This window comes from Rhizorhabdus phycosphaerae (assembly GCF_011044255.1).
GTDB classification, from domain to species: Bacteria; Pseudomonadota; Alphaproteobacteria; order Sphingomonadales; family Sphingomonadaceae; genus Rhizorhabdus; species Rhizorhabdus phycosphaerae.
This window is the reverse complement of sequence record NZ_CP049107.1, coordinates 2,564,740-2,619,360: the sequence shown is the minus strand read 5'-3', so window position 1 is coordinate 2,619,360 and position 54,621 is coordinate 2,564,740. Positions and strand designations below refer to the sequence as shown.

General features: G+C 67.2%; 54 protein-coding genes and 1 riboswitch (2 of these 55 cut by a window edge). Of the genes, 29 read left to right on the top strand and 25 right to left on the bottom strand.

All coding sequences use genetic code 11. The features are described 5' to 3' along the window. On the bottom strand, positions 1–424 hold the 5' portion of the coding sequence (locus tag G6P88_RS12115; protein ID WP_165325152.1) for a sigma-70 family RNA polymerase sigma factor. 83 nt of this gene lie to the left of the window's left edge; the window shows 424 of its 507 coding nt (coding positions 1–424); its start codon is at positions 422–424; the stop codon falls past the left edge of the window. A 241-nt stretch (positions 425–665) separates the two neighbouring features. On the opposite strand from G6P88_RS12115, the gene G6P88_RS12110 reads away from it, so the two are divergent. Both G6P88_RS12110 and G6P88_RS12105 read left to right on the top strand, forming a co-directional pair. Beyond that, positions 666–944 (top strand): BufA1 family periplasmic bufferin-type metallophore, encoded by a 279-nt coding sequence (locus tag G6P88_RS12110; protein ID WP_165323393.1) that lies wholly within the window; start codon positions 666–668, stop codon positions 942–944. Positions 945–1,006: 62 nt separating this feature from the next. After that, positions 1,007–1,471: a DoxX family protein gene (locus tag G6P88_RS12105; protein WP_165323392.1), complete on the top strand. Its 465-nt coding sequence runs from the start codon at positions 1,007–1,009 to the stop codon at positions 1,469–1,471. Positions 1,472–1,479: 8 nt separating this feature from the next. Here the strand turns inward: G6P88_RS12105 and gyrB are convergent, their stop codons facing one another. From gyrB to recF, 3 genes are all read right to left on the bottom strand, one after another. Beyond that, on the bottom strand, positions 1,480–3,963 hold the full coding sequence (gyrB, locus tag G6P88_RS12100; protein WP_165323391.1) for a DNA topoisomerase (ATP-hydrolyzing) subunit B: 2,484 nt from the start codon (positions 3,961–3,963) through the stop codon (positions 1,480–1,482). Positions 3,964–4,082: 119 nt separating this feature from the next. Next, positions 4,083–4,907, bottom strand: a complete 825-nt coding sequence (locus G6P88_RS12095; protein WP_165323390.1) for a glycosyltransferase family 25 protein — start codon at positions 4,905–4,907, stop codon at positions 4,083–4,085. 77 nt (positions 4,908–4,984) lie between these two features. Beyond that, on the bottom strand, positions 4,985–6,055 hold the full coding sequence (gene recF / locus G6P88_RS12090; protein ID WP_165323389.1) for a DNA replication/repair protein RecF: 1,071 nt from the start codon (positions 6,053–6,055) through the stop codon (positions 4,985–4,987). 114 nt (positions 6,056–6,169) lie between these two features. Between recF and G6P88_RS12085 the strand changes: the two genes are divergently transcribed. After that, complete coding sequence (locus tag G6P88_RS12085; protein ID WP_226946538.1) at positions 6,170–6,919, top strand: hypothetical protein; 750 nt, start codon at positions 6,170–6,172, stop codon at positions 6,917–6,919. Positions 6,920–6,959: 40 nt separating this feature from the next. Here the strand turns inward: G6P88_RS12085 and G6P88_RS12080 are convergent, their stop codons facing one another. Next, positions 6,960–9,221, bottom strand: coding sequence for an NADP-dependent malic enzyme (locus tag G6P88_RS12080; RefSeq protein WP_165323388.1), 2,262 nt, complete (start codon positions 9,219–9,221; stop codon positions 6,960–6,962). A gap of 138 nt (positions 9,222–9,359) precedes the next feature. On the opposite strand from G6P88_RS12080, the gene mutS reads away from it, so the two are divergent. After that, positions 9,360–11,954, top strand: coding sequence for a DNA mismatch repair protein MutS (mutS, locus tag G6P88_RS12075; RefSeq protein ID WP_165325150.1), 2,595 nt, complete (start codon positions 9,360–9,362; stop codon positions 11,952–11,954). Between the two features lie 24 nt (positions 11,955–11,978). Here the strand turns inward: mutS and G6P88_RS12070 are convergent, their stop codons facing one another. Both G6P88_RS12070 and G6P88_RS12065 read right to left on the bottom strand, forming a co-directional pair. Then, the gene (locus G6P88_RS12070; protein WP_165323387.1) at positions 11,979–12,548 is read right to left on the bottom strand and encodes an outer membrane protein; all 570 of its coding nucleotides are present in this window, start codon (positions 12,546–12,548) and stop codon (positions 11,979–11,981) included. Positions 12,549–12,662: 114 nt separating this feature from the next. Beyond that, positions 12,663–14,012: an aminotransferase-like domain-containing protein gene (locus tag G6P88_RS12065; RefSeq protein ID WP_165323386.1), complete on the bottom strand. Its 1,350-nt coding sequence runs from the start codon at positions 14,010–14,012 to the stop codon at positions 12,663–12,665. 78 nt (positions 14,013–14,090) lie between these two features. On the opposite strand from G6P88_RS12065, the gene G6P88_RS12060 reads away from it, so the two are divergent. The 3 genes from G6P88_RS12060 to G6P88_RS12050 all read left to right on the top strand — a co-directional run bounded on the left by G6P88_RS12060 (position 14,091) and on the right by G6P88_RS12050 (position 17,600). After that, on the top strand, positions 14,091–14,540 hold the full coding sequence (locus G6P88_RS12060) for a DUF983 domain-containing protein (RefSeq protein ID WP_165323385.1): 450 nt from the start codon (positions 14,091–14,093) through the stop codon (positions 14,538–14,540). Beyond that, positions 14,537–14,776, top strand: coding sequence for a hypothetical protein (locus tag G6P88_RS12055; RefSeq protein ID WP_165323384.1), 240 nt, complete (start codon positions 14,537–14,539; stop codon positions 14,774–14,776). Before G6P88_RS12060 ends, G6P88_RS12055 begins: the two co-directional genes overlap by 4 nt. A 61-nt stretch (positions 14,777–14,837) precedes the next feature. Then, a complete protein-coding gene (locus tag G6P88_RS12050; protein WP_165323383.1) occupies positions 14,838–17,600 on the top strand; it encodes a [protein-PII] uridylyltransferase in 2,763 nt (920 codons plus the stop codon). A 15-nt stretch (positions 17,601–17,615) separates the two neighbouring features. Here G6P88_RS12050 and G6P88_RS12045 read toward each other — a convergent pair whose 3' ends face one another. The 4 genes from G6P88_RS12045 to thrS all read right to left on the bottom strand — a co-directional run bounded on the left by G6P88_RS12045 (position 17,616) and on the right by thrS (position 21,295). Beyond that, positions 17,616–18,107, bottom strand: coding sequence for a GNAT family N-acetyltransferase (locus G6P88_RS12045; protein ID WP_165323382.1), 492 nt, complete (start codon positions 18,105–18,107; stop codon positions 17,616–17,618). A 101-nt stretch (positions 18,108–18,208) separates the two neighbouring features. Next, complete coding sequence (infC, locus tag G6P88_RS12040; protein WP_165323381.1) at positions 18,209–18,748, bottom strand: translation initiation factor IF-3; 540 nt, start codon at positions 18,746–18,748, stop codon at positions 18,209–18,211. A gap of 124 nt (positions 18,749–18,872) precedes the next feature. Next, positions 18,873–19,268: a putative quinol monooxygenase gene (locus G6P88_RS12035; protein WP_165323380.1), complete on the bottom strand. Its 396-nt coding sequence runs from the start codon at positions 19,266–19,268 to the stop codon at positions 18,873–18,875. 23 nt (positions 19,269–19,291) lie between these two features. Next, a complete protein-coding gene (gene thrS, locus G6P88_RS12030) occupies positions 19,292–21,295 on the bottom strand; it encodes a threonine--tRNA ligase (protein WP_165323379.1) in 2,004 nt (667 codons plus the stop codon). Between the two features lie 180 nt (positions 21,296–21,475). Between thrS and G6P88_RS12025 the strand changes: the two genes are divergently transcribed. From G6P88_RS12025 to G6P88_RS11995, 7 genes are all read left to right on the top strand, one after another. Continuing rightward, complete coding sequence (locus tag G6P88_RS12025) at positions 21,476–22,537, top strand: YjgN family protein (protein WP_165323378.1); 1,062 nt, start codon at positions 21,476–21,478, stop codon at positions 22,535–22,537. 77 nt (positions 22,538–22,614) lie between these two features. Further along, on the top strand, positions 22,615–23,577 hold the full coding sequence (locus G6P88_RS12020; protein WP_165323377.1) for a M48 family metallopeptidase: 963 nt from the start codon (positions 22,615–22,617) through the stop codon (positions 23,575–23,577). Positions 23,578–23,602: 25 nt separating this feature from the next. Beyond that, entirely contained in the window at positions 23,603–24,337 is a 735-nt protein-coding gene (locus G6P88_RS12015; protein ID WP_165323376.1) for an alpha/beta hydrolase, read from the top strand. Next, positions 24,337–25,128 carry a tetratricopeptide repeat protein gene (locus G6P88_RS12010; protein ID WP_165323375.1) on the top strand — a complete coding sequence of 264 codons (792 nt, stop codon included), beginning with the start codon at positions 24,337–24,339 and terminating at the stop codon, positions 25,126–25,128. Before G6P88_RS12015 ends, G6P88_RS12010 begins: the two co-directional genes overlap by 1 nt. 57 nt (positions 25,129–25,185) lie before the next feature. Next, entirely contained in the window at positions 25,186–25,599 is a 414-nt protein-coding gene (locus G6P88_RS12005; RefSeq protein WP_165323374.1) for a VOC family protein, read from the top strand. Beyond that, a complete protein-coding gene (gloB, locus tag G6P88_RS12000) occupies positions 25,599–26,330 on the top strand; it encodes a hydroxyacylglutathione hydrolase (protein WP_165323373.1) in 732 nt (243 codons plus the stop codon). The genes G6P88_RS12005 and gloB overlap by 1 nt, the downstream gene beginning before the upstream one ends. Before the next feature lie 31 nt (positions 26,331–26,361). Beyond that, complete coding sequence (locus G6P88_RS11995; RefSeq protein WP_165323372.1) at positions 26,362–26,751, top strand: hypothetical protein; 390 nt, start codon at positions 26,362–26,364, stop codon at positions 26,749–26,751. Between the two features lie 20 nt (positions 26,752–26,771). On the opposite strand, the gene G6P88_RS11990 is transcribed toward G6P88_RS11995, so the two are convergent. The 3 genes from G6P88_RS11990 to G6P88_RS11980 all read right to left on the bottom strand — a co-directional run bounded on the left by G6P88_RS11990 (position 26,772) and on the right by G6P88_RS11980 (position 29,686). Continuing rightward, the gene (locus G6P88_RS11990) at positions 26,772–27,728 is read right to left on the bottom strand and encodes a glutaminase (RefSeq protein ID WP_165323371.1); all 957 of its coding nucleotides are present in this window, start codon (positions 27,726–27,728) and stop codon (positions 26,772–26,774) included. Positions 27,729–27,766: 38 nt separating this feature from the next. Beyond that, positions 27,767–28,870: a DNA polymerase III subunit beta gene (gene dnaN, locus G6P88_RS11985; protein ID WP_165323370.1), complete on the bottom strand. Its 1,104-nt coding sequence runs from the start codon at positions 28,868–28,870 to the stop codon at positions 27,767–27,769. Between the two features lie 246 nt (positions 28,871–29,116). Beyond that, positions 29,117–29,686 carry an outer membrane protein gene (locus G6P88_RS11980; protein WP_165323369.1) on the bottom strand — a complete coding sequence of 190 codons (570 nt, stop codon included), beginning with the start codon at positions 29,684–29,686 and terminating at the stop codon, positions 29,117–29,119. Positions 29,687–29,836: 150 nt separating this feature from the next. Here G6P88_RS11980 and G6P88_RS11975 point away from each other — a divergent pair, with 150 nt between their 5' ends. Further along, entirely contained in the window at positions 29,837–30,322 is a 486-nt protein-coding gene (locus tag G6P88_RS11975) for a hypothetical protein (protein ID WP_165323368.1), read from the top strand. 15 nt (positions 30,323–30,337) lie between these two features. Here the strand turns inward: G6P88_RS11975 and G6P88_RS11970 are convergent, their stop codons facing one another. The 4 genes from G6P88_RS11970 to G6P88_RS11955 all read right to left on the bottom strand — a co-directional run bounded on the left by G6P88_RS11970 (position 30,338) and on the right by G6P88_RS11955 (position 35,502). Beyond that, entirely contained in the window at positions 30,338–32,767 is a 2,430-nt protein-coding gene (locus G6P88_RS11970) for a ligase-associated DNA damage response DEXH box helicase (protein ID WP_425594450.1), read from the bottom strand. A 109-nt stretch (positions 32,768–32,876) separates the two neighbouring features. Beyond that, positions 32,877–34,259 (bottom strand): phosphoglucomutase/phosphomannomutase PgmG, encoded by a 1,383-nt coding sequence (pgmG, locus tag G6P88_RS11965; protein ID WP_165323366.1) that lies wholly within the window; start codon positions 34,257–34,259, stop codon positions 32,877–32,879. 56 nt (positions 34,260–34,315) lie between these two features. Then, positions 34,316–34,741, bottom strand: coding sequence for a J domain-containing protein (locus G6P88_RS11960; protein ID WP_226946536.1), 426 nt, complete (start codon positions 34,739–34,741; stop codon positions 34,316–34,318). Then, entirely contained in the window at positions 34,711–35,502 is a 792-nt protein-coding gene (locus G6P88_RS11955; protein ID WP_165323365.1) for a division plane positioning ATPase MipZ, read from the bottom strand. Before G6P88_RS11955 ends, G6P88_RS11960 begins: the two co-directional genes overlap by 31 nt. Positions 35,503–35,699: 197 nt before the next feature. On the opposite strand from G6P88_RS11955, the gene panC reads away from it, so the two are divergent. Together panC and G6P88_RS11945 are read left to right on the top strand one after the other, a co-directional pair. Continuing rightward, positions 35,700–36,542 (top strand): pantoate--beta-alanine ligase, encoded by an 843-nt coding sequence (panC, locus tag G6P88_RS11950; RefSeq protein WP_165323364.1) that lies wholly within the window; start codon positions 35,700–35,702, stop codon positions 36,540–36,542. A gap of 112 nt (positions 36,543–36,654) precedes the next feature. Next, positions 36,655–36,951 (top strand): sel1 repeat family protein, encoded by a 297-nt coding sequence (locus G6P88_RS11945; protein ID WP_165323363.1) that lies wholly within the window; start codon positions 36,655–36,657, stop codon positions 36,949–36,951. Between the two features lie 24 nt (positions 36,952–36,975). Here G6P88_RS11945 and G6P88_RS11940 read toward each other — a convergent pair whose 3' ends face one another. The 5 genes from G6P88_RS11940 to G6P88_RS11920 are packed head-to-tail and all read right to left on the bottom strand — an operon-like array spanning position 36,976 to position 40,317. Next, positions 36,976–38,115 (bottom strand): GNAT family N-acetyltransferase, encoded by a 1,140-nt coding sequence (locus tag G6P88_RS11940; protein ID WP_165323362.1) that lies wholly within the window; start codon positions 38,113–38,115, stop codon positions 36,976–36,978. Next, positions 38,109–38,876 (bottom strand): glycerophosphodiester phosphodiesterase family protein, encoded by a 768-nt coding sequence (locus G6P88_RS11935; protein WP_226946535.1) that lies wholly within the window; start codon positions 38,874–38,876, stop codon positions 38,109–38,111. Before G6P88_RS11935 ends, G6P88_RS11940 begins: the two co-directional genes overlap by 7 nt. Then, positions 38,848–39,315, bottom strand: a complete 468-nt coding sequence (locus G6P88_RS11930) for a RidA family protein (protein ID WP_165323361.1) — start codon at positions 39,313–39,315, stop codon at positions 38,848–38,850. Before G6P88_RS11930 ends, G6P88_RS11935 begins: the two co-directional genes overlap by 29 nt. Positions 39,316–39,370: 55 nt before the next feature. Then, on the bottom strand, positions 39,371–40,033 hold the full coding sequence (locus tag G6P88_RS11925) for an HAD family hydrolase (RefSeq protein ID WP_165323360.1): 663 nt from the start codon (positions 40,031–40,033) through the stop codon (positions 39,371–39,373). Next, positions 40,030–40,317 carry a DUF3572 family protein gene (locus tag G6P88_RS11920; RefSeq protein WP_226946534.1) on the bottom strand — a complete coding sequence of 96 codons (288 nt, stop codon included), beginning with the start codon at positions 40,315–40,317 and terminating at the stop codon, positions 40,030–40,032. Before G6P88_RS11920 ends, G6P88_RS11925 begins: the two co-directional genes overlap by 4 nt. 43 nt (positions 40,318–40,360) lie before the next feature. Here G6P88_RS11920 and G6P88_RS11915 point away from each other — a divergent pair, with 43 nt between their 5' ends. Continuing rightward, positions 40,361–40,756, top strand: a complete 396-nt coding sequence (locus G6P88_RS11915) for a response regulator (RefSeq protein ID WP_165323358.1) — start codon at positions 40,361–40,363, stop codon at positions 40,754–40,756. 108 nt (positions 40,757–40,864) lie between these two features. On the opposite strand, the gene rpmG is transcribed toward G6P88_RS11915, so the two are convergent. After that, positions 40,865–41,032 (bottom strand): 50S ribosomal protein L33, encoded by a 168-nt coding sequence (gene rpmG / locus G6P88_RS11910; protein ID WP_165323357.1) that lies wholly within the window; start codon positions 41,030–41,032, stop codon positions 40,865–40,867. A 227-nt stretch (positions 41,033–41,259) separates the two neighbouring features. Between rpmG and G6P88_RS11905 the strand changes: the two genes are divergently transcribed. The 8 genes from G6P88_RS11905 to G6P88_RS11870 all read left to right on the top strand — a co-directional run bounded on the left by G6P88_RS11905 (position 41,260) and on the right by G6P88_RS11870 (position 49,122). Next, positions 41,260–41,760, top strand: a complete 501-nt coding sequence (locus G6P88_RS11905) for a Dps family protein (protein ID WP_165323356.1) — start codon at positions 41,260–41,262, stop codon at positions 41,758–41,760. 59 nt (positions 41,761–41,819) lie between these two features. Beyond that, positions 41,820–42,008: riboswitch (yybP-ykoY riboswitch) on the top strand. A gap of 3 nt (positions 42,009–42,011) precedes the next feature. Beyond that, entirely contained in the window at positions 42,012–42,578 is a 567-nt protein-coding gene (locus G6P88_RS11900; RefSeq protein WP_165323355.1) for a TMEM165/GDT1 family protein, read from the top strand. A 79-nt stretch (positions 42,579–42,657) separates the two neighbouring features. Continuing rightward, positions 42,658–43,323, top strand: coding sequence for an ATP phosphoribosyltransferase (hisG, locus tag G6P88_RS11895; protein ID WP_165323354.1), 666 nt, complete (start codon positions 42,658–42,660; stop codon positions 43,321–43,323). Continuing rightward, positions 43,313–44,608, top strand: coding sequence for a histidinol dehydrogenase (gene hisD, locus G6P88_RS11890; RefSeq protein WP_165323353.1), 1,296 nt, complete (start codon positions 43,313–43,315; stop codon positions 44,606–44,608). The genes hisG and hisD overlap by 11 nt, the downstream gene beginning before the upstream one ends. Continuing rightward, positions 44,605–45,063 (top strand): transcription antitermination factor NusB, encoded by a 459-nt coding sequence (gene nusB, locus G6P88_RS11885; protein WP_165323352.1) that lies wholly within the window; start codon positions 44,605–44,607, stop codon positions 45,061–45,063. The genes hisD and nusB overlap by 4 nt, the downstream gene beginning before the upstream one ends. Continuing rightward, the gene (locus tag G6P88_RS11880) at positions 45,060–45,842 is read left to right on the top strand and encodes a sulfite exporter TauE/SafE family protein (RefSeq protein ID WP_226946533.1); all 783 of its coding nucleotides are present in this window, start codon (positions 45,060–45,062) and stop codon (positions 45,840–45,842) included. Before nusB ends, G6P88_RS11880 begins: the two co-directional genes overlap by 4 nt. 33 nt (positions 45,843–45,875) lie before the next feature. Next, positions 45,876–46,811 (top strand): thiamine-phosphate kinase, encoded by a 936-nt coding sequence (gene thiL / locus G6P88_RS11875; RefSeq protein WP_165323351.1) that lies wholly within the window; start codon positions 45,876–45,878, stop codon positions 46,809–46,811. Between the two features lie 211 nt (positions 46,812–47,022). Continuing rightward, entirely contained in the window at positions 47,023–49,122 is a 2,100-nt protein-coding gene (locus G6P88_RS11870; RefSeq protein WP_165323350.1) for a sodium-translocating pyrophosphatase, read from the top strand. 69 nt (positions 49,123–49,191) lie between these two features. Here the strand turns inward: G6P88_RS11870 and G6P88_RS11865 are convergent, their stop codons facing one another. Next, a complete protein-coding gene (locus G6P88_RS11865) occupies positions 49,192–49,446 on the bottom strand; it encodes a hypothetical protein (RefSeq protein WP_165323349.1) in 255 nt (84 codons plus the stop codon). Between the two features lie 95 nt (positions 49,447–49,541). Between G6P88_RS11865 and G6P88_RS11860 the strand changes: the two genes are divergently transcribed. The 3 genes from G6P88_RS11860 to G6P88_RS11850 form a co-directional block, all read left to right on the top strand. Next, positions 49,542–52,880, top strand: coding sequence for a glycosyltransferase (locus G6P88_RS11860; protein WP_165323348.1), 3,339 nt, complete (start codon positions 49,542–49,544; stop codon positions 52,878–52,880). Positions 52,881–52,978: 98 nt separating this feature from the next. Next, complete coding sequence (locus G6P88_RS11855) at positions 52,979–53,281, top strand: hypothetical protein (RefSeq protein ID WP_165323347.1); 303 nt, start codon at positions 52,979–52,981, stop codon at positions 53,279–53,281. Further along, a protein-coding gene (locus G6P88_RS11850) for a hypothetical protein (RefSeq protein WP_226946532.1) crosses the window boundary here: on the top strand, positions 53,278–54,621 show its 5' portion. Its footprint extends 84 nt past the window's final position; the window shows 1,344 of its 1,428 coding nt (coding positions 1–1,344); the start codon lies at positions 53,278–53,280; the stop codon falls past the right edge of the window. Before G6P88_RS11855 ends, G6P88_RS11850 begins: the two co-directional genes overlap by 4 nt.

Below are 54,621 nucleotides of genomic sequence, written 5' to 3'. Positions count from 1 at the left end.
CCGCACCTGCGGCCGCTTCGGCCACGCTGCTGCCCTCGATCCGCGTGGACCGGATCGCAGCCGCCTGCTTGCCGGGCAACAGACCGAGCAGCTGTTCGACATCCATCCGCGCATCGGCGGCGTCCGCGAAGCTCTCCTCGCTCGGCCACTCGGCGAGGTCGTCGAGCGGAACGAGGCGGCGCGTCCGGCGGAAATGGTCGACCATTTTGTACCGCGCTATGGCGAACAGCCAGGCGGTGAACGGTCGCTCGCGGTCATAGGTACCGCGGCGCGTGTGAACGGCGATGATCGTCTCCTGTACCAGATCTTCAATGTCATCCTCGCTGCCGCGAGTCCGGCGCCGATAGTAGCCACGGAGCAGCGGAGCGAGCGAGCGGAGCAGCGCACTATGGTCCGCCGCGCTGCCCTCCAGGCCGCCGATCATCCAGCTCTTCAACTGATCTTCGCTCGTCACCGGATGGCAGGCCCCCCAGGACACCGTTCGCGATACGCCGCTCAAAGGTTACAGCCGCAGCTGCAGCGATCGCAAAAATATTTCGCCCGGCCGGCCTGTAACCACCAGCATGGCAGCACCGAAATCCTGTCATGATCCGGCTCTCCGCCTCGTCCGGATCAACGCGGACCGCCATGCCGGCCGTGCGAGGGGGGCGATGCAAGGATCCACCATGTCGACAAACAGCACGAAGCTCGCCGCCGGTGTCGCGGCCATGATCGCCGGAGCGCTCGTCTCCACCGCCGCATCGGCGCAGGACAAGCCGGCGATGGAGAAATGCTATGGCGTTTCGCTGGCGGGCAAGAACGACTGCAAGGCGGGCGCGGGTACCAGCTGCGCGGGCACCTCGAAGACCGACTATCAGGGCAACGCCTGGAAGCTGGTCAAGGCCGGCACCTGCACCAAGATCAAGACCCCCAAGGGCCCCGGCTCGCTGACCCCCAAGGCGTGACGCCGAGCGGCGGCGGCCAGCACCCCCGGCCGCCGCCGAAACCCTCCAGCGGGACAATCGCAATGATCCGGATCGAAGCCCTTGAGTCGTCAGTCGAGCGCCTGTCGCGCGCCATTCCCGATGCCCTTATCCTGCTGGTCGCCCGGCTGGGCATCGCCGGCATCTTTTTCCTGTCCGGCCGATCGAAAGTCGAGGGCTGGCTGACCATCACCGACGGGACTTACGAGCTGTTCCGCACCGAGTATCGGCTGCCGCTGGTACCGCCGGACATCGCGGCGGTCGCGGCAACGCTGGCCGAGCACGGATTTTCGATCCTGCTCGTTCTGGGGCTGCTCACCCGCCTCTCCGCAGCGGCATTGCTCGGGATGACGCTGGTGATCCAGCTGTTCGTCTATCCCGACGCCTGGCCGACCCATCTCAGCTGGATCGCCATCCTGCTGCTGCTCGTCGCGCGTGGGGGCGGGGCCTGGTCGATCGACGGACTTGTGGCCGGAGCCGCAAAGTCCGCCGGACCTGCCGCCCGGTAGCAGGAGCGTCAGACGTCGAGATTGGCGACGCTCAGCGCATTTTCCTGGATGAACTCGCGGCGGGGTTCGACGACGTCGCCCATCAGACGGGTGAAGATCTCGTCGGCGACGTCGGCCTGCGTGACCTCGACCTTGAGCATTGCGCGATTGGACGGGTCGAGCGTCGTTTCCCACAGCTGTTCGGCATTCATTTCGCCGAGACCCTTGTAGCGCTGCACCGACATGCCCTTGCGTCCGGCGGCAAGGATGCCGTCCAGCAGATTGGAAGGCTGGAACACCGCCGTGCCGCGGGTATCGGGCAGCTCCTCCTCATCGGCGTCAGCCGCGGCCTGTGCCGCAGCACTCTTGACCGACACGAGCCGTGCCGTCTGCGCATAGCTGTCGGCCTGCTCAGAAGCGAGGGCATGGAGCTTGCGCGCTTCGGCCGAGCGGACGAAAGCCGGATCGATCAGGTGGACGTCGGTCACCCCGCGCCACAGGCGACGAAGATCATAGCCGCCATCTTCCGAAAGATCGCCGGTCCACTTAGCCTCGGGGTCCATCCGCCCCATCCACGCCGCCATCCGGGCTGCGGCGGCGCGGTGCGCCGTTCCATCCGCCTCGGGATCGAGCGCGCCGGTCAGCGCCAGAGCCTCGATGATCACCGGATCGTAGCGCTTCGGGACGAAGCGCATCAGCGACTTCATCCGGCGGGCATGTTCGACCAGCTGACGCAGGTCGTCGCCCGAACGCGCGCCGAGCGGGGATTCGAGCATCATCGCAGCGAGGCCGGCGGTCACCAGATATTCGTCGAGCGCGGCGTCGTCCTTCAGATAGACTTCCGAGCGGCCCCGGCTGACCTTGTAGAGCGGCGGCTGGGCTATGTAGAGATGCCCCGCCTCGATGATCGGCCGCATATGGCGGTAGAAGAAGGTGAGCAGCAGGGTGCGGATGTGCGCACCGTCCACGTCTGCGTCGGTCATGATGACGATCTTGTGGTAGCGCAGCTTCTCCAGATTGAAGTCGTCGCGGCCGATGCCGGTGCCCATCGCCTGGATCAGCGTGCCGACCTCCTTCGACGACAGCATCCGGTCGAAGCGGGCCCGCTCGACATTCAGGATCTTGCCCTTGAGCGGCAGGATCGCCTGATAGACGCGGTCGCGGCCCTGCTTGGCCGAGCCGCCGGCCGAGTCACCCTCCACCAGGAACAGCTCGCACTTGCTGGGATCGCGCTCCTGGCAATCGGCGAGCTTGCCGGGCAGCGAGGCGATGTCCATGACGCCCTTGCGCCGGGTCAGCTCGCGCGCCTTGCGGGCGGCTTCGCGGGCGGCGGCGGCGTCGATCACCTTCTGGATGATCGAGCGGGCATGGGCGGGATTTTCCTCAAGCCATTCGGCCAGCTTGTCCGCCATCAGGCTTTCGAGCGGCTGGCGTACCTCGGACGAGACGAGCTTGTCCTTGGTCTGCGAGGAGAATTTCGGATCGGGCAGCTTGACCGACACGATCGCAGTCAGGCCTTCGCGCATGTCGTCGCCGGTGAGGCTGACCTTCTCCTTCTTCAGCGCCCCCGACTTCTCCGCATAATTGTTGAGCGTGCGCGTCAGCGCGGCGCGGAAGGCGGCAAGATGGGTGCCGCCGTCGCGCTGCGGGATGTTGTTGGTGAAGCAGAGGACCTGCTCATAATAGCTGTCGTTCCACTCGAGTGCGACGTCGATGCCGACATCGTCGCGCTGGCCCGTGATCGCCACAGGCTCGGGCATCAGCGGGACTTTGGTACGGTCCAGATATTTGACGAAGGCGGCGATACCGCCTTCATAATAGAGTTCGACCTCGCGACGCTCGGCATGGCGTTCGTCGACGAGGAACAGACGCACCCCCGAATTGAGGAAGGCCAGCTCGCGATAGCGATGCTCGAGCTTGTCGAAGTCGAACTCGGTGATCTTGAACGTGTCGGCCGAAGGCAGGAAGGTGACCTTGGTGCCCTTCTTGCCATTGGCTGGCCCGACCACCTTCAGCGGCGCGACCGCGTCGCCGCGGCGGAACTGCATGTAATGCTCTTCGCCGTCGCGCCAGATCGTCAGGTCGAGAATGTCGGACAGCGCGTTGACCACCGAGACGCCGACGCCGTGGAGACCGCCGGACACCTTGTAGGCATTGGCGTCGTTGGTGTTGTCGAACTTACCGCCGGCGTGGAGCTGGGTCATGATGACCTCGGCCGCCGAGACGCCCTCCTCGGCATGGATGCCGGTCGGAATGCCGCGCCCATTGTCCTCGACCGACACCGATCCGTCGGGATTCAGCGTGATGATGATCCGGTCGCAATGGCCGGCCAGCGCTTCGTCGATGGCGTTATCGGACACCTCGAACACCATGTGGTGGAGGCCCGATCCGTCGTCGGTGTCGCCGATATACATGCCCGGCCGCTTTCGCACCGCATCGAGGCCCTTCAGGACCTTGATCGAATCGGCGCCATAGCTGTTCGTGTTCGGGGAATTCTCGGTTTCGTTCGTCATGACGAGCCTATAGCGGCGGCCGTCACAAAAGCCAAAAGAAAGAGGGCGAATGGCGATTCGCCGACGGGTTCCGGACGGTGTGCGGAGATGTCGTCTGGCGCGACATTGGACCGCCGAAACTAACGCAGGAGCCGGCGGTAGAGAATCTGCGTCGCCACGAACGTCTCCGCGTCAAACGGACGGTTGTGGAGGGCGTCGAACGCGTCGAGGCGCAGACTGTCGATGTCGCCGCCCGCCGCGAACAGATTGGCGATGTCTACAAAGAGCTGGTGATTGCCTTCGTCCCGCCGGTCGGTGAGGGTCGTGCGGACGCCGGGATCGAGCCCCACCAGATAAGGAAAGACATACCGCGCCTTGAGCATTCCCGCGTTGATGGCGCGCATATGCGCAATGTCGACCGCGCAGGGATAATCATGCTCGGCCATCTTCCGAAGGAGCGACGCCACCTTTCCAGCCGAGCCAGCCCGTATGATGTAAGCGGCGGTGCAGGATGCGAAGATGTTCTTGCAGTCATAGGTCGCGAACTGGGTGAAGGACGGCGAGCGGATGTCCCCCACTTTCCGCCGCTGGCGTAGCAGGGTGTAGATCGACTTCACGTCGGTAAAGGAGATCATCTGCGTCAGGAACAGGACGTCCCAGTCTTCCTTCTCGCACTCTGCCAGCGCATGGCCGACATAGTCGCTAAAAGCGTCCGGAAAGAGGATGTCGTCCTCGAGGATTAAGAAGTGCCGGTCGTCGCCGATCGATTCCGTAACTGCCTGATGCGACAGGAAGCAGCCTAGCTCGTTGCGGGTAATTCCCCGCTTCCGGTCGTCTCCGGTCAGCGCGGAGAAGCGGCCGACCTTGTCGAGTCCATGTTTTGCAAGGGCCCCCTCCATCGTGGCGCGGCGGTCGGTCGACCGGTCCAGATTGATGTAGAGTCCCGGAATATCCCCCAATTTCATGCGTGCTACGACTTTCTCTCCACCCCTGGAGTGCCGACCTATACAGGCCCGTTCCTGTCAGGCCAGCCCGCCTGAGGTCACCCTTCGTGCAGGACGCCATTTTCGACGGCGAGCCAGGTCGCGGTGCCGATTCCGTCGAACAGCGCGCGTTCGGTGCCGGTGAGCCAGATCTGCCCGCCGCTGCGCCCCAGCCGGTCGAACAGCGCCCCCCGGCGGATCGGGTCGAGATGGGCCGCGACCTCGTCCATCAGCAGCAGCGGCCGCTGCCCGCGCCGCTCCGCGACCAGATCGGCATGCGCCAGCACGATGCCGAGCAGCAGCGCCTTCTGCTCGCCGGTCGATGCGCGGGCAGCGGGCTGCTGCTTGGCGGCATGGCTGACCGCCAGATCCTGCCGGTGCGGCCCCGCCAGAGTGCGCCCGGCGGCCTGATCGCGCGCGCGACCCAGCCGCAGCTCTTCGGCGAGTGGGCGGCTGCCGGGCAGCCAGCCTTCGAGCGCGAGCGCCGCCCGGGCGAAGGGCGCCTCGGCCTCGGCGGCGATGCGAAAACCCAGCGCCACGACCGTCCGGGCGCGCGCTTCGGCGATGGCGGCGCCATGCTGGCCGAGCTGGATCTCCAGCGCGTCGAGCCAGGCGGCGTCGGGCGGTCCGTCTGTGGCGAGCAGCTTGTTGCGCGCGCGCATCGCCGCCTCATAGCGGCTGACATGATGGGCGTGGCCCGGTTCCAGCGCCAGGACGAGGCGGTCGAGGAAACGGCGGCGGCCTTCCGCGCCCTCGGCGAACAGCCGATCCATCGCCGGCGTCAGCCACGACAGCGCGGTCCACTCGCCCAGCGCCGTGGCTGATGCGGCGGCGCCGTTGATCCGGACCTGGCGGCGGTCGGGTGCGGCGGGCGTGGTGCCGGTACCCAGCCTGACCCCGTCGGCAAGCTCGGCCGCGACGGCGAAGCCGCCCGGTCCATTGCTCCGCGCCATTTCCGACAGCGCCGCTCCGCGCAGGCCGCGGCCCGGACCGAGCATCGATACGGCTTCCAGGATGTTGGTCTTGCCGGCCCCATTCTCACCCGTGAGGACGACGAAGCCCGGAGCCGCCGAAATCGTCGCCGACGCATAGGAGCGGAAGTCGGTCAGCATCAGGCGGGCGACGGTCATGCGCCCCTGTTGGCGATTTTTGCGCGAGAGGGGAAGCGCGCGGAGGCCCGGTCAGGCGCGCGACGGGCGGTGGCACTCTCGACCTGCGCCCAAAATGGGCTAAGCATCCGGGCCATGACCATGTCCGTCGCCCCTTTTCGCCGCGTCCTCCTGTTGGGCGCCGTGCTCGCTTTGGCGAGCGCCACATCCCCCGCGCAGGCCGGCTTGCGTGCCATCTATGTCGATATCGCCAAGGCGAAGCAGCTGCAGATCGACGTTCAGGACAATGGCGACGCGCGGATCGGCGAGGTGGGCAGCGAGGATTATGGCCTGCTCATCGGCGGCCAGTTCTACATCGTCGACCGGGAAGGCGGCACGATCACCGTGGCGCGGCTGAAGGACGTCGCTGCGGCGATGGACCAGGTCCTGACCCCCGTGTTCAACGGCCTGTTCGAACAGTCGACCGATGCCATGCCCAAGGCGCCGCTGACCGTGGAGCCGGGAGAGGCGGGCAATGCCGGCGGCCGCGATGGCCGCGTCTATCATATCAAGGGGCTCGACCATGTCCGCCCGGACAAGCCCAGCGACTTCCTGATCAGCTCCGATGAGGATCTGAAGCCGGTCGGCAGCGCGCTGGAAGGTTTCATGAACGCGGCGGTGGTACCGTCGGCGCCGCTGATCGGGGCGATGGCGAAGGACCTCATCGCCGAGACGCGCACGATCTTCTCGCTCGGCACGCCGATCGATGTCGGTGGGCGCTTCCGGCTCAACGTCGCCAGCAAGGCGGCCTTCCCCTCGGCCTATTTCCGCCTTCCGGCTCAGCCGCAGAGCGTTGGATCGCTGGTGCTGTCGATGAAGGCGGCCATGGCGCAGAAGCCGCAATAACGTCCCTCCCGCCCCAGGGAGCGGGAGGGAGTCGAGGTCGTCAGTGGGCGATGCCCGATGCGGCAAGCAGCGCCAGCGTCATGATCTCGGACGCGTTGGACGACATGGTCGCGATCTGGACCGGCTTTTCCATGCCCACCAGCATCGGCCCGATCACCGAACCGCGCCCCAGTTCGCGCAGCAGCTTGGCCGAGATATTGGCCGACTGCAGGCCTGGCATGACCAGGACATTGGCCGGCGCCGACAGGCGGTTGAACGGATAGAGCTTCATGATCGACGGGTTGAGCGCCGCGTCGGGTGCCATCTCGCCTTCATATTCGAAGCTCACGCCGCGCGCATCGAGCTCGCTGACTGCGCCGCGGATGGTCTCCAGCCAGTTGCCCGACGGATTGCCGAAGGTCGAATAGCTGAGGAAGGCGACGCGGGGCTCATGGCCCATGCGGCGCGCCACCGCGGCGGTCGCCTCGGCGATATCGGCCAGTTCGGTCGCCGAAGGGCGCTCGGTGACGGTCGTGTCCGCTATGAAGGCCGTGTGGTTCTGGCCCACGAAGAGGTGGATGCCGAGCGGCTTCTTGCCCTCGACCGGGTCGAGCACGCGGCGGATCTGGCGGAAGGTCTGGCTGTAGGTGCGGGTGGTGCCGGTCACCATCGCATCGGCCTCGCCCAGCGCGACGAGCAGCGCGCCGAAGATGTTGCGATCCTGGTTGACCAGCGCCTGCACCTCGCGGCGCAGCGCCCCGCGGCGCTTCAGCCGGTCGTACAGATAGTCGACCATCTTCTCGACCAGCGGCGAATGGCGGCTGTTGTGCAGTTCGAAGCCGTCGGGATCCTCGACGCCCAGTTCACGCAGCTTGTCGGGCACATCGTCACGACCGACCAGGACGGGCGTGCCATAGCCGAGCGTCCGGAACTGGATCGCCGCGCGCAGCATCACCTCTTCCTCCGCCTCGGCGAAGACGACGCGCTTCGGATGGGCGCGGGCGATGTCCGATGCCAGCGTCAGCACGGACGTGGTCGGGTTGAGGCGCGCCTTCAGGCTGTCGCGATAGGCGGCCATGTCGAGGATCGGCTTGCGCGCGATGCCGGTGTCCATCGCGGCCTGCGCGACCGCGACGGGGACGACCTCCATCAGGCGCGGATCGAAGGGCGCGGGGATGATATAGTCGCGGCCGAAGCGGGGTGCGGCACCGCCATAAGCGGCGGCGACTTCCTCGGGGACCTGTTCGCGTGCCAGTTCGGCGAGCGCGCGGGCGGCGGCGATCTTCATTTCCTGGTTGATCCCGCTCGCGCGGACGTCGAGCGCGCCGCGGAAGATGAAGGGGAAACCGAGGACGTTGTTGACCTGGTTCGGATAGTCCGACCGGCCGGTGGCGACGATCGCATCCTCGCGCGCGGCCTTGGCGTCGGGCGGCAGGATCTCGGGATCGGGATTGGCCATCGCGAAGATGATCGGGTGTGGGGCCATCGTCTTGACCATCTCGGGGGTCAGCGCGCCCTTGACCGACAGGCCCAGGAACACGTCGGCGCCCTCGACCGCCTCGGCCAGCGTCCGCTTGGAGGTCGGCGCGGCATGGGCCGACTTCCACTGGTTCATGCCTTCCTGGCGGCCCTGATAGACGACGCCCTTGGAGTCGCACAGCAGCACCTTGTCGGGCGACACGCCGACATCCTTGATCAGCTCGGTGCAGGCGATCGCCGCCGCGCCCGCGCCGTTGACGACCACGGTCATGTCCTTGAGGTTGCGGCCGGTCAGAAAGGCGGCGTTGATCAGACCTGCGGCGGCGATGATCGCGGTGCCATGCTGGTCGTCATGCATCACCGGGATGTTCATGCGCTCCTTGAGCGCCTGTTCGATGATGAAGCACTCGGGGGCCTTGATGTCCTCGAGATTGATGCCCCCGAAGGACGGCTCGAGCAGCGCGACCGCGTTGATGAAGGCTTCGGGATCCTCGGTGTCGAGCTCGAGATCGATCGAATCGACATCGGCGAAGCGCTTGAACAGCACCGCCTTGCCTTCCATCACCGGCTTCGAGGCGAGCGCGCCGAGATTGCCCAGGCCCAGGATCGCGGTGCCGTTGGAGATGACCGCGACGAGGTTGCCCTTGGCGGTATAGTCATAGGCGGTCGCGGGATCGGCCGCGATCGCCTTCACCGGAACGGCGACGCCGGGGGAATATGCGAGGCTCAGGTCGCGCTGCGTCGCCATCGGCTTCGAGGCGATGATCTCGATCTTGCCGGGGCGCCCGGTCGAATGGAAGAAAAGCGCCTCGCGGTCTGAAAACTGAACCTTGCTGCTGGTCATGTGCGGCCCCCTCGGCGCCAGATGTTTTGCCCGCGCTGCTTGTGGGGCATGGTCGGGAAATCGACAAGCCGCTATCAGCCCGTCATGGCGCAGACCTCAAAAAACCGCAGCGACATCCAGGCTCCGGCTCCAACCCCCATGATGGCGCAATATCTGGCGCTGAAGGCGGCGGCGGAGGACTGCCTGCTCTTCTATCGCATGGGCGATTTCTTCGAGCTGTTCTTCGACGACGCCCGCATCGCGTCCGCCTCTCTCGACATCGCGCTGACGGCCCGTGGCGAGCATCAGGGGCAGCCTATCCCGATGTGCGGGGTGCCTGTCCATTCTGCCGAGGCCTATCTCGCGCGGCTGATCAAGGCGGGACACCGCGTTGCCATTGCCGAACAGACCGAAAGCCCCGCCGAGGCGCGCAAGCGGGCCGGTTCGAAGGCGCTGGTCGAGCGGGCAATCGTGCGGGTGGTGACGGCGGGAACGCTGACCGAGGAAGCGCTGCTCGACGCGCGGACTGCCAATTGGCTGGTCGCGGTCGCGGCCGTCGGCCAGGGCAGCGAGCGCCGGCTGGGGGTCGCCGCTGCCGACATTTCGACCGGCCGGTTCGAGATTACGGGCCTGCCTCCCAGCGGTCTCGATGCCGAACTGGCAAGACTCGGCGCGGCGGAGGTTGTCGTGCCCGAGGATCTGGAGGAGCCGGTTGCAGATGCGGTGCGCTGGCCCCGCGAGCATTTCGACAGTCTGCGCGGCAGCGAACGGCTCAAGGCGCTGCTCGGCGTCGCGACGCTGGATGCTTTCGGCGCCTTCGACAGGGCCGAACTGGCCGCCGCCGGTGCGCTCATCGCCTATCTCGACCGAGCGGGGCAGGGGAGCCTGCCCTTCCTGCAGCCGCCGCGCCGCCGCGTCGTCGCCGATCACATGATGATCGATGCGGCGACCCGCGAGAGTCTCGAAATCACGCTGACCCAGACCGGGCAGCGCAAGGGCAGCCTGCTCGAAGCGGTCGACCGGACGGTCACCGGTGCCGGCGCGCGTCTGCTCGGCACCGATCTTTCCGCGCCGCTGACCGATATCGCTGCGATCGAGGCGCGGCTCGACCTGGTCGCCCTGTTCGAGGGCGACGGGCTGCTGCGCGACCGGCTGCGGTCGGCCTTGCGGGCCTTGCCCGATATCGGCCGCGCCTTAGGGCGCCTCGTCGCGCGCCGGGGCGGACCGCGCGACCTGGGGCAGCTGCGCGATGGCCTCGAACAGGCGCACATGCTCCACGACCTGCTGTCGGGGGTGGTGCCGATGCCGCGGTTGCTGGAGACGCTGCTGCCCCGCTTGTCGGGCCATGAGACACTGGTTCAGCTGCTGCGCCGCGCGCTGGTTGCCAGCCCGCCGATCGACGCCGCGCAGGGCGGCTATATCGCCGAGGGCTATGATCCCGCGCTTGATGCCCTGCGGGGGCAGGGTGGCGAGGGGCGCAAAGCCATCGCGGCCCTCGAGGCGCGCTACCGCGCGGAAACCGGCATCCCCTCCCTGAAGATCCGGCACAATGGGGTGCTCGGCTATCACATCGAAGTGCAGGCGAAACATGCCGATCCGCTGATGGCGGCGGATTCGGGTTTCACCCATCGCCAGACGCTCGCGGGAGTGGTGCGCTTCAACGCGCCCGACCTGCACGAACAGGCGATGAAGGTCGGCCAGTCGGGGGAACATGCGCTGGCCGCCGAGGCGGCTCATCTCGAGGACCTCGTCGGGACGGCGCTCGCGCGCACGACCGAGATCGCAGCGACGGCCGACGCGCTTGCGCGGCTCGACGTCGCGGCGGCGCTCGCCGATCGCGCGGTCGAGGGCGGCTGGACCCGCCCGCAATTCGAACAGCACGCCTGTTTCGATGTGCGCGGTGGCCGCCATCCGGTGGTCGAGGCGGCGGTGCGGGCGGAGGGCGGGCGGTTCGTCGCCAATGACTGCTGCCTGTCGGACCAGGAGCGGCTGTGGCTCGTCACCGGCCCGAACATGGGCGGTAAATCGACCTTCCTGCGCCAGAATGCCGCCATCGCCATCCTCGCGCAGGCAGGCAGCCCGGTTCCGGCCGCCAGCGCGCGGCTTGGCATCGTCGATCGGCTGTTCAGCCGGGTCGGCGCCTCGGACAATCTGGCGCGGGGCCGCTCGACCTTCATGGTCGAGATGGTTGAAACCGCCGCGATCCTCGCGCAGGCGACCGAGCGCAGTTTCGTCATCCTCGACGAGGTTGGGCGCGGCACCTCGACCTATGACGGTCTCGCCATCGCCTGGGCGGTGGTCGAGGCGGTGCATGACATCAACCGCTGCCGCTGCCTGTTCGCGACCCATTATCATGAGCTCACCCGCCTCGCAGAGCGGCTGGACGCGCTGTCGCTTCACCATGTCCGCGCGCGCGAGTGGAAGGGTGAGCTGGTGCTGCTCCACGAAGTGGCCGAGGGGCCGGCGGATCGCAGCTACGGCATCGCCGTCGCCAAGTTGGCAGGGCTCGCGCCCGCCGTGCTTGGTCGCGCCCGCGAGGTGCTGAAGAAGCTCGAGGCGGGACGCGCCAAGACGGGTGGCCTTGCCGCAGGCCTGGACGACCTGCCGCTGTTCGCGGCCGCGGCCCAGGCGGCCGAGGAGAAGGGCGATCCACTGCGGCAGGAGATCGAGACGATCGACGTCGACGCGCTCAGCCCGCGCGAGGCGCTCGACCTGCTCTACCGGCTCAAGGCGCTGGCGCGCGACGGAGCCTGAGCCCCGCGCGCGCCAGGCTTGTCATCAGAAACCGAGGCCGAGGCCCGCGACCAGCTGGTGGCGCGAGAAGCCGCCCTCATAATTGCTGTAGCGATATTCGAGCTTGGTGTAGGCCGACGAGCCCAGCTTCATCTCGACTCCCGCACCGGCGCGGAAGCCGTTGCCGTTTACGGAAGCGCTATCGGTAATCGACCCCGGGAAAATGACGATTGTAGCCGTCTGCTTGATCCGGGCATTGGTATAGCCGGCGAGTGCATAAACCTTGATCTTGTCGCTCGCCTTCAGCCCGACCCGGGCAACGGCGGCGAGATCGCGCTTGGCCTCCTGGCAAAAGCTGCCGCCAAGGAACTGGTCGCACTGCTTGGTCGAGCTCAGATCGGCATCGGCTTCAAGGCCGATGAACGCCATCGAGCCGATCGGCACGTCGATGCCGATACCGATACCATAGAGCAGCCCGTCATCGTCGCTGCCGCCGACCGTGACGCGGTCCAAGCCGCCATGGGCCTCGACACGGAAGGTGACCGCATCGTCGGCCGCGATCGCCGGTGCCGCCATGAAGCCGGCCGCGACCGCAGCCAGGATCCGAAATCGCATGGATAGTCCCCCTGTTGAAACGGGAGCGTTCCTAAGCTCCCGGGATGTGTCGGGGAAGATAAGGGGCCTCGCAAATCTGCTCCATTACGGACCGAGTGTGACCAGGTCCGGCCACTAAACCTCGAGCAGTGCGCGAAGTCCCTCGAATGCGCGGGTGAGCCGCTCATGGCCGATGGCGCCGCCGATGGAGATGCGGATCGCCCGTTCCGGCGTCTCGGGGTCGACCGCAAAGCGCTCGCCGGCAACGATCGACAGGCCGAGAGGTCCGAGCCGCCCGGCCAGTTCACCGGGGGAGGGGCTGTCCTGCGACAGGCGGAGCCAGATATGATAGCCTTCGGGATGGCTGGCATGGTCCAGGCCCGCCAGCAGCGGCGCGATCCGGCGTTGCCGCGCGACGCCTTCGGCGCGCACGCCTGCGACGAGCTCGGCGAATATGCCTTCGCGCAGCCAATGGGTCGCGAGCGCGGCATTCAGGGGCGGCGCCATCACGCTCGTTTCGTGGAGATCGTCGGCGAGCAGACGTGCCGCGTCCGCCGACGGAGCCCGGACATGGGCCACGCGCAGCACCGGAGAGACGATCTTGGACAGGCTTGCGACGTGCCAGCTGATTTCGGGTGCGAAGGCCGCGAGCGGCGGCAGCGGCTTCTCGGGCAGCTGGCCATAGGCGTCGTCCTCGATCAGGACCAGGCCGTGTCTCCGCGCGATCGCGGCCAGCCACAGGCGCCGTTCGATATCCAGCGACGCGGTGGTCGGATTGTCATTGGTCGGTACGACATAGACCGCCTTCGCTCCGGCCAGTGCGGCGGACTGGACGGCATCGGGATCGAGTCCGTCGGCGTCCCCCGGAATCGCGATGAGCTTCAGCGCGAAGCGGCGGGCGAGGGCGATAAGGCCGGGATAGGTGGATCGCCCCGCGCACAGCACGTCCCCCGGCTGGAACAGCGTGCCGATGATCGCGTGCAGCGCATGTTGCCCACCTGCGGTGATGACGGTCTGGTCTTCCCGTGTCGCCAGACCGCGCGCCGAAAAGGCACGCGCCGCCTCCTGCCGATCGCGCACGGCGCCACCGCTGGGCTGATATTGCAGCAGTGGCGACTGGCCCCCGGCATGCAGGAGTCGGCTCAATCCGTCGCGCATGGCGTCGCTCAGGCGCGCGAAGCCCGGCTGGGGCGGCATGATCATGCCCGAGTCGCCCGTCAGATCGGCGGCGGGCAGGCCTGCGGCGTTGCGCACGAAGCTGCCGAGGCGCCCTGAGCCCTCGATCAGTCCCGCGTCGCGGGCGAGGCCATAGGCCCGGGTGACGGTGGTCAGATCGACGCCGAGGTCGATCGCCAGCGCGCGTTGGGGCGGCAGCCGCTCCCCCGGTCGCAGCGCGCCGGTCCGCACCGCATGGTCGATCGCCTCGGCGATGGCGAGATATTTCGGGCCGCCATGCCCGGCTATAGCGTCGAGCCAGCTTTGCATGGCCGGAACCGTCCTTTATGTATGGTTGAATGCTCCATACAATGTTTCCTATGTCGGGCAAGCAAGCAGGAGCACAGCATGCCCGACACCCTCCGCACGACCCCCGATGGCGAATGGCCGCCGCTGGACCCTGTCAGGACCGGCATAAAGGGGCGCTGTCCACGCTGTGGTGAGGGTGCGCTGTTCGACGGCTTTCTCCGGCTGCGGCCCGCCTGTCCGCATTGCGGCCTTGACTATGGTTTCGCCGATCCCGCCGACGGCCCTGCCTTCTTCGTCATCTGCTTCGGATGCATTCCCGCGGTGATCTTCGCGCTGATGCTCGAGATTTTCGGCAATGCCTCGCTGATCACGCAACTGCTGCTGACCGGCCCCTTTCTCGTCGCGACCTGCGTGCTGCCGTTGCGCCCGCTCAAAGGCTGGCTGGTGTGCAGCCAGTTTTTCTTCAAGGCCGGCGAGGGGCAGTTGAGCCGCCCCTGGTATCCCTATGGCGCCGACGGTCCCGCCGTGCTGCCGCGCAAGAAGCGATGAGCTCCGAACCGGGTCTCGACAGCGCGCGGGAAGCGGCGGCCCGGCATCTCGAGCAGGGCGGCTATTCCGCCGAGGCCGCCCTCGTGCGCGCGGGGGCGGGGGACGACTTCGCCGAGGTGCGCATCGCGCGCGCGCTGCTGACCATCCTGTCCGGCGATGCGGCAGGGGCCACGCGGTCCGATACCGCCGCGCGCCGCAACCGCAACGGCCATCGCCTCGGCGGCGAGGAATGCTGAAGACAGGGCCTTCCCCCGCGGTCGCCTAGCTCTTTTAACCATTCGTCCCTATGTGGCTGGCATGGCCACCAAGTTCGATATCCTGCCCCAGCGCCGCGCGATCATCGATCGACGGGCCGTGGCCGACAGTCTCTCGGCGCTCCTGCCGGGATCGACCGATGCGACCGCGCTGCGCAACGCGGGTACGGTGGTTCTGAAAGCGGCGCTCGACATCGGCCGCGCGGAGATCGCGCGCCGCCTCGCCGCAACGCCCACCCGTGGCTCGGAAACGGCGTCGGCCTATGCCTTTCTGACCGACCAGATCCTTCGCCTGATCTACGACTTCACCGTCGAGCGGCTTTACCCGATCAGCAACCGGTCGGCGGCGGAACGCCTGACGCTGATCGCCGTCGGCGGCTATGGCCGGGGGGAGATGGCGCTGCATTCCGACGTCGACATCGCCTTCCTCACGCCGTGGAAACAGACGAGCTGGTCGGAGCAGGTGATCGAGTCGATGCTCTACTCGATGTGGGACCTCGGCCTGAAGGTCGGTCATTCGAGCCGGTCGCTCGACGACATGATCCGCATGGCGAAGAGCGACCTGACGATTCGCACCGCGCTGCTCGAGGGGCGGTTCGTGTGGGGCGACATCGCGCTGTACGACGAGGCCGCTGCGCTGTTCCGCCGCGATGTCGTGACGGGCACCGCCCGGACCTTCGTCGCCGAGAAGCTGCAGGAGCGCGAGGAGCGGCACAAGCGGATGGGCGACAGCCGCTATGTCGTCGAACCCAATCTGAAGGAGGGCAAGGGTGGGCTGCGCGACCTCCACACGCTCTTCTGGATCGGCAAATATGTCTATCTGGTCCAGTCGGTCCCCGAGCTGGTCGAGAAAGGGCTGCTCACCCGCGCCGAGCTGCGCCAGTTCCAGAAGGCCGAGAATTTCCTGTGGTCGGTGCGCTGCCATCTGCACATCGTCGCCGGGCGGCCCGAGGATCGGCTGACCTTCGACGTCCAGCCCGAGATCGCCCGCCGGATGCGCTATGCCGAACGGCCCGGCAAGTCGGCGGTCGAGCGCTTCATGCAGCATTATTTCCTGATGGCGAAGCGGGTCGGCGACCTGACCGCGATCTTCCTGGCGCATATCGACGAGACTTTCGCGTCGCGCGGCCGGCGTTTCGGCTTTCCCTCGCTCCGCCGCCGACCGTCCAAGCTCGACGGCTTCGTTCTCGAACGCGGCCGGCTGGCGATACCGACCGACGATTTCTTCGCACAGGATCCCGCGCGCCTCGTCCAGATGTTCACGATCGCCGATCGTCACGGACTCGAGATCCATCCGCTTGCGATGCGTGCGGCCGGACGCGATGCCAAGCTGATCGACAATGCGGTGCGCCGCGACCCGCGCGCCAACGCCTATTTCATGGATGTGCTCGCGTCGCACCACACGCCGGAGATCGTGCTGCGCTGGATGAACGAGGCGGGCGTGTTCGGCCGGTTCGTGCCCGACTTCGGCCGCGTCGTCGCGCAGATGCAGTTCGACATGTACCACCATTATACGGTCGACGAACATTCGATCCGCGCCATCGGCCTGCTCAGTCGGATCGAGAAGGGCGAACTGGCGGAGGATCATCCGCTCGCATCCAAGATCCTGCCGGGCATCGTCCAGCGACGGGTGCTGTATGCGGCGGTGCTGCTTCACGACATCGCCAAGGGGCGCGGCGGCGATCACAGCGTGCTCGGCGCCGAAGTCGCCGAGAAGCTCTGCCCCCGTTTCGGCCTGAGCCCGGCGGAAACAGAGACCGTCGCCTGGCTGGTGCGCCATCATCTCGCCATGTCCGACACCGCCTTCAAGCGCGACCTGTCGGACTTCAAGACGATCCTCGACTTTGCCGAGAAGGTCCAGAGCCCGGAACGCCTCCGCCTGCTCTTCTGCCTGACGATCGTCGACATCCGCGCGGTCGGGCCCGGCGTCTGGAACAGCTGGAAGCGTCAGCTGCTCGGCGATCTCTACGAAGCGGCGGAGGAGGTGCTCCGCCTCGGTCACAAGCAGACCGGCCGGCGCGAGCGCATCGCGGCCAAGCATGCGCAGCTGCAGGAGCGGCTGGGCTGGGACGATGTGCGCTTCGCCACCTATGTCGCGCGCTTCCCAGAGGCCTATTGGGTCGCGGAGAGCGTCGACATCTTGGAAGGCAATGCCCGGCTGATCGAGACGGCGGACATCGACGGCAAGCCCCTTTCGATCTCCGCCTCGCCCGATCCCGATCGCGGCTCCACGCTCGTCAGCATCTATGCGGGCGATCATCCCGGTCTGTTCTACCGCATTGCCGGAGCCATCCATCTGGCGGGCGCGAGCGTGATCGACGCCCGCATCCACACCACGCGCGACGGCATGGCGATCGACAATCTTCTGGTACAGGATCCCTTCGGCCAGCCCTTCGAGGGCGACGACCGCATGACGCGGCTGCGCATTGCGATCGAAGACGCGCTCGCCAACCGTACGCGGATGGCAGACCGCCTCGCTGCCAAGCCGCTGACCCGCCCGCGCGCCGACGCCTTCTCGATCGAGCCCGCCGCCCTCATCGATAACCGCGCGTCGAACCGCTATACGGTGATCGAGGTCAACGCCCGCGATCGGCCGGCGCTGCTCCATGCGCTGGCCCATGCGCTGTTCCAGGCGAAGGTCATGATCCACTCGGCGCATATCGCGACTTATGGCGAGCGCGCGGTGGACGTCTTCTACGTGGCCGACCTGACCGGGGACAAGATTACCAGCGCCGCCAGACTCAAGACGCTCGAACGGCTGTTGCTCGATGCTGCGGCCGGAGGATCGGTCCGGAAGGCAGCCTGAAAGCTGTAACCGCCGTCAGTCCAGCCTGCGCCGCATGAACAGCGAGGCCGGTCCATAGGGGCGGTCGGGGCCGTCCGTTGCCGGTGCAAATCCGCGCGAGGTCCAGAAGGGGACCGAGTCGCCGACCGCGATCAGGCTGATGTCGCGAAAGCCCCCCCGTCGTGCCTGGGCGACCACGCGATCGACCGCCGCCGCCCCCGCGCCACTGCCGCGTGCCTCGGGCAACAGCGCCAGGTCGTGCAGATAATAGGTATCGGCGCCTTCGGGAATTGCGCCGAGCAGATGATCGAGCTTCGGCGGCGTGGCGCGGTGCCAGGGATGGGCGAGGACATAGCCGATGGCATGCTGCGATCCATCGAGGATCAGGCAGCCCTCGGGATAGAGCGCAAACTTTTCGGCGATGACCTCGGGGCGCTCGGGAAAGGCCATGTGGACATGGTCAGCGATGTGCACGACGGCGTCGATGTCCTGCCGCTCCATGGCCCGCCAATGGTCGATGCCGGTCATCCTCGTCCTCGAGCCGCTCGCAGACCTTGCTCCGGGTCGCGCGCACTCCCCACAAGCGGAAGACGGGCCGGAGCAGGATCGTGACGAAGCGGAGTCGCGCCTCAGCGGGGCGCGAGCACCATCAGCATCTGGCGGCCTTCCATGCGCGGAAACTGCTCGACCTTGGCGGTTTCCGCCATGTCGGCCTGCACGCGCTGGAGGACCTGCATGCCCAGCTGACCATGGGCGAGCTCACGACCACGGAAGCGCAGGGTGACCTTCACCTTGTCGCCCTCGCCGATGAACTCGTGGATCTTCTTCATCTTGGTGTCATAGTCGTGGTCGTCGATGTTCGGACGCATCTTGATCTCTTTGATCTCCTGCGTCTTCTGCGACTTCCGGGCAAGATTGGCCTTTTTCTGGGCCTCATATTTGAACTTGCCGACATCGAGGAACTTGCACACGGGCGGGTCGGCGTTCGGCGACACTTCGACCAGATCGAGACCGGCCTCCTGTGCCTGCTCGATTGCCTCGCGTGTATACATCACGCCCAGATTCTCGCCCTCTTCATCGATCACCCGAACCTTGGGGACCTGGATGAACTCATTGTAGCGCGGGCCGTTGAGCGGCATCGGCGGCTGCCCCAGGGGGCGGCGCATCATCGGGGGACGTATAGTTAAATCTCCTGTCGTCGTTCTTCGGGGGCGATATAAGCCTAAACGCGGGGATTTGGAAGATGGGCGCGTGCAAGGGCTGCGCTTTCCCCACGCCTGTGGCGCGCATGCGTCAGGCGAGGCCCACGCCGCCGACCGGTTCGGTCTCGAAATAGGTGTCGAAGCGGGCGATGAGCGGTCGGCCGCGTGCGATCGCCGACTGGACCGAGGGTAGCTTCAGCGAGGCGGCATGGTCCTCGCGGCTGGCCCAGACTTCGGTGACGAAGATCGCATCGGGATCCTTGGCGTCGCGGGCGACGATATAGGATCGGCAGCCCGGCATGGCGCTGGACCCCTCGGTCAGGATCGCGATCAGTGCGTCGCGCGTCCCCGGCTTTGCAAACATCCGGCCGATCAGTCCGTACATGGTCCGTCCTTCACCCTCGGCCGGCGACGCGGCACCGGCCGCTCCGCCCAGCATTGCCAGGGCAAGGCCCCCCGCCATCACATCCCGCCGCGTGGCGAGCATGAGGGGGGAGCCTGCCCGATCCATCAGGCCCGCAGGTCGGGCGGAGTCGCCTCGGCCTTCAGCATCGCGATCGCCTCGTCGAGGGGCATCACGCTCTGCGCCTGTTCGCCCAGCCGCCGGATCGCGACGGTGCCTTCCTCGGCCTCGCGCTTGCCGACGACCAGCAGCGCGGGGACCTTGGCGAGCGAATGTTCGCGCACCTTGTAGTTGATCTTCTCGTTGCGCAGGTCGCTCTCGACCCGCAGCCCGGCAGCGGCCAGCTTCGCCTCGACTTCACGCGCATAGCCGTCCGCGTCCGATACGATCGTCGCCACCACCGCCTGCACCGGCGACAGCCACATCGGGAAGCGACCGGCATGATGCTCGATCAAGATGCCGATGAAGCGCTCGAAGGTGCCCAGGATGGCGCGGTGGAGCATGACCGGGCGATGGCGCTCGCCATCCTCGCCGACATAGGAGGCGTCGAGCCGCTCGGGCAGGACGGTGTCCGCCTGGATCGTGCCGACCTGCCAGGTCCGCCCGATCGCGTCGGTCAGGTGGAATTCGAGCTTCGGCGCATAGAAGGCGCCTTCGCCCTCCAGCTCTTCCCAGCCATATTCCTCTGTGGCGCGGCCAGAGGCGGCGACCGCGTCGCGCAGCGTCTGTTCGGCCTTGTCCCACATTGCGTCGCTGCCGAAGCGCTTCTCGGGGCGCAGCGCCAGCTTGATCGCATAGCTGTCGAAGCCGAGATCGCGATAGACGGTGTCGAGCAGGTCGCAGAAATCCTTGATCTCGGCGATCAGCTGGTCCTCGCGCACGAAGATATGCGCGTCATCCTGGGTGAACTGGCGGACGCGCATGATGCCGTGCAGCGCGCCGTGGGGCTCGTTGCGATGGCAGCAGCCGAACTCGGCCATGCGGATCGGCAGGTCGCGATAGCTCTTGATCCCCTGGCGGAAGATCAGGACGTGCGCGGGGCAGTTCATCGGCTTGAGCGCCATCAGGTCGCCCTCGCCCGACAGCACCGGACCATCCTCCTCGGTACCCGGAATCTCGTCGGGAACGACGAACATATTCTCGCGATATTTGCCCCAGTGGCCCGACTGCTCCCACTGGCGTGCATCCATCAGCTGCGGCGTCTTGACCTCGACATAGCCCGACGCGTCGAGCCGGCGGCGCATATAGGCCTCCAGCTCGCGCCACAGGCGGAAGCCCTTGGGATGCCAGAAGACCGAGCCCTGCGCCTCGGACTGGAGGTGGAACAGGTCCATGTCCTGCCCGATGCGGCGATGATCGCGCTTGGCCGCTTCCTCAAGCCGGGTCAGGTGCGCGTCGAGCTGCTTCTTGTTGAGCCAACCGGTGCCGTAGATGCGGCTCAGCATCGCGTTCTTCTGATCGCCGCGCCAATAGGCGCCCGACACGCGCGTCAGCTTGAACGCCTGCGGGTCGAGCTTGCCGGTGCTCGGCAGGTGGGGACCACGGCACATGTCGAGCCAGTCGTCGCCCGACCAGTAGACCGTCAGCGCCTCGTCGCCCGGCAGTTCCGCGGCCCATTCGGCCTTGAACGCCTCACCCTGCTGCTTCCAGCGCGAGATCAGTTGCTCGCGGCTCCATTCCTCGCGGCGAAGCGGTTTGTCGGCGGCGATGATGCGGCGCATCTCGGCCTCGATCGCGGGCAGGTCCTCATCGGTGAAGGGGCCGTGATCGGGTGCGGGCGCGAAGTCGTAATAGAAGCCGTCGTCGGTCGCCGGGCCGAAAGTGATCTGCGTGCCGGGGAACAGCGACTGCACCGCTTCGGCGAGGATATGCGCAAAGTCGTGGCGCGCCAGTTCGAGTGCGTCCTTCTCGTCGCGCGCGGTGACGAGGGCGAGGGCGGAATCCCTGTCGAGCGGCCGATCGAGGTCGCGCAGTTCGCCGTCGACGCGCGCGGCAAGCGCCGCCTTGGCGAGACCCGGCCCGATCGCGGCGGCGATCTGGGCGGGGGTAGTGCCGGTCTTCACTTCGCGCACCGAGCCGTCGGGAAGCGTGATGGTGAGAAGATCGGACATGGGAGAACGGGATTCCTTCGAGTTTGCGGAGCGCGGCTTATGCCCGCGAACATGGGGCAGGGGCAAGCGCCGCGATTCCACCGTGCGGCCGCACGGAATCCGCCGGAACGGACTTTTCTGTGCTTGACCGGCCATCGAGATCGCGGTCCCCTGCGCCAAGGGGAACAGGGGGATCAGACGATGGACGACGCGCACGCCGACAGTGCCTTCCGGTTCGACGGGACGTGGCGCGAATTCGCGCCGATCGCCTTCACCAATTTGCTGCTGATGATCGTGACGCTGGGTATCTATCGCTTCTGGGCGACCACGCGCGAGCGGCGCTTTCTGTGGAGCCGCACACGCTTCATCGGCGCCCCGCTCGAATGGACCGGAACCGGTCTGGAATTGCTCATCGGTTTCTTGCTGGTGCTCGTCCTGCTCGGCCTTCCTCTGTTCGCGATCCAGTTCGTCGCCCAGGGGATGATGATGCGGGGCGAGTTCGGCGCGGCGGGCCTGTTGATGTTCGTCTCTTACGTCGCGCTGCTCTATCTCTACGGGCTCGCGCGCTATCGGACGCTGCGCTACCGGCTGAGCCGTACCTATTGGCACGGCATTCGCGGCGGCAGCGACGACAAGGGCTGGGGCTATGCCCTTACGGCCCTTTGGAAGACGGCAGTGGGTGCCTTTGTGCTGGGCGTCTTCATTCCCTGGTCGATGACGAGCCTGTGGAATGACCGTTGGGGCCGTTTGAGTTTCGGCAGCCACCGCTTCGAGGCCGACGCCAGCTGGCGGCCGATCATCGGACGCTTCCTGCTTTTCTATTTGCTGCCGATCGTCGGTTGTGTCGGGGGAGTGGCCGCTGTCGTCGGCGGGGCAGCGGCCAGCGGGCCACCCAGTCCGGAGGCGTTCGGCATGCTCGCTCTCGGATTCTTCGCCGCCTATCTGGCGATCGGGGTCATCGCGATCGTCTATTATGCGGCCTTCCTGCGCGAGGCGATCGGCGCGCTGCGACTCAATGCCGTCGGCTTCGCCTTCACCGCCCGCACGCTCGATTGGATCAAGCTGCTGCTGGGCCATATCGGCCTGGTGATCGTGACGCTCGGAATCGGCCTGATCTTCATCGGCTATCGCAACTGGGCCTTCTTCATCCGTCACCTCGAAGCGACCGGCGAGGTCGAACTGGCGACCCTGACCCAGTCGACCACCGATGCGCCGCGTCAGGGCGAAGGGCTGCTCGACGCCTTCGACGTGGGGGCATTCTGAGCGACTCCGCTCCGGCCTGGCTGCACGATGGCAGGAGCGCGCTTCGTCACGACGTCCGCGTGGGCGTTGTCGGAGGGATGCTGACGATCGAGGGCTTCGATCCCGTCGCGCTGACCGAGCTCCAGCGGATGGATCCCGATCGGTTGGTCTTCGGACGCAAGGGTGTGGAGGGCTGGCGGCTCGGCTTCGACGAGGCGCCGCCGGGACCGATACTGTGGCAGCTACCGGCTGCGGCGCGCTATGGCGGGCCGATCGATCGCTGGGGCCTGTGGTGGGCGGCGGGAATCGCGGTGGTGGCGTCGGCGCTCCTCGTGCTCGGGGCGATCGCGGGTCTCGATCTGCTCGCACGGGCGATCCCCTATAGCTGGGAGCAGCAACTTGGCGATGCGATCAGCGGGGACTTCGGCGCGCAGCTCTGTCGCGCGCCCGGTGGACAGAAGGCGCTCGACGACCTTGCCCGGCGTCTGTCCCCCTCGGACCGTCCGATTCGGATCGGCGTGGTCAACATTCCTATCGTCAACGCGGTGGCCTTGCCGGGCGGGCGGATCCTGATCTTTCGCGGCCTGATCGACGAGGCGCGGTCGCCCGACGAGGTCGCCGGCGTGCTGGCGCACGAGATCGGCCATGTCGAGCATCGCCATGTGATGGTCGCGCTGCTCCGCCGCTTCGGGCTCGGCCTGCTGATCGGGTCGGGCGGCACGGCGGCCGAATATGGCCAGGCCCTGCTCGATGCGCGCTACAGCCGCGCGGCAGAAAGCGAAGCGGACGAATTCTCGGTGAAGCAGTTGCTACAGACCGGGATCAGCCCCGCCGCGACCGCGGCCTTCTTCCGCCGGCTGAGCAAAGAGGAGGCCGGCATGGGGGGGCCGCTGGTCTATCTGGCGAGTCATCCCCCCTCCACCGAGCGCCGCCGTCGTTTCGAGGCGGCGGCACGGTCCGGCAGGCCCTTCCGTCCGGCCCTGTCCTCCCCGCAATGGGCCGCCGTGCGCTCGATCTGCGCCGGGGTGAAGCCTTTGGGCGACATCGATCTTCGCTTCTGAGCGCCATTCGGGGTAAAGCCCGCACATGACCGCTTTTCTCACCCGCCCCGACAAGCCTGCGCTCGCCTATCGCTATCGCCCCGGCCGGGGGCCGACGATCGTTTTCCTGCCCGGCTACCGGTCCGACATGGACGGCGACAAGGCGACCGCGCTCGACGCCTGGGCGGGGCGCGAGGGCAGGGCGATGCTGCGCTTCGACTATGCGGGCTGCGGGGCGAGCGAGGGCGCCTTCGAGGACTTCACCCTGGCCGACTGGCGTGACGACGCGCTCGAGATGATCGACGCCTTCGCTTCGGCGGGGCCCGTTGTGCTCGTCGGCTCGTCGATGGGCGGCTGGCTGGCGCTGCTGGTCGCGCTGGCGCTCGGCGACCGCGTGGCCGGGCTTGTGGGTATCGCCGCCGCGCCCGACTTCACCGACTGGGGCTTCAGCGCGGATGTCGTCGCGCTCCTGCGCCGCGAGGGACGGATCGCCGAACCCAGCGATTATTCCGACGAGCCCTATGTGACCACGCTCGGCTTCTGGGAATCGGGTCAGGCCAATCTGTTGCTGGGCGGAGACATAGCCATCGATGGCCCGGTCCGGCTGCTGCACGGCCAGCTCGACGAAACCGTCCCCGTCTCCATCGCGCTGCGTCTGTCGCGGGCGCTTCGTTCAGGCGATGTGCAGACGATCCTGGTCAAGGAAGGCGATCACCGCCTTTCGCGCCCGTCGGACATCGATCTCCTGATCAGGACGGTCGCCCCGCTCATGGAGCCTTGATGGTCCCTCTGTTCGTTGCTCTCGCCGCCGCTGCTGCGCCGTCGCCTGTCCCGCCGAAGCAGGCGGTGCCACCCCGGCCGACCATATCGCAGGAGGATCACAAGGCCCGCGGCGCAAAATGCGGCGCGCTGGCAGGGACTGCGCCCGAAAAGGCGATCGACGAAGCCAGGGCCTGGCAGGCAGCGGGCGGTGGCATGGCCGCGCGGCAGTGCCTGGGCATCGCGCAGAGCAATCTCGGCCAGTGGCGCGAGGCCACCGACAGTTTCGAAGCCGCCGCCAAGGACGCGCTGCTCGACGACAACCAGATGACCGTCGTGCTGTGGATGCAGGCGGGCAATGCCGCGCTTGCCGCCGACGAGCCGGTGCGCGCGAAAGGCTCGTTCGACCGCGCCCTGCTGATCCCCGGCCTGTCCGACGAGATGAAGGGCGAGGTCCACCTCGACCGCGCCCGCGCCAATGTCGCCGCCAACGACATCGCGGGAGCGCGGGTCGACCTCGAACAGGCGACGAAGCTGGTCCCGCGCGATCCGCTCGGCTGGCTGCTCCGCGCCAATCTCGCGCGCAAGGCGAAGGACATGCCGCTCGCCTTCAGCGCGATCCGCGAGGCGACCAAGCTGGCGCCAAACGACCCTTCTGTAGCCTATGAGGCCGGCAACATCGCCGCCGCCGCGGGCAATATGGACGATGCGCGTGCAGCGTGGACCCGCGCTGCCACGGCCGCGCCCGAAAGCAATGCAGGCAAGGCGGCGGCGCTGGCGTTGCGCGGCGAGGACTCCGAACCGCAGCCCTGACCGGCGGTAGCGCCCGCCTGCAGTTGCACCGGGCGACCGGCGCCCTACATTGGCGCGATGAAATATCTCCACACCATGATCCGAGTCTCCGATCCGGAGGAGACGATCCGCTTTCTCGAATTGGTCGGCCTGCGCGAGATCAAGCGCTTCGACAACGAAGCCGGGCGCTATACGCTGATCTTCCTCGCCGCTCCGGGCGACGAGGATGCGCAGGTCGAGCTCACCCATAATTGGGGCGAGACAGGCTATGAGGGCGGCCGCAATTTCGGCCATCTCGCCTATCGCGTCGACAATATCTACGAGACCTGCCAGCGCATCATGGACGCGGGCTACATGATCAACCGCCCCCCGCGCGACGGCCACATGGCGTTCGTTCGCACCCCCGACGGCATCTCGATCGAGCTGCTGCAGGATGGTCGCCTCGAACCGGCAGAACCCTGGGCGTCGATGCCGAACACCGGCAGCTGGTGATGGCGCTGGAGATCGTCCGCATCGCCGTGCTCGACGACAATTATGTCTGGCTGCTGCACGACGACGCCAGCGGCGAGACGGTCGTGGTCGATCCGTCGCTGGCCGAGCCCGTGCTGGAGGAGGCCGCCGCACGGGGCTGGACGATCGGCCAGATCTGGAACACCCACTGGCATGGCGACCATGTCGGTGGCAATGCGGCGATCAAGGCCGCTACCGGCGCTCGCATCAGCGGCCCGGCGGCCGAGGCGGACAATATCCCCGGGCTCGACGTGCCGCTGGTCGAGGGCGACCGGGTGACGATCGGAGCGCTCGGGGCGGACGTTCTTGAAGTGCCGGCGCATACGGCGGGGCACATCGCCTTCCATCTGCCCGAGGCCGGCGCGGTGTTCGTCGGCGACACGCTGTTCGCCATGGGCTGCGGCCGCCTGTTCGAAGGCACGGCCGAGCAGATGTTCGGCAATATGCGCCGGCTGGCCGCCTTGCCCGGCGACACGCGCGTCTATTGCGCGCATGAATATACCGCCTCGAACGGCCGCTATGCGCTGGTGGCGGAACCGGACAATGGCGCGATCCGCGAGCGCATGGCGGAGGTCGAGCGGCTTCGCGCGGCGGGCGAAGCCACGATCCCGACGACCATAGAGCTGGAGCAGGCGACCAATCCCTTCATGCGCGCGGCCGATGTCGCCGAGCTGGCGGCGCGGCGCGCGGCCAAGGATGTCTTCCGGGGCTGAAGCCGCTATAGGAGAGACGAGGAGAGTCGCGATGGGCCGGGCGAGGACGATGCTGTTGCTGCTTGCGCTCCCGGCCCTGCTGGCTGCCCAGGACGCACCCGCTCCATTGTCCGACAAGGCGAAAGGCGAACTTGCCGGCCGCACGGCAGGCGAGCCGCTGAGCTGCGTGCCGATCCGCAATCTCCGTTCGACCCGGATCGTCGATGAAAGCGCGATCATCTACAAGGTGTCGAGCCGGCTCTGGTACGTCAACCAGCCCGACCGGGGGCATTGCGCGCTGCTCCGGCCCAACCGGGTGATCGTGACGCGCACACAGAGCAGCCAGCTCTGCACCAATGATCTGGTGATGATCGCCGAGCAGAATGCGCCGGTGACCTATGGCGCCTGCGGTCTCGGCAGCTTCATACCCTATACGCGCTGAACCTAGGGTCCGGCCCGCGATCAGCCGGGATCGCGCTCGTTGAAGATCGACCAGCCGGTCGCCGCCGCCAGCTTTTCGAGGGCCAGCGATCCGAGCGTCGAATTGCCGCGTTCGTTCAGGCCCGGCGACCAGACGGCGATCGAGGCGATGCCGGGTACGACGCACAATATTCCGCCGCCGACGCCCGACTTGCCCGGAATGCCGACGCGAAAGGCGAACTCGCCCGACCCGTCATAATGGCCGCACATCATCATCAGGGCATTGATCCGCCGCGCACGCGTCGGCGAGACGACGTTGAAGCCGGTTTCGGGGTGCTGACCCTCCAGCATCAGGAAGCGGCCCGCCCGCGCCAGCTGGACGCAGCTCATCGTCAGCGCGCACTGGTGGAAATAGACGCCCAGCACCTGTTCGACCGGATGGCGGATATTGCCGAAGCTGCGCATATAATGGGCGAGGGCGGCATTGCGGAAACCGGTTTCCGCCTCGCCGCGCGCCACATCCTCGTCGATCGCGATATCGTCGTCCCCCGCCAGATCGCGGACGAAACGCAAAATCTCGCCGATCGCCTCGCGCGGACGATGGCCCGACAGGATCACGTCGGAGACGACGATAGCGCCCGCATTGATGAAGGGATTGCGCGGAATGCCATGTTCGGCCTCGAGCTGGACGATCGAGTTGAACGCATTGCCGGAAGGCTCGCGGCCGACCCGCTTCCACAGCGCATCCCCGACCTTCCCCAGCGCGATTGTCAGCGCGAAGACTTTCGACACCGACTGGATCGAAAAGGGCTGGGCCGCGTCGCCGGCCGAGATGATCCGCCCGTCATGGGTGGCGATGGCGATGCCGAAATGCCGCGGATCGATGCGCGCGAGCCCGGGGATATAGTCCGCCACCTTGCCGCGATCCTCGCGGCCTTCCATGTCGGCAGTGATGCGATCGATGATCGCCTGGAGATCGGGGTTGGCCGTGACCGGCATCGCGTCGCGTCCTCCCCCTCAGCCCTCGGCGGGTGCGATCACACCCGCATCGGCATCAGCACATAGAGCGCCGGCGACTTGTCATTCTCACGGATCAGCGTCGGCGCGGAGGCGTCGGCGAGATGGACCTCGACCATGTCGCCGTCGATCTGGCCCAGGATGTCCATCAGATAGCGGGCATTGAAGCCGATCTCGAAGCCGGGCGACGTATATTCGCCGGGCACGTCCTCGGCGGCGGTGCCGTTTTCCGGGCTGGTGACCGACAGGGTCACCTTGTCGCGGTCGAGCGCCATCTTGACCGCGCGGGTCTTTTCCGAGGCGATCGTCGCGACGCGGTCGACGCCCTGCATGAAGCTCTTCGGGTCGAGCTTGAGCAGCTTGTCGTTCGCGGTCGGGATGACGCGGTTATAGTCGGGGAAGGTGCCGTCGATCAGCTTCGACGTCAGGATGGCGCTGCCGAGACCGAAACGGATCTTGGTCGGCGAGAGCGAGATGCTGACGGCCTCCTCGGCCTCATCGAGCAGCTTGCGCAGCTCGCCCACGCATTTGCGGGGCACGATGATGTCGGGCATGCCCTCGGCGCCGTCGGGGCGTGCGATCGTCACGCGGGCCAGCCGGTGGCCGTCGGTCGCCGCCGCCTTCAGCACATCATCCTGCACGTGGAAGAAGATGCCGTTCAGATAATAGCGCGTCTCTTCGGTCGAGATGGCGAAGCGCGTCTTGTCGATCAGCTGCTTGAGCGTTTCCGCCGGCAGCTCGAAGCGCGTCGGCAACTCGCCTTCCGCGATCATCGGGAAGTCGTCCTTGGGCAGCGTCTGCAGGTTGAAGCGGGCGCGCCCGGCCACGACCTGCATCTTGCCCTCGGCGGCGGCCAGCTGGACCTGCGACCCTTCCGGCAGCTTGCGGGCGATGTCGAACAGCGTGTGCGCCGACACGGTCGTCGCTCCCGGCTGGTCGACGGCGGCATCGACCACTTCGACGATCTGCAGGTCGAGGTCGGTCGCCATCAGGCGGAGCTTGCCGTCGGCGGTGGCTTCGATCAGCACGTTCGACAGGATCGGGATGGTGTTGCGGCGCTCGACGACCGACTGGACGTGACCCAGGCTTTTGAGAAGAGTCGCGCGTTCGATCGTTACCTTCATGGACTGCCCCGGGATCCCCGATGTTAAATGGAAGCCGGTTATAGCGTGGCTTTGCGCGCTCGCCAGCCCAAAGCGTCGAAAGCTGGGGACAAAAGCGGCTTTTTGGGCATCGTCCGTTCCGGTCGGAACGGCTGTGGTTGCGGCGCAAAAGAAAAGGGCCCGGCGTCCCGCGGCCGAGCCCTCCCCTTTCGGACCGGAAGCGGTCGACCCGACGCCGTCGGATCGACCGCTTCATCTTCACTGCGATCAGAAGCGGAAACCGAAGCCGCCCATCACCTGATGACGCGAGAAGCCCTGCTCATAGTTCGAGTAACGATACTCGGTCTTGACGAAGCTGTTCGGGCCGACCGCATATTCGACGCCCGCGCCAACGCGCACGCCGTCGAGGTCCTGCTTGGCGAGGGTCACCTGACCGGTGCCGTCGTCGCCGGTCAGCTTCGCACGGGTATTGGTGTAGCCGGCCTTCGCATAGAGCAGGGTACGGCCGCCGACGACGGTGCCGACGCGACCGCCGATGTAGAGGTCACGGCCGGCCTTGGCGCAGAGGCGCGGATCGGCGGCGGTGGCCGCACCGGCGCACTGCTTCACGCTCGAATCGGCGACTTCGCCTTCGATGCCGACCAGGCCCATTCCGGTCTGGAAATCATAGCCGGCGCCGAGGCCATAGGCCACGCCGTCGTCATGCCCGTTGTTCTGGACGCGGTCCCAGCCGACAAGACCTTCGACGCGCGGGCCGGTGAACGGCGCACGATCCTGGGCGAGGGCGGGGGCTGCTGCGCTGGCCGCGACGAGGGCGGCGACAACGATGCTACGCATAGTATAACTCCATATCTTAACCCGTCGCCTCAGGGGTACTGGCGACGTGAGATGCCTAGTGCACCAAGCCGGCAGGAGTTGCATGAACGCCAGATAAACAGCGGAAAATGTTGCATTTTTGCCACTAGGACAAGATTGGGGATTGACAGGTTGAAGGCCCGTTTTTGTGCACTTGTGATCATTCTACCCCTGATTGCCGCCGCGCCGCCGGGGCGTTCGTCGCTGGGAATTTTCAGCGGTTGGGGCGCTTTCCGGGATGTGAACCCCGCCCGCTGCTACGCGATCGCCACCCCCGAGCGGCGCGGAACGGGCCAGTGGCGGAGCTTTGCATCGGTCGCCATCTGGCCGAAGCAGCGCATCAGCGGCCAGATTCATTTCCGCCTGCGCGAGCCGCGTGCCCCCAACAGCCCCATTCGCCTGATCTTCGGCGACAGAAATTTTCCGCTGGTCGCGGCCTCGGTCGACGCCTGGGCGCCCGACGCGCGCGCGGATGCCGCGATCATCGCCACGATGCGCAGCGCCACCTCGATGCGTGTTGCCTGGGTCTCGAAAGACGGACGCGACCGCTCAGACGGCTATCTGCTGAAGGGCGTCGCCAGCGCGATCGACGCGGCGGCGGTCGGCTGCGCGCGCTGACCGCGCGACCGGGGATCAGCCTTCGCGCATCGCCTCGGCCGCCAGCGCCTCGGCTTCGATCAGCAGCACGTCGTCGGCGACGCCCTGCGCCACCGTCTCCCGTCCGATCAGGACCAGGACGGGGACGGCGAGGGGGGACACCCGTTCGAGCGGCACGTGCACGATCCGCTCGGCCGCTCTTTCGATAAGTCCGCTGAGCCGGCCGACATCGGTCATCTTCGCCCGCGCATCGGCCCAGGCGGCGTCGAGCAGGAGATGGTCTGGCTCGTAGCGCCGCAACACGTCATAGATCAGGTCGGTCGAAAAGGTCACCTGGCGGCCGGACTTCTTCTTGCCGGGATGCTGCCGTTCGACCAGCCCGCCGATCACGGCCACCTCGCGGAAGGCGCGCTTGAGGAGGGCCGAGCCTTCGACCCACTGGACGAATTCCTCCTCCAATATCTCGGCGGAGAACAGGCTGGCCGGGTCGCGCACCGGCTCGACCGACCAGCAGGCGAGCGCATAGTCGCTGGCGACGAAGCCCATCGGGACAAGCCCCTGGCTCTCCATCCGGCGGGTCAGCAGCATGCCCAGCGACTGGTGCGCGTTCCATCCTTCAAAGCTGTAGAGCACCATGTAATGCCGCTTCTCGCGGGGGAAGGTCTCGACCAGCAGTTCGTCAGGGGCAGGCAGGCGCGAGCGGCGCGCCTGCATCTCCAGCCATTCGCGGACATCGTCGGGGAAGCGCGACCATTCGGCCGGCTCGTGGAGGAAGTGCCGGACGCGCTGCGCGAGATGCGTCGAGATCGGCATCCGGGCGCCGCCATAGGTGGGGATGCGCGCCGGCCGGCTGGTCGCCCGCACCACGAGATCGGTCAGGTCGATCTTCAGCACCTCGAGCGCCATGCCCATGAAGAAGAAGCAGTCGCCGGGCGCCAGGCTGGTCCCGAAACCCTCCTCGACCTTGCCGAGGCTGCGCCCGTTCTTGAAGCGGACGTCGAGCATCGGCGCCTCGACGATGATGCCTGCGTTGAGCCTGTGCTGGGTGGCGTAGTTGGGATGGCTCAGCCGCCACTGCCCGTCCGCCGTCCGCGTGAGCCGGCGGAATTTCTCATAGGCCTTCAGAGCATAGCCGCCATTGGCAATATAGTTGAGGACGCGGTCGAACTGCTCGGCGGTGAGCGTTGCAAAGGGGGCGGCGCGGTTGACCTCGGCCAGCAATTGCTCGGCGCAGAAGGGCCCGGCGCAGGCGATCGCCATCACATGCTGGGCGAGGACGTCGATGCTGCCGGGGCGGAAGGGTTCATTGTCGAGCTCGCCCGCCTTGATCGCGTCGAGCGCGGCGCGTCCCTCGAGATATTCGAAGCGGTTGCCGGGCACGAGCACCGCCTCGCTCGGCTCGTCGAGCCGATGATTGGCGCGGCCGATCCGCTGGAGCAGGCGCGAGGCGCCCTTGGGCGCGCCCATCTGGATGACCAGATCGACATCGCCCCAGTCCACGCCGAGATCGAGGCTCGCGGTCGCTACGAGCGCGCGCAGCCGGCCGGACGCCATCGCTTCCTCGACCTTGCGGCGTGCCTCCTTCGACAGCGATCCGTGGTGGATGCCGATCGGCAGGCTCATCGCGTTGACCTTCCACAGATCCTGGAAGATCAGCTCGGCGAGGCTGCGGGTGTTGCAGAAGACGATGGTGGTGCGGTGGGTCTCGATCTCCGCCATCACTTGCTCGGCGGCATAGCGTCCCGAATGCCCGGCCCAGGGAATGCGTCCCTGCGGGATGACGATGTCGATCCGGGGCGGGGCGCCGCTGTCGCCATGGACCAGTTCGACCGATTCATAATCGCCGTCGCCCGACAGCCAGCCGCGATAGGCATCGGGATCGGCGACCGTCGCGGACAGGGCCACGCGGCGCAGTTCGGGGGCGAGCGTCCCAAGCCGCGCCATCGACAACGCCAGCAGATCGCCGCGCTTGCCGGTGGCGAAGGCGTGGACCTCGTCGATGATGATCGTCCGCAGCCCTTGGAACAGGGCGGCGCTGTCGGGATAGGACAGCAGCAGGCTCAGCGATTCGGGCGTGGTCAGTAAGATCTGCGGCGGCCGGATACGCTGCCGGGCCTTGCGATCGGACGGTGTGTCGCCGGTCCGGGTTTCGACCGCGATGTCTAGCCCCATCTCCTCGATCGGGGTCAGCAGGTTGCGGCGGACGTCGACCGCCAGCGCCTTGAGCGGCGACACGTACAGCGTGTGAAGCCCTTCGCGCGGCTGTTCGACGAGGTCGACGAGTGAGGGCAGGAAGCCTGCCATCGTCTTGCCCGACCCGGTCGGCGCAACCAGCAGGGCGCTCCGCCCGGCCCGCGCGGCGGCCAGCATTTCGAGCTGGTGCCGGCGCGGAGCCCAGCCTTTCGCGGCGAACCAGTCGGCGAGCGGTGCGGGGAGGTTAGTCACCGCGTAACCCCGGACCGTCATTCCCGCGAAGGCGGGAACCCATATTCTGCAAGGCGCGCGACCCTTGCGGTTCGGGGGCTATGGATCCCCGCCTTCGCGGGGATGACGGAAGACATAGCGGTGCCGTCGCTCAATGCTCCGCTTGCGGGCCGCGCTCCAGGCCGGAAGCGGCGAGCTGGGCATCGATCTCGGCGAGGAGGCGGTCGAGCGCCGGCTGGTCCTTCGCCTCGGCGCGGGCGACGAGGACGTCCTGCGTGTTCGACGCGCGCAGCAGCCACCAGCCGTCGGGCGTATTTACGCGCGCACCATCGGTACGGTTCACGTTGGCGCCGGCGGCCTCCAGACGGTCGAGCACTTCCTCGACCACCGCGAATTTGCGGCTCTCGTCGACCTGGAAGCGCATCTCGGGCGTGTTGACGAGGGTCGGCATGCGGCTCTTGAGCGCGGTGAGCGAGCCTCCGAGTTCGCTGACCGCCTCGATCAGCCGCACCGCGGAATAGAGCGCGTCGTCGAAGCCGTACCAGCGATGGCGGAAGAAGATATGCCCCGACATCTCGCCGGCCAGCGGGCTGTCGGTCTCGGCCATCTTGACCTTGATCAGGCTGTGGCCGGTCTTCCACATGCAGGGCGTGCCGCCCAGTTCGGCAACGCGATCGAACAGCGCCTGGCTGGCCTTGACGTCGGCGATGATCGTCCCGCCGGGTACGGCCTTCAGCACCGGCTCGGCGAGGATCGACAGGATCTGGTCGCCCCACACGACGCGGCCCTCGCCGTCGATCGCGCCGATGCGATCGGCGTCGCCATCGAAGGCGATGCCGAAGTCGAGCTTCTTTTCCGCCACCAGCGCCTTCAGATCGGCGAGGTTCTTCTCCTCGGTCGGATCGGGGTGATGGTGCGGGAAGCGGCCGTCGATCTCGGCATAGAGAACATGATGTTCGCCCGGCAGCCGCTTGACCAGCTTCTCCAATATGCGTCCGCCCGCGCCATTGCCGTTGTCCCAGCCGATCCGGAAGGCCGAACCCGAGAAATCCTGGACCAGGCGGTCGACATAGAGATCCTCGATCTCCGCATCGCCGACGGTGCCGCTGCCCTCCTCCCAGTCGCCTTCCTCGGCCATGCGGCCGATCGACTGGATCGCCTCGCCGAAGAAGGGCTTGTGGGCGAGCACCATCTTGAAGCCGTTATAATCGGCGGGGTTGTGGCTGCCCGTGATCTGGACGCCGCCGTCGACTTCGAGCGTCGCCTCGGCGTAATAGAGCATCGGCGTGGGCCCGAGGCCGGTCCGGACGACGTCGACGCCGCTTTCGGTCAGGCCGCGCACCAGTTCGTCGCGGAGCGCCTCGGAGGACACGCGACCGTCCCAGCCCACCGCCACGCGGGTCCCCCCGGCGCGCCGGACATGCGTCGCGAAGCCGCGGCCGATCGCATAGGCGTCGGCTGGCCCCAGGGTCTTACCCACGATCCCGCGAATATCATATTCGCGCAGGCTGGTCGGGTCGAAGCGGTGGGTCAATCAAGCCTCCGTTGAGGTGCGAGGAGAGGGACGGCAGTCCCGTGCACAGAACAGGATTAGCGCCTTTGCAGTTCCGCCAGCAATATGTCGCGGGCCGCATTTACCCGGCCGGTGAGTTCGGCCGACCCGCCCTGGTCGGGATGGACCCGGGCGACCAGCCGGCGATGCGCCGCGCGGATCGCTTCCGCGTCGGCGGTGTCGGGCAGGCCAAGAACCCGCCGGGCCTCGTCCCCGTTCATGGCAGACGCAGCCGGAGTGCGGCCGACGGCGGGTGCGGGCTGCATGAACAGCCAGATCGCCGGCAGGAACATCGGCAGGGCGACCATCCAAGCGCCTTTGACCAGCAGCATCGCGCCGCCAAGCGCCGACAGGCCCGCCATGAGCTGCGGACGGCTCATCGAGCGTCCCCATTGCCACCAGGCCAGGGCGGCCGCCGCCAGCAGCAGCAGGATCACCCGGCCGCCGCCTGATGCTGTGGCCATTGCGACAGGGCCAGCCCCGCGACCATCTCGCGCAGTTCCTGGCGCGCCGCGACATGGCCGATGCCGGCATCGCTGCCGATCGCCTTCATGTCGAGCAGGGTCAGCCCCTTGGGGAACAGCTCGCGATAGATGACGCGTTCCGACAGGCCCGGGATGACGCGGAAGCCGACCCGCTTCGCCAGTTCCTGCATCGCGTCGGCGACGCGGCGCATGTTGCGCGCCTCGAGATGCTGGAGACGGTTGCGCAGCAGCACCCAGTCGACCGTGCCGCCGTCGATCCGTCCGCGCATCTTGCGTGCCTCCCACACCAGCTCGGCATAGAAGCTGGGGCGGCGGATCTTGAAGGTTTCAGGATCGACCTGCCCGATCAGGTCGAGGTCGACGAAGCTGTCGTTGATCGGCGTCACCAGCGTGTCGGCGCGGATGATCGAGGCCCGCGCATGTTCGTCGTCGCGGCCCGGTGTGTCGATCACGACGATGTCGTGGTCGGCTGCGAAGCCGTTGATGAGGTCGTCGAGGACATGGCCCCGCGCGCTGTCGAAGGTCTCGAAGGTCGGGGTCGGAAGCGCCTGCCCGATGCGGTTCGCGGTGGCCTGGCGATTTTCCAGATAGCGGGCGAGCGTCCGCTGGCGCGTGTCCAGGTCGATCGCGGCGACCTTCCGGCCCGCTGCGGCCAGCGCCACCGCGACATGGACCGAGGTGGTGGATTTCCCGGATCCGCCCTTCTCGTTGGCGAAAGTGATGATGTGGGCGTTCGACAAACTCTATTCCCTTCGCCGCACCGCGCTTGATCCCACGGGCGGCCTTGTCCAAGGAGCATATGCAGGAGCCGTTTCAGCACAGCTGAAACGACGGTGCCAGCCCTGTAAGGTCCGACCCGCCCCGCGAGAGGGCGGCGCGCGCAGATCTGGCACCGCGGTCCGCCAGGGCGGACCAAACCTGAAGGGGTCTTTAGTCGGTGCACATCGTTCGGAACATAGCCGATCTCCGCTCGGCGGTCGCAAATTTGAGGATAAGTGGTGCGCCGGTCGCGCTGGTCCCGACAATGGGCGCCCTGCATGCCGGACATATCGCGCTGGTCGACGCGGCGCGTGGGCGGGGCTGTCAGGTCGTGGTCTCGATCTTCGTCAATCCCACGCAGTTCGGACCGAACGAGGATCTCGACGCCTATCCGCGGCGCGAGGCGGCCGACGTCGCCCTGCTCGAAGCCGCTGGCACCGCGCTGCTCTGGGCGCCCGACGTGGCGACGATGTACCCGAAGGGCTTCGCGACCAGCATCTCCGTCGGCGGGGTCAGCGAGCGGTGGGACGGCGCCGCGCGCCCGGGCCATTTCACCGGTGTGGCGACGGTGGTCACCAAGCTGTTCCAGCAGGTGAAGCCGGACAGCGCCTTCTTCGGCGAGAAGGACTTCCAGCAGCTTGCCGTGATCCGCCGCTTCGTCGCCGACCTCGACATGGACATAGAGATTGTCGGCGTGCCCACCCAGCGCGAGGACGATGGGCTCGCCCTTTCGTCGCGCAACGCCTATCTCAGCGAGGAGGAGCGGGTGACCGCCCGCACGCTCCCCCGCGCCCTGGGCGAAGCCAAGAGTGCGATCGAGCGGGGCGACGATGTCACGGGTGCGCTGGCAGCCGCCGTCGCCCGGCTGCGCGAGGTTGGATTCGACCCGATCGATTATGTGGCTCTCGTCGATGCGGCGACGCTCGAACCGGTCGAGCGGCTGGAAGGCCCGGCTCGCCTGATCGCGGCGGCGAAGCTGGGGCGCACACGCCTGATCGACAACCTTCCCGTCGGCGGCTGAAGGGCCCCGGCGGAACAGGGTTAAAGAAGCCGTCGACCGTGCCGTTAACCTTGTTGGGACGGCGGCGGTTGGTCAGCAAGCACCGTCACCTCCCGGAAAGGTGGAGCGTGACATGGTTCACAGTCTCAAGACGCAACAATTTCTGACGGAAGCGCGGCTGCGCGACGCGATGGCGGGCGATATTGACGCCTGCTTCCAGCTCGGCGTCGCCTATTCGGCCGGTGCGGACGGTTTTCCGCTCGACCTGGTCGCCGCGCATAAATGGTTCAACATCGCAGCGCTCGGCGGAAACCCGCGCGCGGCCGAATGCCGCCACGAGATCGCCGAGGAAATGACCGCGCGCGAAATCCAGGAAGCGCAGCGGCAGGCGCGGGCGATGCTGGGGTTCGGCAATCGGCTGGCGGCCTGAGCCGCCCGCCCGACACCGACCCGCTCAGGCGTCGCTCTTCCTGAAAGGGGCGAAGCTTCCGAGCATCTCGATATCCTGCGCCACGGCCTGGCGTTCGCGTTCGAGATAATCGGCGACCGCGCGGCGGAAGCCGGTATGCGGGATGAAATGCGCCGAATAGGTCGGCACCGGTTCATAGCCCCGCGCCAGCTTGTGCTCGCCCTGGGCGCCGGCCTCAACGGTCGACAGCCCGCGTGCCAGCGCCGCGTCGATCGCCTGATAATAGCAGAGCTCGAAATGGAGGAAGGGCACCTCCTCCGTGCAGCCCCAATAGCGACCGTAGAGCGTGTCCGCGCCGATCAGGTTGAGGGCGCCCGCGATCGGGAGGCCGTCGCGCAGCGCCATGACCAGCAGCACCTTGTCCGCGATGCGCTCGCCCAGCAGCGAGAAGAACCGCCGCGTCAGATAGGGGCGGCCCCATTTCCGGGCCCCGGTGTCCTGGTAGAAGCGCCAGAAGGCGTCCCAATGCGCCTCCTGTATCTCCGCACCGGACAGGTGGACGACCTCCAGTCCCTCGACGGCGGCGGCGCGCTCTTTGCGGATCGCCTTGCGCTTGCGCGAGGCCAGCGCGCCGAGGAAGTCGTCGAACGTGCGATAGCCGCGATTGCGCCAGTGGAACTGTCGGTCGGTGCGGATCAGCCAACCAGCCGCTTCGAACAGCGGCACCTGTTCGGGCGCGACGAAGGTCGCATGGCAGGATGAAAGCCCATTTTGCTCGACCACCGCTTCGGCGGCGGCGATCAGAGCGGGGGCGAGCGCCGGATCGCGCAGAAGCAGGCGGGGGCCGGGCACGGGACTGAACGGAACGGCGATCTGCAGCTTGGGATAATAGTCGCCGCCCGCACGCTGCCACGCGTCCGCCCAGGCATGGTCGAACACATATTCGCCCTGGCTGTGGCTCTTGGCGTAAGCGGGCAGGATCGCCGCCGGCTTGCCGTCCTCGCCGTCGATCAGGATCGGCAGCGGTTGCCACCCGGCCCGTGCCGTGGCGCTTCCCGATTCTTCGAGCGCGGACAGGAAGGCATGTGAGAGAAACGGATTGTCCGGTCCCGCGCACGCGTCCCAATCGGCCGCGGCGATGCTTGCAACCCCCTCCGCCGTGCGGGCGGTGACGGGGTCTACCATCCGGGCGCCTCGAAGATGATCTGGTCGGCCTGCTCCGCCGCGATCGCCTGCTGCTCGGCCGAGGCCACGATCCACGCTAGAATCGGAATGCCACGTTTGCGCTGCCGCTGCGCGAAGCGGTTGGGCAGGTCGGCGATGCTGATCGCGAGGAATTCGGGGCGCGACCGCCACATCGTCCGCACCTGCTCGGTGCCGGCCTCCTTGGCGTAGACACTGTCTTCCGACATCATCAGGCCGCGCGGGATGCGGCTGCCATGCGAGGCGAACCAGCGCGGCACTTCCGGGTGGAGCGACATGACTGCCGCTTCGCCGCGATAGCCCTCGATCGCGTGGCGCACCGCGACGCAGAGCTGCGAGACATGGCCCTCGACGGCACGGAGCTCGACCAGGACCGGGGCCCTGCCGGCAACCTGACCCAATATTTCCTTGAGCTGGGGGATGCTCTCGTCGGTCCCGCGCAGGCGGATCTCGCTCAGATGCTTGCTCGACAGATGCCGGACCTGGCCGCTCTCCTCGGTCAACCGATCGACCGTAGGGTCGGCGATCACATAGGCGTGGCCGTCGAGGCTGAACTGCACGTCCACCTTGACGCCATAGCCCATGCTCACCGCGGCCTCGATCGCCGCACGGCTATTCTCGACGTGGCGGCTGCCATGCAGCCCCCGGTTGGCGAACGGCGTGCGAGTCAGGAATCCGACGCGGCGGGCGTCGGGAACCGGGAAGCGCCAGCGGTCAAAGAGGCCGAACAGCGACAATGGCATCGACCTCCACCGCGGCGCCGAGCGGGAGGACGGGAACGCCTACCGCGCTGCGCGCGTGACGACCCGCGTCGCCGAACACCGCCTGCATCAGCTCCGAGGCGCCGTTGGCGACCTTGGGCTGGTCGGTGAAGGTGGCAGTCGACGAAATGAAGGCACCGAGTTTGACGATCCGCTCGACCCGGGAAAGATCGCCACCCAGCGCCGCCTTGATCTGCGCGATCAGCATGATCCCGCAGCGGCGGGCGGCTTCCATGCCGGCGGCTACCCCGACATCCTCGCCCAGCCGGCCGGTCACCAGGCTGCCATCCTCGCGGAAGGGCAACTGCCCCGAAATGTGCAGCAGCCCGTTGATCTCGACCGTGGGCACATAGGCGGCCACCGGTGCAGCGGGTTGCGGAAGGACGATACCCAGTTCGGCAAGGCGTGCGTCGATGGTCATGGCTTCTCTTTCCTGTAGTCCCCGGACAGCGTCAAGCCGCTGGCCGGTCCCTGCGTCATTTCCGGTTCGGAGCGGTCTCTGCGACGTCCATGCCTGCGGGATGTCCGGCTTCGGCGAAGCGCGCGAGAATCCAGGGCAGCGCTTCCGACCAGTCGTCAATCCGGGCGTGCGCCGCGGCCGCCGGCGGCCGGTGACGCGCCACTTGCGGCTCGGCGATCATGTGAAGCCGCCACACCCCTGGCGCGTGTTCGGCGACCGACTGGTGGTGCTGGGCAAGGTCGTCCACGAAGACCGTCGCGCTGGGGTCATATTCGGCCACGAGATCCGCGACCGGGCGCCCCTTGCCGCCCTGATTGCACTGGACGCGGTGGCGGATCCCGACGGCTTCGAGCTGCGCCACGCGACCGGCGTGGAACTGGTCGGTGAGATTGGTGAGCACGACGATATCGGCCAGCTCCGCGATCGTCGCCAGGGCATGCTGCGCATGGGGGACGAGCGTCTGGCGGTGCATCTCGGTGGTGAAGAAGGCGTCGAGCAATGGCCAGATATGCTCGGTCTGGACCGGCCGCGAATCGCTGCGATGGGTCAGCGCGTCGACGAAGTCGGGCCGGTCCATGGCGAAATCGATATCGTGCGCCTCGTCGAGCCATTGCCCGAAAGGCGTGACCATGTGGAGGAGGACCTCGTCGCAATCGGTGATCAGCAGCGGTCGCTTCATGCCTGCAATATGTCCCTGGCTCGTATCAGATCCGCCGGCGTGAAGCCGGTCCCCTCCGCGCAGGCGACCAGGTCGGGTTCGTGGGCGGCGAGGAAGTCCAGCACCGCGGCCAGCACCTCCGGATCGCCCGCGCCCGCCCGCAGCCCTTCCGGCGTAAGCCCGGTCAGATCGAGCAGCCGCTGCGCCCGGGAACCATCGGCGAGAGTCCATGCGAGCGCCGTCAGGGCGGCCGCAGCCGCACCGTTGCGATCGGCGGAACGTAGATTCTCGGGATTTGAGGGCATGGGGGGCATGACATAGACCTGCGGGTCGGATAGGTGGGTAGCCGTGGCGAAAAAAGTCCTGATTGTCGAGGATAATGAGCTGAATCTTCGGCTCTTCCGAGACCTGCTCGAAGCGCATGGTGCGCGGGTCACGACGATCCGTGACGCCCGCGACGCGCTGTCGGCGATGAAGGCGGAATTGCCCGATCTGGTGATCATGGACATTCAGCTGCCCCATATCAGCGGGGTCGAACTGATTCGCATGATGCGGGCCGACCCGGCGCTGGAAACGACGCCGGTGATGGCGGTCACGGCCTATGCCGGAAAAGGTGACGAGAGCCGCGTGCGCGAGGCCGGGGCGGACGCCTATGTGTCCAAGCCCATTTCCGTGGCGCGGTTCGTCGAGGCGGTAGAGGCGCTGGCCGGCAGCCTGGGCGAGGGCGGCAGGCGCGGCGTCTAGGCGAATCGGGACGCCACCGGCACCGGCGCAACGGCGCCCAAACGCAAACGCCCGCCGGAGGGCGGGCGATTGGCCAGAGGCAATCCGCGGACCGGGGTCCGCGAGGGATTACTTGATCTTGGCTTCCTTGAAGTCGACATGCTTGCGCACGACCGGGTCGTACTTGCGGAAGCTGAGCTTCTCGGTCTGGGTGCGCGGGTTCTTCTTGGTGACGTAGTAGAACCCGGTGTCAGCCGTGCTGACGAGCTTGATCTTGACGGTGGTCGGCTTGGCCATGACCGGAAACCCTTATCCACGAAAAAAATAGGGCGACGTTGCCGCCGCCGTTCATCGGATCGCGCCCTTACCGGCGGTCGGGGCACGGAGTCAAGGATTCTGTCCACGGGAGATCGATCGACTGGCTCGATCGTCGCGCACGAGATTTTCCCCAAAGGACGGTGGGACCTTTTTTCGGATCGTTCGTTGGAGAGGCGAATCGATCAACAAGCGGGAGAAAGCTTATCATGGCCAAGAAACCGAAGCCGGCGCTGGCGACCCCCACCGACCTGGCGAGCAACAGCGCGATGAGCGTTGCCGACGCGCTCAACGGCATCCTCGCCGACAGCTTCGCGCTGTATCTCAAGACGAAGAATTTTCACTGGCACGTCTCGGGACCGCATTTCCGCGACTATCATCTGATGCTCGACGATCAGGCGGCCCAGATCCTGGCGACCACCGACGATATCGCCGAGCGCGTGCGCAAGACCGGCAACACCACGCTGCGCTCGATCGGCGACATTGCGCGCCGTCAGTCGATCAAGGACAATGACGAGGAATTCGTCAGCGCCCAGGACATGCTCAAGGAGCTGCGCGACGACAATCTGGCGCTTGTCGCGAAGCTGCGCGAGGCCAAGGATATCGTCGACGACGCCAAGGACAATGCGACGAGCGGTATCCTCGACGACTGGACCGACCAGGCGGAAGAGCGCGCCTGGTTCCTGTTCGAGACCGCGCGCAACGCCTGAACGGAGCGACCCGACCGGGCCGGAGGGGTTGGGCGGGCTTGACCCGTCGGCCGCTTCCGCCTACCCGGTCGGGGTCATCCGGGGAGTAGCCGGCCGCCCACGGGCGGGCATCGCGTCAACATGCTTGGAGGAGACTCCATGGCGCGATCGGGGTTTCAGGACCTTGGCAAGACCGATGACACCGAGACCTCGCCTGCCGGGCGGGGGTGTCGGTGTCGTCCGTCGTCAGTCTGCCCGGCCTGGAACTTCCAATGGACGTCATCCTCGCCTCGACTTTGCTCGTCACTTTCGCCGAAATCGGCGACAAGACGATGCTGCTTGCGATCATCCTGGCCTGTCGTTTTCGCGCGCCTGTCCAGATCATCCTCGGAATCTTCGCGGCCACGCTCGTCAACCATGCCCTGGCCGCCTGGGCGGGCGTGGCGATTGCCGGCCTGCTCGACAGCCCGTGGTTCCGTCTTGCCGTCGCGCTCGGCTTCATCGGCATGGCCGTGTGGACCCTGGTGCCCGACCGTATCGACGAAGCCGAAGAGGCGGCGCGTCCCGCCCGACATGGCGTTTTCCTGACCACGCTGATCGCCTTCTTTCTGGCCGAAATGGGCGACAAGACCCAGGTCGCCACGGTCGCGCTGGGCGCGCGCTATCATTCGGTCGAGCTGGTCGCCATCGGCACCACGCTCGGCATGATGCTCGCCAATGTCCCGGCGGTGCTGCTGGGCGACCGGATCACCCGCTATGTCCCGCTCAAGGCGATGCGTATCGCCGCCGCGACGATCTTCGCCATTCTCGGCGTGCTCGCCCTGCGCGATCTGCTGTGACCCCGGCGCGGCGCGTGCTTCCCAAAAGGCCGGGGCTCCGTTGTCAGCGGGGCCCCGCTGTTCTATGGCGCGCGCCGTCATGACAGCGCAGATCATCATCGCCGTGCCGAAGGGGCGCATCCTCAAAGAGGTGCTGCCGATGTTCGCGCAGGTCGGCATCGTGCCCGAGCCGGCCTTCGGCGACGAAGACAGCCGGCTGCTCCGCTTCGCCACGAATCGGCCCGATATCGGCCTGATCCGGGTACGGGCCTTCGATGTCGCCACCTTCGTCGCACATGGCGCGGCGCAGCTCGGAATCGTCGGCTCGGACGTGCTGATGGAGTTCGACTATTCCGAACTCTACGCGCCGGTCGATCTCGACATCGGCCATTGCCGCATCTCGGTGGCCGAGCCGGTGGCGATGGCCGAGGGGGACGATCCGCGCGAGTGGAGCCATGTCCGCGTGGCCACCAAATATCCCAACATCACCCGGCGCCATTTCGAGGCGCGCGGCGTCCAGGCCGAATGCGTCAAGCTCAACGGGGCGATGGAGATCGCGCCGGTGCTGGGGCTGTCGAGCCGCATCGTCGACCTCGTCTCGACGGGCCGGACGCTCAAGGACAATGGCCTCGCCGAGGTGGAGAAGATCGCCGACATCTCGTCGCGGCTGATCGTCAACCGCGCCGCCTTCAAGACCCGCGCGGCCGAGATCGGGCCGCTGGTCGAAGGATTCCGTGCCGCCGTGGAGCGTCGCAATGCCGCTTAGGCTCGACAGCCGCGCGCCCGGGTTCGAGGACGCCTTCACCGCGCTCGTCGAAGGGCGGCGCGAAGCCGATGCCGATGTGTCGCGCGACGTTGCGGCCATCGTGTCCGACGTCCGCGCGCGGGGTGATGCGGCGCTGGCAGAGTATACGCAACGCTTCGACCGCCACGATCTCGACGCGACCGGCTGGCGGATCCCGGCATCGGCCTGCGAAGAAGCGCTGGCCGCGCTCGATCCGGATCTCCGCGCGGCACTCGAACTCGCCGCCGAGCGCATCCGCCTCTACCATGCGGCGCAGCGCCCGGCCGATTCGAGCCAGACCGACGAAAGCGGGGTGCGACTCGGTGCCCGCTGGAATGCCGTCGAAGCGGCCGGCCTCTATGTGCCGGGCGGGCGTGCCGCCTATCCCTCCTCGGTCCTGATGAACGCGCTGCCGGCCAAGGTGGCCGGCGTCGAACGGCTCGTGATGGTCACCCCCACGCCCGACGGCCATGTGAATTCGCTCGTCCTTGCCGCCGCGGCGCTGGCAGGGGTGGACGAGGTCTGGCGGATCGGCGGCGCCCAGGCGATAGCCGCGCTCGCTTATGGCACCGACCGCATCCGTCCGGTCGATGTCATCGTCGGTCCCGGCAATGCCTGGGTGGCCGAGGCCAAGCGGCAGCTTTACGGTGTCGTCGGCATCGACATGGTCGCGGGGCCATCGGAGATACTGGTCGTCGCCGATGCCGACAACGACCCCGAATGGATCGCTGCCGACCTGTTGAGTCAGGCCGAACATGACCCGACCAGCCAGTCGATCCTGCTGACCGACGACACGGCGTTCGCCGATGCGGTCGAAGCCGCCGTCGAGCGGCAGCTTGGCCAGCTGGCGACGCAGGCGACCGCCCGCACCAGCTGGGAAGCCAATGGCGCGATCGTCACCCTGGGGTCGCTCGACGAGGTGCCGGCGCTCAGTGACCGGCTCGCGCCCGAGCATCTCGAACTGGCTGTCGCGGACCCCCAGCGGCTGTTTGACCGCATTCGCCACGCCGGGTCGGTCTTCCTCGGCCGCCATACGCCGGAAGCGGTCGGCGATTATGTCGCGGGACCCAATCACGTCCTTCCCACTGGCCGCCGTGCGCGCTTCGCGTCGGGGCTGTCGGTGCTCGATTTCATGAAGCGCACCAGCTTCATTGCCCTCGACGCGTCGGCGATCGCCGCGATCGGCCCGGCGGCCGTCGCGCTCGCCTGTGCCGAGGGGCTCCCTGCCCACGCGGCTTCCGTTGCCGCGAGACTGGAAAACCGATGACCAACGCCAAGAATGAACGTTCCCGCTCGCGCAGCGCCGCGCGGCTTGCCGCCGCGCAGGCGCTGTACCAGCACGAGATGGAGGGGACCCCGATCGCCAGCCTCCTCGACGAATTTCACCAGCACCGGCTGGGGGCGACGATCGAGGACGTCCAATATGCCCATGCCGAGATCGCCTTCTTCGACGATCTGGTGAAGGGCGTCGACGGCCGTCGCGCCGAGATCGATGCCGCCATCGCCGACAAGCTGGCGAGCGGCTGGTCGCTCGAGCGGCTCGACCGCCCGATGCGGCAGATCCTCCGCGTCGGCGCCTATGAGCTGATCGCTAGGCCCGACGTTCCGACGGCGACCGTGATCAGCGAATATGTCGATGTCGCCGATGCCTTCTACGACAAGAAGGAAAAGGGCTTCGTCAACGGGGTTCTCGACGGGATCGCCAAGGCCGTGCGCGGGTGATCGTCGACACGACGATCCTGCACGACCCTCTTTTCTGGCTTCTCGGTATCCCCTCGGTGGTCCTGATGGGCCTCGGCAAGGGGGGCTTCATCGGGGTTGGCACGCTCGCCATCCCGCTGATGGCGCTCGTCGTGCCCCCGGTCCAGTCGGCGGCCATCCTGTTGCCGTTGCTGATCGTGCAGGACGCGGTCGGCGTCTGGGCCTTCCGGCACAGCTGGGATCGCCATGTGATGAAGGTGATGGTTCCCGGCGCGATCCTGGGTGTCCTGCTCGGCTATCTCTTCGCCGCCAGCCTGCGCGAGGACTGGATATTGCTCGCGCTCGGGCTGATCTCCATCCTGTTCGGCGTGCAACAGTTGTGGGCGGTGCGCGGTGGCCGACGGGCCCCGTCCCAGCGCCTTCCTGATGGGATCGGTGTCGCCTGCGGGGTGGCGGCGGGGCTGACCAGCCAGATCGCCCATGCTGGCGGGCCGCCCTATCAGCTCTATGTCTTTCCGCAGCGGCTCGAGCGGGACGTCCTCGTCGGCACGACCGCGATCTTCTTCGCGCTGATCAACTGGATCAAGGTACCGGCCTATGCCGCGCTCGGCCAGTTCACCGCCGTCAACCTGCTCGCGTCCGTCGCGCTGGTGCCGGTCGCGATCCTCTCCACTTTCGCGGGCGTGTGGCTGGTCCGCCGCGTCCATCCCGACCGTTTCTACAATCTGGTTTATGGCCTTACGATCCTGGTCGGCATAAAGCTGCTCTGGGACGCGCTGGCGCTGCTTCTCGCCCGATAGGCCGGCGCGCGTAGGGAAAGAAACGCTCTGTCGATGTCCGACGAACGCCGCATCATCGACGCGCTCCGCCCGTTCGCGGCCCATCCGGCGGCGCGCGGCCTGGCGGACGACGCGGCCGTCCTGCCGGCTCCTTTCGGCCGCGACCTCGTGCTGACCCACGATATGCTGGTCGAGGGCGTCCATTATCTTCCCACCGATCCGGCGGGCGATGTCGCCTGGAAGCTGCTGGCGGTCAATCTGTCCGATCTGGCCGCCAAGGGCGCCGAGCCGCTGGGCGTGCTGATGGGCTATGGCCTCACCGGAGCGGCCGACTGGGATACCGCCTTTGTCGAGGGGCTCGGCCGGGCGCTGGCGCATTTCGACGTCCCGCTTCTGGGCGGCGACACCGTCGCGCAGCCCGGCGGCTCGGCGCGGGTGCTCGGCCTGACCGCCATCGGGCAGGTGCCGCCTGGTGGCAGCCCCGACCGGCGTGGTGCCCGGGCGGGGGACCTGCTCTTCGCGACCGGCCCGATCGGCGACGCAGGCCTGGGGCTGCGCATCGCCCGGGGCGAGATGGAGGGACCGCGCCGGCTGCTGAAGGCCTATCGTCTGCCCATGCCGCGTCTCGCGGAGGGCCGGGCCCTGGCGCCGTTGGCCAGCGCCATGGCCGACATATCCGACGGGCTGCTGATCGACGCCGCCCGGATCGCTGCGGCGTCGGGCCTGGCGGTCGAGATCGACCTCGACGGCATTCCCTTGTCCGACGAGCTGCGTGGCTTCGGCGATGACCGGCAGGCCCGCCTGGCCGCGGCGACCGCCGGCGACGATTATCAGCTCCTCGCCGCCATCCCGCCCGAGCATCGCGCCGCTGCCGCAGCCTATGCGGTCGAGATCGGCCGCTTTTCGACGGGTGCCGGTTTGCACCTGCGCGACGCCGAAGGGTCCGTGCCGCTGCCCGCGCGTCTGGGTTTCGAACATCAGGCCGGCTGAACGCCCGCCGGCCATTTCTTGCCAAATATTACGAATGTCCTTTTCGCAATTGTCGGTCCGACAATTGCGTCAAGTAGATGCGCCATTTCGACATCAAAAAAGCTGTACTTGCGATGTGCCAACAAGGCAGACATACAAAGCAAGCCATGTGACGGACAAAAAAGGCCAGAAAAGCGCCATTCCGTCACTTTAGGGAGCGAAGGGAGTTAGGATGCCTATCAATGAAGTCGCGATCGGCTGCGGCCTGCTCGCCATATTGTACGGGATGTTCACGAGCCGGCAGGTTCTCGCCGCCTCCGCCGGTAACGAAAAGATGCAGGACATCGCGGCGGCAATTCAGGAAGGCGCGCAAGCCTATCTTGGGCGCCAGTACAGGACGATCGCCATCGTCGGCGTCATCGTTGCCGCACTGGTTTTCTATTTTCTCGGACAAGTTTCCGCGATCGGCTTCATTATCGGCGCGGTGCTTTCGGGTGTCGCGGGCTATGTCGGCATGAACATTTCGGTTCGTGCGAACGTCCGCACCGCCGAGGCCGCCCGCACCAGCCTGCAGAGCGGCCTTACCGTGGCGTTCCGCGCGGGCGCCGTGACCGGCTTGCTGGTGGCGGGCCTGGCTCTGCTCGCGATCGCTGTCTTCTACTGGTATCTGACCGGCCCGGGCGGGCTTGCCCCCAATGATCGCATCGTGATCGACGCGCTCGTGGCACTGGCCTTCGGCGCCTCGCTGATCTCGATCTTCGCGCGTCTCGGCGGCGGCATCTTCACCAAGGCCGCCGATGTCGGCGCCGACCTGGTCGGCAAGGTCGAGGCGGGCATTCCCGAGGACGATCCCCGCAACCCGGCGACGATCGCCGACAATGTGGGCGACAATGTCGGCGACTGCGCCGGCATGGCCGCCGACCTGTTCGAGACCTATGTCGTCACCGTCGGCGCCACCATGGTCCTTACCGCGCTGCTCGTCGCGGGCGATGCGGTGTGGATCGGCAAGCTGATGTCGCTGCCGCTGCTGATCGGTGGCGTCTGCATCATCACCTCGATCATCGGCACCTATATGGTGCGGCTCGGCTCCAGCCAGTCGATCATGGGCGCCCTGTACAAAGGCTTCTGGACGACCGCGATCCTCTCCATCCCCGCCATCTATTTCGCCACGGCGCAGGTGCTGGGCGATCTGGACGCGCCGATCGGCGTTGGCGCTACGAGTTTCCCCGTCATCAACCTGTTCTGGTCGGCGCTGGTCGGTCTGGCGGTGACCGGTCTGCTGGTGTGGATCACCGAATATTATACCGGGACCAACTATCGTCCGGTCCGCTCGATCGCCAAGGCATCCGAGACCGGCCACGGCACCAATGTGATCCAGGGTCTCGCGATCAGCCTGGAATCGACTGCGCTGCCCACGCTCGTCATCTGCGTCGGCATCATCGTCGCCTATCAGCTCGCCGGCCTGATCGGCATCGCCTTCGCGGCGACGTCGATGCTCGCGCTCGCCGGCATGGTCGTCGCGCTCGACGCTTATGGTCCGGTCACCGACAATGCCGGTGGCATCGCGGAAATGGCGGGTCTCGACGACAGCGTGCGGGTCAAGACCGACGCGCTCGATGCGGTCGGCAACACCACCAAGGCCGTCACCAAGGGCTATGCCATCGGTTCGGCGGGGCTTGCCGCGCTCGTGCTGTTCGGCGCCTACACCACCGACCTCACCCATTATTTCCCTGACCTCGATGTCAATTTCGGGCTCGGCAACCCCTATGTGATCGTGGGTCTGCTGCTGGGCGCGCTGCTGCCCTATATCTTCGGCGCATTCGGCATGACCGCCGTGGGCCGCGCCGCCGGTGCGGTCGTCGAGGAAGTCCGCGCCCAGTTCCGCGAAAATCCGGGCATCATGGCGGGCACCAGCCGGCCCAACTATGCCCGCACGGTCGACCTCGTCACCAAGGCTGCGATCAAGGAGATGATCGTACCGTCGCTCCTGCCGGTGCTGGCGCCGATCGTCGTCTATCTCGCCATCACCCAGGTGGCGGGTCAGGCGAACGGCTTCGCGGCGCTTGGCGCGCTGCTGCTCGGCGTCATCGTCTCGGGCCTGTTCGTGGCCATCTCGATGACCTCGGGCGGTGGCGCCTGGGACAATGCCAAGAAATATATCGAGGACGGCAATCATGGCGGCAAAGGCTCGGAAGCCCATAAGGCCGCCGTCACCGGCGACACCGTCGGCGATCCCTACAAGGACACCGCCGGCCCCGCCGTCAATCCGATGATCAAGATCACAAACATCGTGGCCCTGCTCCTGCTCGCGGCGATCGCGCACGCAGCCTGAGCTTCGGCCACCAACGAGGCCTAGCCAGCAGCTGGCCCGTCCGGAGATATCCGGGCGGGCCGTTTTTTGTCAGGTGGCCGGCGCCTGCTTGCGGATCAGATAGCGATAGACACCGATCAGGTTGATCACGAACAGGACGATATTCTGCGTCCCGATCCCCTCGGCGTCGGGTTTGAGGAAGCCCCAGGCGATCAGCGCCAGCGACGATGTGACGAAGATGACGAAGCCGAACCCCGTCCAGCGGCGCCCGAGATCGAGCGAGACGATGAGGGCTGCGATCGCCCCTGCCGCCGCGCCATAATATTGAAGTGCCGTCGTCAGCATATAGAAAGCTTTCTTTCGTCAGAGCGCTGGTCGGGTGATCAACCGCCCCCGGACGGTGCCGTTCCGTGGGCGGTGGGGGCTGCGGGGTTCTACGGATGCACGACAAGCCGATATTCTATGACGCGTCGGGGCGCAGGCGCCGCCGCTTCGCTGCGGCGGTCATCGCGTTCGTGCTGCTGCTCCTGCTCTCGGGGGCGGCCTTTCTCGGCTCGATCGCCAAGGTGACGCCACAGCCCCCGCTGCCCTTCGAACTCGAACGACCGCAAGCCGCCGCGCCGCACCCCGGCCTCGTCAAGGCCAGCGAGCGCAAGGTCCGACACATGTGGCGCGATTTCCGGCACCTGGTCGCCAATGGCGGCGTCCGATCGGTTCCGCCCACCTCCTACGCCTTTCACGCGCCGTGGGACGATGCGTCGACCGCCTCCCTCGCACGCCATGTCGAGGATATCGACTGGCTGATTCCCGGCTGGATTTCGATCACCGGCCCCGACCACAAGGTGACGAGTTTTCCCGATGCCCGGGGCAAGGCGATCATCAGCCGCGCCCATCATCGCCCCAAACTGATGCCGATGATCCAGAATGCGCTCGACGGCGGCTGGGACGGCCCTGGAATCGCCGCGCTGCTGCGTGACCCCAAGGCGCGCGCCTCGACGCTCGATCGGGTCGCGGCGCTGCTGCGCGAGAATCAGGCGAGCGGCGTCTTCTTCGATTTCGAGGAGCTGCCTGCCGACGCCCACCCCGCCTATCGCGCCTTTCTGGCCGAGGCGCACCGTCGTCTTCCCGGCATGCAGATCGCGATCGCCGTCCCGGTCGCTGATCCGGCCTGGGACCTCAGGGCCTATGCCCATGTGGCCGACAAGCTGTTCCTGATGGCCTATGACGAACATTCGCTGCCGGGCGAGCCGGGGCCGATCGCCAGCCGCGCCTGGTTCGCCGATTCGGTCGCGCGCGCTGTGCGCGGCGTGCCCTCGGACCATATCGTCGTCGCGCTCGGCTCCTATGCCTATGATTTCGAAAAGGGCGGCGACGTCATCGCCCACTCGGTCGAGGATGTCTGGCTCGCGGCGCACGACAGCGGGGTCGTACCGCGCTACGATCCGGTCAGTGGCAACAGCAGCTTCGCCTATGTGGAGCGCGGCAAGCGCCACGACATCTGGATCCTCGATGCAGCGGCGATGCACGGCCAGATGGCAACGCTGCGTACCATGGGGCTTAATGCCGTGGCGCTATGGCGGCTGGGGACCGAGGATCCGTCGATCTGGACGATGTTCGGCCATGGCCGCCACCTGCCCAAAGCCAGGGCAATCGAATCGATACCGGCCGGCACCAATGTCGATATCGAGGGCATCGGCGAGATTCTCCGGATCGGCGCGACCCCGGTCGAGGGGCACCGGATCGTGTCGACCGACCGGTCGGGCGCGATCACCGGCGTCCGCTTCGATCGCCTGCCGACACCCTATCAGATCCAGCGGACCGGCTATCGGCCCGGTCTCGTCGCGCTGACGTTCGACGACGGGCCCGACCCCGCCTGGACGCCGAAGATCCTCGACATACTGAAGGCCGAAAAGGCGCCGGCGACCTTCTTCATCGTCGGCGAGAATGCGCTGACCCAGCGACCGCTGCTCGAACGCCTGATCGCCGAAGGGCATGAGGTCGGCAGCCACACCTACACCCATCCGAACCTGGCTCAGGCGACCGCGACCGAGACCGGACTGGAACTCAACGCCACCCAGCGCCTCTTCCAGGCCTATACGGGCCGGTCGCTGCGCTTGTTTCGCGCGCCCTATTTCGGCGATGCCGAGCCGACCACCAGTGACGAGATCGTACCTGTCGAGGAAGCGCAGCGACGCGGTTATCTGTCGGTCGGTCTGCATGTCGATCCCGACGACTGGAAGCGGCCGGGCGTGGACGAGATCGTCCAGCGAACGCTGGACGGGGTCGAGGAAGCCGGACCGGAACGCTCTGCCAACATCGTCCTGCTGCACGACGCCGGCGGCGATCGCGAGCAGACGGTAGAAGCCTTGCCGCGTATCATCCAGGGACTGCGCGCGCGCGGCTATACCCTGGTCCCGGTGTCGGAGCTGGCCGGCCTGCCGCGCAGCGCGGCCAATCCGCCGATATCGAAAGGCGACCGCACGGCGGCCGAGATAGACCTCGCGCTGTTCAGCCTGCTCGGCTGGGCCGCCATCGCGCTCAAATGGATCTTCATCGTCGCGATCTCGCTGGGCATCGCCCGGGCGATCCTGTTGTCGGGTCTGGCGCTGGTCCAGGCCCGGCGCGAGGCGCGCACGGTCTTTCCGCCGATCGATCCCGAGCGCTTCGTTACTGTCCTGATCCCCGCCTTCAACGAGGAGCGGGTGATCGAGCGGTCGGTTCGCCGGGTGCTCGACAGCCGCGACGTCACCGTCGAGGTGATCGTCATCGACGACGGCTCGAAGGACCGCACCAGCGCGGTCGTGACCGAGGCCTTCGCGGGCGATCCGCGCGTGCGGCTGCTTACGCTCGAAAATGGGGGCAAGGCCCGCGCCCTCAACCGCGCGCTCGATCTCGTCCGCAGCGACATCGTGATCGCACTCGACGCCGATACGCAGTTCGAGTCGACGACGATCGCGCGGCTCGCCCGCTGGTTCGCCGACGAAAGCCTCGGCGCCGTCGCCGGCAATGCCAAGGTCGGCAACCGCGTGAACCTGATCACGCGCTGGCAGGCGCTCGAATATATCACCGCGCAGAATCTCGAGCGCCGCGCGCTTGCCCGACTGGACGCGATCACCGTCGTCCCCGGCGCGGTCGGTGCATGGCGGTTGTCCGCGATCCGGCATGTGGGCGGCTATCCGCCCGACACGCTGGCCGAGGACCAGGATCTCACCATCGCGATCCAGCGGGCCGGATGGGCGGTCCATTACGACCAATATGCGGTCGCCTGGACCGAGGCACCGGAAAGCGTCCGCGCGCTCGCCAAACAGCGCTTCCGCTGGGCCTATGGCACGCTGCAATGCCTGTGGAAGCACCGGGCGGCGATGCGGAGCGGGCAGCCGCGCGGGCTTGCCCGGATCGGGTTGCCGCAGGCGGTGCTGTTCCAGGTGCTGCTCGCCGCCATTTCGCCGATCATCGATCTCGCACTGCTCGCCAGCCTCGCCGCGACCTGGCTGGACGTCCAGGCCCATGGCTGGGCGCAGGCGAGCACCGACGTGCAGAAGATGCTCGGCTACTGGCTCGTCTTCACCCTTATCGACCTCCTGGCCGCCTTCATCGCCTTCGCCCTCGAGCGGCGCGAAAAATGGCGGCTGCTGTGGCTGCTGATCCCGCAGCGGATCGGCTATCGCCAGATCATGTATTATGTCGTGCTCAAGGCGCTCGCCCAGGCGCTGCGCGGGCCCCGCGTGGGGTGGGGCAAGCTGGAGCGTTCGGGCCGGGTCGCCGCCGGCAAAGAGTGAATCATGCCATTGGCAAGCGCTTCGCCGCGCGTCATGCTGCTGTCCGCGCGGAGCGGCCGAAATGGCGGCTTTCCGCCGGATGCAGGGAGGAGACCGCCATGGACACGTCGGAAACGCGCAAGCTTCGCGAGACGATCAACCTGCTCGGCCTGCGGGCGCAGGCAACCGTTGCAGGAATGGTCCAGCTTGCGATCGAGCTGCGCCGCGTGGGGGCACTCGACGAAGCGGCGATCGGACGGATCAAGGACGCCATCTGTGGCGACCTGATGCTGTCCTGCCCGATCAACGTCGACCGGCGCGAATATGAAGCGTCGCTGCGGCGCCGGCTGGACGCGCTCTTCGCAGGCCGCGAGACGGTCGGCGAACAGATGCCGCCATTGTCCGAGCCGACGGCCGATTGACGCTGTCCGGCCCACCCGCAGAGGGGCCGCTCTCGTCCGGGCGGGCGGTGCGTCGCGACGGGCCGCTGCTCGCGCTGCTCTGCGTCCTGGGGGCCGCGCTCCAGCTATACGGCTTTCACTGGGGCGTGATCACGCCCGATAGCGTGGTCCAATATGGGCAGGCGCTGACCGGCGTCTATGACGACTGGCACCCGCCGGTCACCGCCTGGGTCTGGCGGCAGCTGCTCCGGCTGGGGCAGGGGGGCGCTCCCTTCCTCGCCATGGACGTGCTCCTCTACTGGTCGGGCTTCGGGCTGGTCGCCCGGGGGCTTTTGCTCCGCAACGGGCGGGGGGCGGCGCTGACGCTGCTGGCGCTCGCGCTGCTGCCGATCGCCTTCGGACAGGTCGGGGCGATCCTCAAGGATCCCTTCATGGCCTGCCTGCTGCTGGCCGCCACGGCGCTCCTGATCCGCCGCGAATGGGGCGGGGCGAGCTGGCTTCGCCTGCCGGCCGTGCTGCTCATCCTGCTTGCGGGGGCCACCCGGTTCAACGCGCTGTTCGCAGCGCTGCCGCTGTTGCTGCTGGCGGTGCCGGGACAGTGGATCCGGCGCCCGCTCCACCTTGTAGCAGCCGCTACAGCGGCTGCGGCGCTGCTCGTCGGGGCCAACTGGACCCTGAACGAGGTGATGCTCCGGCCCGGCCACTCGCATCCGATCAACTCGCTGGTCAATTTCGACCTGGCCGGCATCGTCGCCCATGGCGGGCATAATGGCTGGCCGGGTCTCCCCGATGCCGAGGCAAATAGGCTCGTTGCACGCTGCTACACGCCGCGCCTCTTTGGCATGGCCGACGAGCAGCTCTGCGCGCGAACCGAGGAGCGCATCGCGACGCACGTCGCGACACGGGGGGAAAGTGCGATCAGCGTGTGGCTGCGTGCGCTGTGGCGCTCGCCCGGCGCCTGGGTCAGGCACCGGCTCGACCATCTCAACTGGAACTGGCGCTTTCTGGTGCCCGTCGTGCCCGACGACGCGGTCTACATCATGAGCCAGCCCAATGAACTGGGTCTCCATTTTGCGCCCAATGCGGTGACTCATGTCGTCGGCTGGACGGCGCGCGCGATGGCGTGGACGCCGCTCGGCCGTCCGGCGACCTGGATCGCGCTGGCGATCGGCCTGCTGATCGTCGCGCAGCAACTCCCCAGCAGGCGAATCCTGCTCGCGCTCGGCGGCTCGGCGCTTCTCTATGGCCTCGCTTATGCGGTGGTCAGCGTCGCGCCCGACCTGCGCTACAATCTCTGGACGCTGTTCACGGTGATGGTCGGCGGCGCGATCGCCTTTGCCGAACGGGCGCATATAGCGGGC

Excerpts from the sequence above, each read along its gene's own strand:
- G6P88_RS11970 (WP_425594450.1), bottom strand. The coding sequence starts at position 32,767 with ATGACGGTCCGGGGTTACGCGGTGACTAACCTCCCCGCACCGCTCGCC.
- G6P88_RS12035 (WP_165323380.1), bottom strand. The coding sequence starts at position 19,268 with ATGCTCGCCACGCGGCGGGATGTGATGGCGGGGGGCCTTGCCCTGGCA.
- G6P88_RS11860 (WP_165323348.1), top strand. The coding sequence starts at position 49,542 with ATGCACGACAAGCCGATATTCTATGACGCGTCGGGGCGCAGGCGCCGC.
- G6P88_RS12010 (WP_165323375.1), top strand. The coding sequence starts at position 24,337 with ATGGTCCCTCTGTTCGTTGCTCTCGCCGCCGCTGCTGCGCCGTCGCCT.
- G6P88_RS12070 (WP_165323387.1), bottom strand. The coding sequence starts at position 12,548 with ATGCGATTTCGGATCCTGGCTGCGGTCGCGGCCGGCTTCATGGCGGCA.
- G6P88_RS12015 (WP_165323376.1), top strand. The coding sequence starts at position 23,603 with ATGACCGCTTTTCTCACCCGCCCCGACAAGCCTGCGCTCGCCTATCGC.
- G6P88_RS12045 (WP_165323382.1), bottom strand. The coding sequence starts at position 18,107 with ATGACCGGCATCGACCATTGGCGGGCCATGGAGCGGCAGGACATCGAC.
- dnaN (WP_165323370.1), bottom strand. The coding sequence starts at position 28,870 with ATGAAGGTAACGATCGAACGCGCGACTCTTCTCAAAAGCCTGGGTCAC.
- hisG (WP_165323354.1), top strand. The coding sequence starts at position 42,658 with ATGACAGCGCAGATCATCATCGCCGTGCCGAAGGGGCGCATCCTCAAA.
- G6P88_RS11990 (WP_165323371.1), bottom strand. The coding sequence starts at position 27,728 with ATGCCGGTCACGGCCAACCCCGATCTCCAGGCGATCATCGATCGCATC.
- G6P88_RS12080 (WP_165323388.1), bottom strand. The coding sequence starts at position 9,221 with ATGACCAGCAGCAAGGTTCAGTTTTCAGACCGCGAGGCGCTTTTCTTC.
- gyrB (WP_165323391.1), bottom strand. The coding sequence starts at position 3,963 with ATGACGAACGAAACCGAGAATTCCCCGAACACGAACAGCTATGGCGCC.
- G6P88_RS11935 (WP_226946535.1), bottom strand. The coding sequence starts at position 38,876 with ATGCCATTGTCGCTGTTCGGCCTCTTTGACCGCTGGCGCTTCCCGGTT.
- G6P88_RS11925 (WP_165323360.1), bottom strand. The coding sequence starts at position 40,033 with ATGAAGCGACCGCTGCTGATCACCGATTGCGACGAGGTCCTCCTCCAC.
- G6P88_RS12105 (WP_165323392.1), top strand. The coding sequence starts at position 1,007 with ATGATCCGGATCGAAGCCCTTGAGTCGTCAGTCGAGCGCCTGTCGCGC.
- G6P88_RS11980 (WP_165323369.1), bottom strand. The coding sequence starts at position 29,686 with ATGCGTAGCATCGTTGTCGCCGCCCTCGTCGCGGCCAGCGCAGCAGCC.
- G6P88_RS12065 (WP_165323386.1), bottom strand. The coding sequence starts at position 14,012 with ATGCAAAGCTGGCTCGACGCTATAGCCGGGCATGGCGGCCCGAAATAT.
- G6P88_RS12025 (WP_165323378.1), top strand. The coding sequence starts at position 21,476 with ATGGACGACGCGCACGCCGACAGTGCCTTCCGGTTCGACGGGACGTGG.
- infC (WP_165323381.1), bottom strand. The coding sequence starts at position 18,748 with ATGATGCGCCGCCCCCTGGGGCAGCCGCCGATGCCGCTCAACGGCCCG.
- G6P88_RS11960 (WP_226946536.1), bottom strand. The coding sequence starts at position 34,741 with ATGGCCACAGCATCAGGCGGCGGCCGGGTGATCCTGCTGCTGCTGGCG.
- G6P88_RS11855 (WP_165323347.1), top strand. The coding sequence starts at position 52,979 with ATGGACACGTCGGAAACGCGCAAGCTTCGCGAGACGATCAACCTGCTC.
- thrS (WP_165323379.1), bottom strand. The coding sequence starts at position 21,295 with ATGTCCGATCTTCTCACCATCACGCTTCCCGACGGCTCGGTGCGCGAA.
- G6P88_RS12110 (WP_165323393.1), top strand. The coding sequence starts at position 666 with ATGTCGACAAACAGCACGAAGCTCGCCGCCGGTGTCGCGGCCATGATC.
- G6P88_RS12055 (WP_165323384.1), top strand. The coding sequence starts at position 14,537 with ATGAGCTCCGAACCGGGTCTCGACAGCGCGCGGGAAGCGGCGGCCCGG.
- G6P88_RS12085 (WP_226946538.1), top strand. The coding sequence starts at position 6,170 with ATGACCATGTCCGTCGCCCCTTTTCGCCGCGTCCTCCTGTTGGGCGCC.
- G6P88_RS12060 (WP_165323385.1), top strand. The coding sequence starts at position 14,091 with ATGCCCGACACCCTCCGCACGACCCCCGATGGCGAATGGCCGCCGCTG.
- G6P88_RS12050 (WP_165323383.1), top strand. The coding sequence starts at position 14,838 with ATGGCCACCAAGTTCGATATCCTGCCCCAGCGCCGCGCGATCATCGAT.
- G6P88_RS11920 (WP_226946534.1), bottom strand. The coding sequence starts at position 40,317 with ATGCCCTCAAATCCCGAGAATCTACGTTCCGCCGATCGCAACGGTGCG.
- mutS (WP_165325150.1), top strand. The coding sequence starts at position 9,360 with ATGATGGCGCAATATCTGGCGCTGAAGGCGGCGGCGGAGGACTGCCTG.
- thiL (WP_165323351.1), top strand. The coding sequence starts at position 45,876 with ATGTCCGACGAACGCCGCATCATCGACGCGCTCCGCCCGTTCGCGGCC.
- recF (WP_165323389.1), bottom strand. The coding sequence starts at position 6,055 with ATGACCGTCGCCCGCCTGATGCTGACCGACTTCCGCTCCTATGCGTCG.
- G6P88_RS12005 (WP_165323374.1), top strand. The coding sequence starts at position 25,186 with ATGAAATATCTCCACACCATGATCCGAGTCTCCGATCCGGAGGAGACG.
- G6P88_RS11905 (WP_165323356.1), top strand. The coding sequence starts at position 41,260 with ATGGCCAAGAAACCGAAGCCGGCGCTGGCGACCCCCACCGACCTGGCG.
- nusB (WP_165323352.1), top strand. The coding sequence starts at position 44,605 with ATGACCAACGCCAAGAATGAACGTTCCCGCTCGCGCAGCGCCGCGCGG.
- hisD (WP_165323353.1), top strand. The coding sequence starts at position 43,313 with ATGCCGCTTAGGCTCGACAGCCGCGCGCCCGGGTTCGAGGACGCCTTC.
- G6P88_RS11940 (WP_165323362.1), bottom strand. The coding sequence starts at position 38,115 with ATGGTAGACCCCGTCACCGCCCGCACGGCGGAGGGGGTTGCAAGCATC.
- G6P88_RS11900 (WP_165323355.1), top strand. The coding sequence starts at position 42,012 with ATGGACGTCATCCTCGCCTCGACTTTGCTCGTCACTTTCGCCGAAATC.
- gloB (WP_165323373.1), top strand. The coding sequence starts at position 25,599 with ATGGCGCTGGAGATCGTCCGCATCGCCGTGCTCGACGACAATTATGTC.
- rpmG (WP_165323357.1), bottom strand. The coding sequence starts at position 41,032 with ATGGCCAAGCCGACCACCGTCAAGATCAAGCTCGTCAGCACGGCTGAC.
- G6P88_RS11945 (WP_165323363.1), top strand. The coding sequence starts at position 36,655 with ATGGTTCACAGTCTCAAGACGCAACAATTTCTGACGGAAGCGCGGCTG.
- G6P88_RS11870 (WP_165323350.1), top strand. The coding sequence starts at position 47,023 with ATGCCTATCAATGAAGTCGCGATCGGCTGCGGCCTGCTCGCCATATTG.
- G6P88_RS12020 (WP_165323377.1), top strand. The coding sequence starts at position 22,615 with ATGCTGACGATCGAGGGCTTCGATCCCGTCGCGCTGACCGAGCTCCAG.
- G6P88_RS11995 (WP_165323372.1), top strand. The coding sequence starts at position 26,362 with ATGGGCCGGGCGAGGACGATGCTGTTGCTGCTTGCGCTCCCGGCCCTG.
- G6P88_RS11930 (WP_165323361.1), bottom strand. The coding sequence starts at position 39,315 with ATGACCATCGACGCACGCCTTGCCGAACTGGGTATCGTCCTTCCGCAA.
- G6P88_RS11865 (WP_165323349.1), bottom strand. The coding sequence starts at position 49,446 with ATGCTGACGACGGCACTTCAATATTATGGCGCGGCGGCAGGGGCGATC.
- G6P88_RS12095 (WP_165323390.1), bottom strand. The coding sequence starts at position 4,907 with ATGAAATTGGGGGATATTCCGGGACTCTACATCAATCTGGACCGGTCG.